This window comes from Streptomyces sp. NPDC005811 (genome assembly GCF_040630405.1).
Lineage (GTDB): Bacteria > Actinomycetota > Actinomycetes > Streptomycetales > Streptomycetaceae > Streptomyces.
Genome location: NZ_JBEXXK010000037.1, coordinates 57,672 through 113,889, shown reverse-complemented (window position 1 = coordinate 113,889; position 56,218 = coordinate 57,672). Strand labels below are relative to the sequence as shown.

The window sequence follows — 56,218 nt, the reverse complement described above, 5'->3', positions numbered from 1 at the left end:
CTCCAGGACGAAGAAACGGCCGGTCTCGCGTTCGTAGGCGAAGACCCCGCTGACCCGCGAGCCGTCCTTCAGGACCCGGGTCACCGTGCACTCCTGGAAGACCTTCAGCCGGGACTCGTAGTCGCCGGTCTCGCGGAAGTCCTCCTGCTGGAGCGCGACGATCTTCTGCTGGAGGGTGCGGATCAGCTCCAGACCGGTGCGGTCGCCGACGTGCGCGAGGCGCGGGTACTCGTGGCCGCCGAAGTTGCGCTGGGAGATCCGCCCGTCCTTCGTCCGGTCGAAGAGGGCGCCCCAGGTCTCCAGCTCCCACACCCGGTCCGGGGCCTCCTGGGCGTGCAGCTCGGCCATCCGCCACTGGTTGAGGAACTTGCCGCCGCGCATGGTGTCGCGGAAGTGGACCTGCCAGTTGTCGTGCTCGTTGGCGTTGGCCATCGCCGCCGCGATACCGCCCTCGGCCATCACGGTGTGCGCCTTGCCGAACAGGGACTTGCAGATCACGGCCGTACGGGCGCCGCGCTCACGGGCCTCGACGGCGGCGCGCAGTCCCGCGCCGCCCGCGCCCACGACCACGACGTCCCACTGCTGCCGCTCGACCACGGACATCAGAACGCCCCACTCATCTAGAAGAACCTCGGATCGTCGAAGACACCGGACGCGACCAGGTACACGTAGAAGTCGGCGACCGCCACGCTCACCAGCGACGCCCAGGCGAGCTGCATGTGCCGCGCGTTGAGCCTCCCGACGAACTGCCACGCCTTGTAGCGCACGGGGTGCCGGGAGAAGTGCCTGAGCTTGCCGCCCACGATGTGCCGGCAGGAGTGACAGGAGATCGTGTACGCCCAGATCAGCGTGATGTTGACCAGGAAGACCAGGGTGCCGAGGCCCATGTGGCCCCAGCGGTAGTGCTCGTCGCGGAAGGAGAGCACGGTGTCGTAGGTCAGGATCCCGGCGACGACGATCGCGGCGTAGAAGAAGTACCGGTGGATGTTCTGCAGGATCAGCGGGAAGCGGGTCTCACCGGTGTACTTGGTGTGCGGCTCGGCCACCGCGCAGGCCGGGGGCGAGGCCCAGAAGCCCCGGTAGTAGGCCTTGCGGTAGTAGTAGCAGGTCAGGCGGAAGCCCAGCGGGAAGATCAGGATGATGATCGCGGGCGAGATGCCCCACCAGCCGCCGAAGATCTCCGCGTTGGGCCCGGCGTGCATGGGCTTGCAGTTCTCCGCCAGACAGGGGGAGTAGAACGGCGAGACGTACGGCGCCGCGTAGTAGTCGGCGTTCGCGAAGGCCCGCCAGGTCGAGTAGGCGATGAACGCCAGCAGACCGGCGGCGGTGACGGCGGGCGCCAGCCACCAGCGGTCGGTCCGCAGATGGGGGGCGGCGATCGCGGCGCGTCCGGCGCCGCGTACGCCGCCCGGGGGATGGGGTTCTGTGGAGGGAGGTTCCGTACCAGTGGCCAACGCAGGACTCCGGTCGGTGTCGGGTCAGAGGGTTCTCAGGGGGCGTGCCGGTCCCGGGCGCCGAGTCCCTCGTCGTCCGTGTCGATCCACAGGGAGTCGTCGTAGGGGGTGTCCGGGATGGTGAGGAGCTGCTGCTTCTGCGGGACCGGCGGGGCCGTCGGGCCCGCGGCGGTCTCGCGCAGCAGCGCGACGCTCTCCCGGAGGTGGTCGGCGTCGGCGCGGACGCGGCGCATCTCCAGGCCGCCGCTGCCGAGCTGCTGCTCCAGGCGGCCGACGGACCGTGAGAGGTCGTCGAGGCAGCGCTGGACCGTAGTCAGGTCGTCGTGCACGGACATGACGTGACCTCGCTTCCGTGGGCGGCTGTGCCCTGGACGGCAACGTTCATGTGCGCCTGCGAGTGTTGCGCCTCACACCTGTCGGTGTGAAGGCGTGTGCAGCGATTGGCGGATGCGGAGGGGGTGCATTGCTCCGCACGGGTGGGGCTGCGAGCCCCCGCCGCCGTGTCGCCCCCGGCAGGCGAACCCTTTCCTCTTCAGTGAGCCGAAGACCAGACCGTAGATCTGATCAACTCCAAAATACCGCCAAATGTGATCAGAACGCACCGGAAGCGGCTCCCCGGAGGTACCAGAGATGTCGAAGCCCTACGACGGCGTCGGACTGCGCGCGGTCATGCGCTCGGCCGCCTTCCTCGCGGCGGGTGTGCTCGCGGTGCCCCTGCTGGCCGGCTGCGGCGACAGCGACGAGGCCGGAAAGCCGCTGGCCCACCAGGACGTCGCCCCGGCCGCCCGGGCCCTGGTCGCCGACGGGGGCACGCTGCACTGGGCGGTGGACGCGGTCCCGGAGACCTTCAACACCTTCCAGTCGGACGCCGACGCCACGACGACCCGGGTGGCCCAGGCCGTCCTGCCGTCGATGTACCGGATCGACGCGAACGGACGGGCCCGGCGCAACCCCGACTACCTGGAGTCCGCGAAGGTCGTCGACACCGAGCCCAAGCAGGTCGTGCTGTACAAGCTGAACCAGCAGGCGGTGTGGAGCGACGGCCGGGAGATCGGCGCCGCGGACTTCGCCGCCCAGTGGCGCGCCCTGTCGGGCAAGGACAGCGCGTACTGGACCGCGCGCAACGCCGGCTACGACCGCATCGAGAAGATCGAGCGCGGCGACGACGACCTCGAGGTCCGGGTCACCTTCGCCCGCCCCTACTCCGACTGGCAGTCGCTGTTCTCGCCGCTGTACCCGAAGGACGTCATGGGCACGCCCACCTCGTTCAACGACGGGGCGCGGCGCACGCTGAAGGTGACGGCCGGTCCGTTCCTGGTGAAGAAGGTCGACCGCAAGAAGGCCCAGGTCCGGCTCACCCGCAACCCGCGCTGGTGGGGGGAGCCGGCCAAGCTCTCCGAGATCCAGCTCATGGCCGTGCCCCGCACGGAGCGGGCCGCCGCCCTGGCCGCCGGGAAGATCGAGCTGGCCGAGATCGACGCCGCCGACGCACAGCGCATCGAGGGCGCGGCCAAGGGATCGGCGGCCGGGCCGCTCGCCGGACCCGGCGCCGGGCGCACCGCCGCGAAGACCCTGCGCTCCTGGGCGCTCGCGCACGGCTCCGACGAGGAGACGGCGGAGCACGAGACCCAGGCCCGCGCGAAGCTGCGCAAGGCGATCGCGAAGTGGGAGCGCCAGCAGAAGGCGCTGAAGGACTTCGAGGTACGGCGCTCCCTGGAGTCGGCGTACACCCAGCTGGCGCTCAACGGCGCGGACGGCCCGCTCGCGGACGAGCGGGTGCGGCGGGCCGTGGCCCGGGCGCTGGACCGCAAGGTCCTGGCCGAGCTGGTGCTCAAGCCGCTGGGGCTGCCCGCGGTGCCGGTCGGCAGCCATCTCGCGCTCTCCGGGCAGGAGGCGTACGCCGACAACAGCGGGGCGCTCGGCGGCCAGGACACGGAGGAGGCGCAGGCGCTGCTCACGGACGCCGGGTGGGTGGCCGGGGGGCCGGTCAAGGAGGAGAAGAAGGGCGAGAAGGCGGCGGGGGCGAAGGGCGAGAAGGAGGCCTCCGGCGAGAAGGGCGAGAAGGGCGAGAAGGAAGAGTCCGGCGAGGAGGGTTCCGGGGACGACGGGTCCGACGACGAGAAGTCGCAGGGCGGCTCCGAGGGGGCGTACATCGTCGGGGAGGACGACAAGGGTCACGACGCGGACGACCGGCAGCTCGCGCAGGAGGGCACCCAGTACAAGCACCAGCGGCAGGGCGCCCCCGGCGCCTACGCCCCCAAGGGCACCCGCGCCCCGGCGGGAGCCGCCGCCGGGGCGCTGGCCAAGGACGGCAAGGCGCTGTCGCTGCGGTTCGTGGTGCCGTCCGGGGCGGGCTCGGAGCCGCTGCGTACGGTCGCCGCGCGGATCACGAAGATGCTGGGCAAGGTCGGCATCCGCACGGAGACCGTCAAGGTCCCGGACGAGAGCTACTTCAAGGACCACATCGCCTCCGGCGAGTACGACCTCGCGCTCTACTCCTGGCCCGCGACCGCGTTCCCGGCCACCGACGCCCGCCCGATCTACGCCAAGCCCGTGCCGGCCGCCGACGGCTCGCTGAGCGTCGAGCAGAACTACACCCGCGTCGGCACCGACCAGGTCGACCAGCTCTTCGACCGCGCGAGCACCACCCTGGACGCCGACGAGGAGCGCTCCCTGATCCGCAAGGCGGACTCCCGCATCTGGGCGGCGGCCGCCTCGATCCCCCTCTACCAGCGCCCCCAGCTCACCGCCGCCCGCAAGAACGTCGTCAACGCGGGCGCCTTCGGCTTCCAGACGCCGGTCTACGAGGACATGGGCTTCCTGAAGAAGGGCGCCCAGGTGCCGCCGAGCCCGTCGGCGAGCGACTGAAGCAAGAGCGACTGAAACAAGCACGTCACAGCATGATCAGATGATCTCCATGGCGCTTGCCCAGGTGGCCGCCCCCTCCGCACCATGAGGAGGCGTACACACGACGGGGGGAGCCGGAGATGTGGGGAATCGCAGTGCGGCACCGGGCGGCGGCTGCGGGGGCGGCTGTGCTGGCCCTGGCGGCGGGCCTGACGGCCTGCACCGGCGGATCGGACGACGACGGCGAGAGCCGTACGCCGGGCGCGGTCACCGCGAGCCCGGTGGCCGGCCGGCAGGCGTGCACGAACGGGACGTACACCTGGACGAACGTCGGACAGACGAAACGGATGACCGGGATCACCCGGCCGGAGCCGCTCGGCAAGGGCGGCGGCAGCCTGACGTACCAGCTGAGCCGGGTGTACACCCCGCACCAGTCGGTCGAGGGCTCGGGCCCGGCCCTGTCCTCGGCCGAGGTCCTGTACGCGCTCGGCAAGAAGACCGGCGTGATCGACTCCGACGTGGCGACCCTGGCGGAGGACGACGGGATGACGTACTCCTTCACGGACGTGACCGCGAAGGCGCCCGCGCTCAATCCGGGGGTGACGGATTCGGTCGGCGGTGCCGGACGGATCGTCCAGTACGCCTACGTCGTCGAGGTCGCGGGTGACTTCCGCTACTCCTGTGCGGACGGCGGGGACGTCCTCGGGCACGCGGTGGGCTGGAAGATCGACGGGCACGGGATCATCGACTGCGACCACTCCATCGACGGCCCCGCAGGTGACACCGCCCTCGCCCGGTCCGCCGCCGTACTCGCCTGCACCCCCGGTTCGGCCGCCCTGAAGACCGCCTGATCCGCCGCCCGGTATCCGTCTCCGCGGGGCGCTCCGGTGCCCTGCGGAGGCCGACCCCCTCCGGGCCCCGTACCATGGGGTGAGGCCGTGGCATGTCAAGCCCGGCAGGGCCCGCGTCACACAGACGTACACGACGGGCCTTCCTCACACTCCGGGAGAACGCCGCTTTATGGCCACGCGCCACGACATCCGCAACGTCGCCATCGTCGCCCACGTCGACCACGGCAAGACGACCCTCGTCGACGCCATGCTGAAGCAGGCCGGTGCCTTCGCGGCGCATGCGGCCGAATCGCTCGACGACCGAATGATGGACTCGAACGACCTGGAGCGTGAGAAGGGCATCACGATCCTGGCCAAGAACACGGCCGTGAAGTACCACCCGAAGGATGGCGGCGACGTCATCACCATCAACATCATCGACACCCCGGGCCACGCCGACTTCGGTGGCGAGGTCGAGCGCGGTCTGTCGATGGTGGACGCGGTGGTGCTGCTCGTCGACGCCTCCGAGGGCCCGCTGCCGCAGACCCGGTTCGTGCTCCGCAAGGCGCTCCAGCAGCGCCTGCCCGTCATCCTGTGCATCAACAAGACGGACCGCCCGGACTCGCGCATCGACGAGGTCGTCAACGAGACCTACGACCTCTTCCTCGACCTGGACGCCGACGAGGACCAGATCGAGTTCCCGATCGTCTACGCGTGCGCGCGGGACGGCGTGGCCTCGCTGACCAAGCCGGCGGACGGCACCGTTCCGGCCGACAGCGACAGCCTGGAGCCGTTCTTCTCCACGATCCTCTCCCACGTCCCGGCCCCGGAGTACGACGAGGCGGCCCCGCTCCAGGCGCACGTCACCAACCTGGACGCCGACAACTTCCTCGGCCGTATCGCGCTGCTCCGCGTCGAGCAGGGCGAGCTGCGCAAGGGCCAGACCGTCACCTGGATCAAGCGTGACGGCACGATGGCGAACGTCCGCATCACCGAGCTGCTGATGACCGAGGCGCTCACCCGCAAGCCTGCCGAGAAGGCCGGCCCGGGCGACATCTGCGCCGTCGCCGGTATCTCGGACATCATGATCGGCGAGACCCTCGCCGACACCGAGAACCCGATCCCGCTGCCGCTGATCACGGTCGACGAGCCGGCGATCTCGATGGTCATCGGTACGAACACCTCGCCGATGGTCGGTCGCGGCGGCTCCGGCAAGGGCGCCGACGCGAAGGCCGCCGTCAAGGACCGCAAGGTCACCGCCCGCCAGGTCAAGGACCGCCTCGACCGCGAGCTGATCGGCAACGTCTCCCTGCGGGTGCTCGACACCGAGCGTCCGGACGCCTGGGAGGTCCAGGGCCGTGGTGAGCTGGCGCTCGCCATCCTGGTCGAGCAGATGCGCCGTGAGGGCTTCGAGCTGACCATCGGCAAGCCGCAGGTCGTCACGAAGGAGGTCGACGGCAAGACGTACGAGCCGGTCGAGCGCATGACGATCGACGTGCCCGAGGAGCACATGGGCGCGGTCACGCAGCTCATGGGCGTCCGCAAGGGCCGGATGGACAACATGTCCAACCACGGCTCGGGCTGGGTCCGCATGGAGTTCGTCGTGCCGTCCCGCGGTCTCATCGGCTTCCGTACCGAGTTCCTGACGCAGACCCGCGGCACGGGCATCGGGCACTCCATCCACGAGGGCCACGAGCCCTGGTTCGGCGTCCTCCAGACCCGTAACAACGGCTCGCTGGTCGCCGACCGCTCCGGTTCCGTCACCGCCTTCGCGATGACGAACCTCCAGGAGCGCGGCGTGCTGTTCACGGACCCCGGCACCGAGGTGTACGAGGGCATGATCGTCGGTGAGAACTCCCGCTCCGACGACATGGACGTCAACATCACCAAGGAGAAGAAGCTCACGAACATGCGGTCGTCCTCGGCCGACTCGTTCGAGGCCATCGTGCCGCCGCGCAAGCTCTCCCTGGAGCAGTCGCTGGAGTTCTGCCGTGACGACGAGTGCGTCGAGGTGACCCCGGAGGCCGTCCGCATCCGCAAGGTGGTCCTGGACGCCCGCGAGCGCGCCCGTACCGCCAGCCGCGCCAAGCACGGCTGACCCACCCCGTAACGAGCGAGCCAGGTCCCGCGCCGCGGGGCCTGGCTCACTTGTTGAACACAGTTTTTACTCCGAGGGGACATAGGGATAACCCTTTGATCGCGTGCGGAACCGCCCGCAAGGGGTCGATCGGTATTAGCCTCGGATGTGTGTGCAGTGTGCGCACTGCGGGTGCGGTCTCGGCGAACGCCCTTGCGGGGATGCCCCGTTGAGGACGGTGGACATGCCAAGCGGACCCCCGCACAGTGGCCACGGTAGCCGCAACTGGTTTTTCGCTCCCCCGCGTCCGGAATGCGGACACTCATCGTCGATAGATGTGTAACAAGTCCGTTTCGCAGGGATCTTCCCTCTATCCCTTTGTCCGGATTTTGGAAGATGTAGCAGCGAGGTGTGATCGAACCGAGACCTTGACGGTGTGGTTCGGTCTTCGCTGATGGCAGATAGTTAGGCGCGTAGAGCTCGGAGGACGGGTCAGGCGCCGACAGGCGGCGCAGGCTCGCGAGCGCTGGGGGCACCGACCATTTTCAGGCACCGGCAACGGTGTTGTGTCGTGTGCTGCCCTGTGCAGTGAACCAATGGATTCTTGAGGAGGAACCCATGCGCGGTGCGAGGAGTGCCAAGTGGGTCGCGATGGCCGCAGTTGTGGCACTGGGAGCGACCGCCTGTGGTGGTGGCGACGGCGACAGCAAGGGCGACAGTAAGGCCGCCATCGACCCGAACGGCACGTTCACGGTCGAGTCCGGTGAGCCGCAGAACCCGCTGCAGCCCGCCAACACGATGGAGTCCTACGGCAGCATCGTGATCAAGTCGCTGTTCACCGGTCTGGTGGACTACGACAGCGACGGCAAGATCGTCAACATGAACGCCGAGTCGGTCGACACCACCGACAGCAAGACCTACACGGTCAAGCTGAAGGCCGGCTGGAAGTTCCACGACGGCACCCCGGTCACCGCCGAGTCCTACGTCAAGGCCTGGAACTGGGCCGCCAACCCGGAGAACAAGCAGACCAACAGCTTCTGGTTCTCCGACATAGCGGGCTACGACGAGGTCGCGCCCGCCTCGGGCAAGCCCAAGGCCACCGAGCTCTCCGGTCTGAAGGTCGTCGACGACAACACCTTCACCATCACGCTCACCAAGGCGATCCCGTACTTCGTCTACAAGCTCGGCTACGAGGTCTTCTCGCCGCTGCCCGAGTCCTTCTTCAAGGACCCGAAGGCCGCCGGTGAGAAGCCGGTCGGCAACGGTCCCTACCAGTTCGTGAGCTGGGACCACAAGAAGGCCATCACGGTCAAGAAGTTCGCCGGCTACAAGGGCTCCAACGCGGCGAAGAACGGTGGTGTGGTCTTCAAGAACTACTCCACCCTCGAGACCGCCTACGAGGACCTGAAGTCCGGCAACCTGGACGTCATCACCCAGGTCGCCCCGAAGGACCTGCCGGTCTACAAGCAGGACCTCGGCGACCGCGCGGTCGACCAGGCGTACTCCGCCATCCAGACGATCGCCCCGGCCTTCTACACGAAGCAGTGGAAGGACATCAACCCGAAGGTCCTCCAGGGCCTGTCGATGGCGATCGACCGCGACACCATCACCAAGACCGTGCTCCAGGGCACCCGTGAGCCCGCCACCGGCTGGGTCGCGAAGGGCGTCCTCGGCTACCAGGCCGACGCCGCGGGTGACGTCACGAAGTACGACCCGACCAAGGCCAAGGCGCTCATCAAGGAGGGTGGCGGCGTTCCCGGCAACGCGATCACCATCCAGTACAACACCGACGGCGGTCACAAGGAGTGGGTGGAGGCCGTCTGCAACTCCATCACCAACGCCACCGGTGTGAAGTGCAGCACGGACCCGAAGGCCGACTTCCAGGCCGACCTCAAGGCCCGTGACGCCAAGGAGGTCAAGTCCCTGTACCGCTCCGGCTGGGTGCTGGACTTCCCGATGAACGCCAACTTCATCCGTGACCTCTTCGGCTCGAAGTCGGACGGCAACCAGAGCGGCTTCTCCAACAAGACGATCGACGACGAGATCGCCGCCGCCGACAGCGCCACCACGCTGGACGACTCGGTCGCGAAGTACCAGGCGATCGAGAAGCAGCTCCCGAACTACATGCCGAGCATTCCGCTCTGGTACTACAAGGTCAACGCGGGCTACTCGGAGAAGGTCTCGGGCGTCAAGTTCGCCCAGGACGGAGACCCGATCCTGACCGGCGTCCAGGTCAAGAAGTAACCGCAGACAGCCCGTTGCCCCGGGGCGCGCACGCCGCGCCCCGGGCAGCAGCGGAAGCGGCCGGGGGGCCCTTTCCACACGCATCGTGAAACGGTGCGCGGGGAAAGGGCCCGCCTGCTGCCGCTGTGACTTTTTATGGAGGCACGATGGGGCGCTATGTCGCACGACGACTGCTCCAGATGATCCCGGTCTTCATCGGGACAACCCTGCTGATCTTTCTCATGGTCTACGCCCTGCCCGGCGACCCCGTGCGAGGGCTGTTCGGCGACAAGGGCGGCAGCCCGCAGGTGATCGCCGCCCTCAAGCACCAGTACGGCCTCGACCAGCCGATCCTCGTGCAGTACTGGGAGTACATGAAGGGCATCGTCCTGCACGGTGACTTCGGTACGCAGATCGCCAGCGGCCGGCCCGTCACCGACGTGCTCGGCGACGCGTTCCCGGTGACCCTGCGCCTCGGCGGATTCGCGTTCGTCCTGGAGCTCGTCATCGGCATCGCCCTCGGCGTGTACGCGGGCCTGCGCGCCGGACGCGCCGCGGACACCGCGGTGCTGCTGGTCACGCTGCTGCTGATCTCGGTGCCGGTGTTCGTCCTCGGCTTCATCCTCAAGTGGATCTTCGCCGACGAACTCAACTGGCTGGAACCGAACGTCAACGACGCGACGAACTACGGTCAGTTGCTGATGCCGGCGATTGTGCTGGCCACGGCGTCACTCGCCTATGTGTCCCGGCTGACCCGTACGTCGATCGCCGAGAACATGCGGGCCGACTACGTCCGTACGGCCATCGCCAAGGGCCTGCCCCGGCGCCGCGTGGTCGGCGTCCACCTGATGCGCAACTCGATGATCCCCGTGGTCACCTACCTCGGCACGGACATCGGCGCCCTGCTCGGCGGAGCCGTCGTCACCGAGGGCATCTTCAACATCCAGGGCATCGGCGGCACGATCTACCAGTCGATCATCCGCCGGGAAGGCACCACCCTCGTGGGTCTGGTGACCATCCTCGTCCTCGTCTATCTCGTCGCCAGCCTCCTTGTCGACCTGCTCTACGCGGTCCTTGACCCGAGGATTCGCTATGCCTGACATGACCAAATCCGAGACCGTCACCGCGCCGGACACCGCCGTCGCCGATGCCGCCCCTCAGCCGGTCAAGGCCGAGAAGGTCCGCAGCCTGTGGGGCGACGCCTGGCAGGACCTGCGCCGCAACAAGATCTTCATCGTCTCCGCGATCCTGATCCTGCTGCTGCTGACGATCACCTTCTTCCCCGGCTGGTTCACCAGCGCCAACCCGACCTACGGCGACCTGTCCAAGCACTTCCTCCAGAAGCCGCAGCTCGGGAAGCTCTTCTCGCCCGAGTGGCTGGGCTACGACCAGCAGGGCCGCAGCGTCTACGCCCGGCTCATCTACGGCGCCCGGGCCTCCATCGCCGTCGGCTTCGGCACCACGATCGTGGTGACCGTCGTGGGCGGTCTGGTCGGCATGATCGCCGGCTACTTCGGCGGGATCGTCGACTCGATCCTGTCCCGGCTCGTGGACGTGTTCTTCGGCATCCCGTTCCTGCTGGGCACCATGGTCGTCCTCAACTCCTTCCCGGAGCGCACGGCCTGGGTCGTCATCGGCGCCCTGGGCTTCTTCGGCTGGACCCAGCTGGCCCGTGTGATGCGCGGCGCGGTGATCACCACCAAGCAGTCCGACTACGTCCAGGCGGCCAAGGCGCTGGGTGCGAGCACCCCGCGCATCCTGTTCCGGCACATCCTGCCGAACACCCTGGCCCCGGTGATCGTCGTCGCGACCATCTCGCTCGGTGTCTACATCGGCTCCGAGGCCACGCTGTCCTTCCTGGGCCTCGGCCTGAACGGCGTGTCCTGGGGCAACGACATCTCCGACGGCGGCAACCAGATCCGAGTGGCGCAGTGGATCATGCTGTACCCCTCGATCATGCTCACCATCACGGTGCTGGCGTTCATCATGCTCGGTGAAGCGGTACGCAACGCCCTTGACCCGAAGACGCGCTGAGGGAGGCGTACGTGACCATCATCGAAGAAACCGCACCGGTGCCGGCGCCCCGCGAGGGTGACGACGGGCCGCTGCTCGAAGTGCGTGACCTGCACGTCGAGTTCGCCACCCGCGAGGGTGTCGTCCGGGCCGTCAACGGCGTGGACTACAGCGTGAAGGCCGGCGAGACCCTCGCCGTCCTCGGCGAGTCCGGCTCCGGCAAGTCCGTGACCGCGCAGGCGATCATGGGCATCCTCGACATGCCGCCGGCCCGGATCCCGCAGGGCGAGATCCTCTTCCGCGGCCAGGACATGCTGAAGATGTCCGCCGAGGAGCGCCGGCGCATCCGCGGCCGGCGGATCGCCATGATCTTCCAGGACGCGCTCAGCTCGCTCAACCCCGTGCTCTCCGTCGGCTACCAGCTCGGCGAGATGTTCCGGGTGCACCAGGGCCTCTCCAAGAAGGAGGCCAGGACCAAGTCGATCGAGCTGATGGACAAGGTCAAGATCCCGGCCGCCGCGGCCCGGGTGGACGACTACCCGCACCAGTTCTCCGGCGGCATGCGCCAGCGCATCATGATCGCCATGGCGCTGGCCCTGGAGCCGGACCTGATCATCGCCGACGAGCCCACCACGGCCCTCGACGTGACGGTCCAGGCCCAGGTCATGGATCTGCTCGCGGAGCTCCAGCGCGAGTACAACATGGGTCTGATCCTGATCACCCACGACCTCGGCGTGGTCGCCGACGTCGCGGACAAGATCGCCGTGATGTACGCGGGCCGGATCGTGGAGCGCGCCCCCGTGCACGAGCTCTACAAGCGCCCCGCGCACCCCTACACGCGCGGTCTGCTGGACTCGATCCCGCGCCTGGACCAGAAGGGCCAGGAGCTGTTCGCGATCAAGGGGCTGCCGCCCAACCTGCTGCGGGTCCCCACCGGCTGCGCCTTCAACCCGCGCTGCCCCAAGGCACAGGACATCTGCCGCACGGACATCCCGGCCCTGGTGCCGGTGACCGAGCAGGACGGGACCGAACTGGTCGGCCGGGGTTCGGCGTGCCACTTCTGGAAGGAGACGATCCATGGCTGAGCTCAGCAAGAACGACGGGCAGGAGACCACGCCGAACGTCTCCGAGGTGGAGACCGCCGACGTCCACTCCGAGTCGGAGGCGGTCGCCGCCATCGAGGCGCCGGTGGACCGCGGTGAGCCGATCCTCCAGGTGCGCAACCTGGTGAAGCACTTCCCGCTCACCCAGGGCATCCTGTTCAAGAAGCAGATCGGCGCGGTCAAGGCCGTCGACGGGGTCTCCTTCGACCTGTACCAGGGCGAGACCCTGGGCATCGTGGGCGAGTCCGGCTGCGGCAAGTCCACGGTCGCCAAGCTGCTGATGAACCTGGAGCGGGCCACCGCCGGCGAGATCTTCTACAAGGGCCAGGACATCACCAAGCTGTCCGGGCGCGCGCTGAAGGCGGTCCGCCGCAACATCCAGATGGTGTTCCAGGACCCGTACACCTCGCTCAACCCGAGGATGACGGTCGGCGACATCATCGGCGAGCCCTTCGACATCCACCCGGAGGTGGCCCCGAAGGGGGACCGGCGCCGGAAGGTCCAGGAGCTCCTGGACGTCGTGGGTCTGAACCCGGAGTACATCAACCGCTACCCGCACCAGTTCTCGGGCGGTCAGCGCCAGCGCATCGGCATCGCCCGCGGCCTGGCCCTCAACCCCGAGATCATCATCTGCGACGAGCCGGTCTCCGCGCTGGACGTGTCCGTCCAGGCCCAGGTCATCAACCTGATGGAGCGACTGCAGGACGAGTTCAACCTCTCCTACATCTTCATCGCGCACGACCTGTCGATCGTCCGGCACATCTCGGACCGCGTCGGTGTGATGTACCTCGGCAAGATCGCCGAGATCGGCTCCGACGAGCAGATCTACGACCACCCGACGCACCCCTACACCCAGGCGCTGCTGTCGGCGGTCCCGGTCCCGGACCCGGAGGCCCGTGAGGGCCGCGACCGGATCATCCTCACCGGTGACGTCCCCTCGCCGGCGAACCCGCCGTCCGGCTGCCGCTTCCGCACCCGGTGCTGGAAGGCGCAGGACAAGTGCTCGACCGAGGTCCCGGTGCTCGCCGTACCGGAGCGCTTCCGGGGCGAGGACACCCCGGCGGCCCATGAGTCGGCCTGCCACTTCGCCGAGGAGAAGGACGTCGTGCACGCCGCGTGACGAACCCACGAAGCCCGGCACCTCACGCGGAGGTGCCGGGCTTTCGTGCTGTCCCGGAAAGGACGCCGATGCTTCATCACATCGAACTGTGGGTCCCGGACCTGGCCAGAGCGGCCCACGAGTGGGGCTGGCTGCTGGGGAGGCTCGGCTACGAGCCGTACCAGGAGTGGGACCGAGGCCGCAGCTGGCGCCAAGGGGACCTCTACCTGGTCGTGGAGGAGTCCCCCGCGCTGCGGGCGGGCACCGGCCACGACCGGCTGCGCCCGGGCCTCAACCACCTGGCGTTCCACGCTGGAAGCCGGGCGCAGGTCGACGCGCTGGCCCGCGAGGCCCCGTCCCACGGCTGGACCCCGCTCTTCCCGGACCGCTACCCGCACGCGGGCGGCCCCGACCACTACGCCGCCTACCTGGAGAACACGGACGGATTCGAGACCGAGCTGGTCGCCGGCCCCTGAGCCGCCGTCACCCCGCTACTTCCACTCCAGGCCCCAGACGTTGGCGTCCGCCTTCACCGGGGCGACGAACCACTTCGACCACTTGGTGGTCTCGTGGTACTTGCAGTGGCCGTCGTAGTAGTACGAGTACTTCGTGGCCTTGAACTTCTTCGACTCGTGGAACATCGTCATGCGGACCTTGGTCTTGCCCGCCTTGTTCTTCGCCGGGATCGAGTAGCTCCAGCTGTTCGACTTCGACCAGGACTTGCCGACGGTCACGCTGAACGAGGTGCTCGCCTTGGCGAAGATGACCCCGGCCTCGGCCTCCACCCCGGCGGTGCCGCTCGCGCTCACCGTGGCCGTCCTGGTGTGGTTGTAGGTGAGGGTGCCGCCGAGGTTGTCGTACATCCACTCGCTGTGCAGGTTGGTCGGCCTGCTCACCGTGGACTTGTTGGTGATGTGGTAGCCCGTCCCGGGGCTCGGGGCACACGCGGCGGAGGCCGGGGCGGCCACACCGGTCACGATCCCGCCGGCCACGACGGCCGTGGTCACCAGGGCACTTGAGATTCTCAGCACGAACGATTCCCCCTTCAGGAACGCTGCGCCCACCGGGAGCGCGCCGTCAGATTGGCCGCGCACGGACAAGGCTGCAAACGGGTTGCGGGGTGCCGGGACACGCCCATGCACCGCACGGCATTGACAGCCCGGGCCGCCACCGGGCAAAGCGTGCGTACGGGAAGTCGCCGCAGGTCGGAGCGGGCCGAATTGGCCCTCTCCGCACGGAAGGTCGTTATCGCATCGCCTGTATGAAGTGAGCAGCGTCTCACCGCACGGCCTCATGCGCTTTGCGGTATGAAAGGCGCCCTCAAGACTTCCCCAAGCCAGGAACCGCACGGCGCGCCCCTCGAGTCCTGATCCTTGGTCAGACACAAACGGGGAGTGACGAATTGTTGGTTGCAGCGGAACGCAGAGCCGGTGCTGTCGGACGTCCCTTCGGGGCGGCCGTGCGGGCCCGGCGGCTGGAGCTGGGGCTCACCCAGGAGCGCCTCGCGACCGAGGCGGGCATGACCCAGGGCGCGCTGTCGCGCATGGAGTGCGGCCGCGGGGTGCCGACCCTGCCGCTGCTGGAGCGGCTGGCGGCGGCCCTGTCGTCGAACCTGCTGATCTCCATGTCACCGCACGGCGGCGTACACGTGGTCTTCAAGGCCGTACCGCACTAGGCCGTGTCCCGCGCCGGGCCGTCCCGCGCCGGGCACCCCCCCGAACGGCTCAGCCGAGCCGTTCGGGGTCCTCCTTCTGACGCCCCTTCGCACCCGTACGGGTGGGGTGAACGTGCACGGAAACCACCATGTGCCGATATTGGCTGGTAAAGGATCAAGGCACTCCTGGGTCCGGCGCCAGTCAAGAGGAGGCACTCCATGCGAGGAGCCACGCAAGCCAGGTGGGCCGTGTGCGCGGCGGCGGCCCTGCTCGCGACGGCGGCCTGCGGCGGCGGGGGGAGCGGCGGCGACACGAGCGAGGTCCTCACCTCGTCCTGGGGCGACCCGCAGAACCCGCTGGAGCCCGCCAACACCAACGAGGTGCAGGGCGGCAAGGTCCTCGACATGATCTTCCGCGGCCTGAAGCGGTACGACCCCGAGACCGCCCAGGCGCAGAACATGCTGGCGCAGAGCATCGAGACACCGGACTCGCAGAACTTCACGGTCACCCTGAAGGACGGCTGGACGTTCAGCGACGGCGAGAAGGTGACCGCGCGCTCCTTCGTCGACGCCTGGAACTACGGGGCGAGCCTGAAGAACGCGCAGAAAGCGGCCGAGTTCTTCAAGTACATCGAGGGCTACGACCGGATCCACCCGGAGACGGGGAAGCAGAGCGCCGACACCCTGTCCGGACTGAAGGTCGTCGACGCCCGCACCTTCACCGTGCGCCTCAGCCAGAAGTTCTCCTCCTTCCCCGACACCCTCGGCTACGCCGTCTTCTCGCCGCTGCCCCGGGCGTTCTTCGACGACCACGAGGCCTGGCTGAAGAAGCCCGTCGGCAACGGGCCCTACACGATCGCCTCGTACACCCGGGGCGCCCAGATGAACCTGGTCCGCCGGGCCGACTACCCCGGCCCGGACAAGGCCCGCAACGGCGGGGTCACCCTGAAGGTCTACACCGACCCCAACACCGCCTACACCGACCTGCTGGCCGGCAACCTCGACCTCACCGACGACGTGCCCGCCGCCCAGCTCAAGAACGCCCCCGGCGACCTCGGCGGCCGCTACCTCAACCAGCCCGCCGGGATCATCCAGACGATCGCCTTCCCCTACTACGACAAGGAGTGGGCCAAGCCCGGCATGGACAAGGTCCGCAAGGGGCTGTCCATGGCCATCGACCGGGACCGGATCACCAGGACGATCTACCGGAGCACCCGGGTCCCGGCGACGGACTGGACCTCACCGGTCCTCGGGATCAAGGGCGGCGACAGCAAGGGGCTGTGCGGCGAGTGGTGCACCTACGACCCCGCCCGGGCCAAGGAGCTGATCCAGGAGGGCGGGGGGCTGCCCGGCGGACAGGTGCGGATCACGTACAACGCGGACGCCGGCTCGCACAAGCAGTGGGTGGACGCCGTCTGCAACTCCATCAACAACGTCCTCGGCGACGACCGGGCCTGCGCCGGCAGCCCCATCGGCACGTTCGCGGACTACCGCGACAAGACCACCCGGCAGAAGCTGAGCGGCCCCTTCCGGGCCGGCTGGCAGATGGACTACCCGCTCATCCAGAACTTCCTCCAGCCGCTCTACTACACCAACGCCCCCTCCAACGACGGCAAGTGGTCCAACAAGGAGTTCGACCGGCTCGTCGACCAGGCCAACGCCGAGACCGACCCGGCGAAGGCCGTGGCGCTGTTCCAGCAGGCCGAGGGGGTCGTCCGGGACGACATGGCCGCCATCCCGCTCTGGTACCAGAACGGCACGGGCGGCTACGGGGAACGCCTCACCGACGTCCGGCTCAACCCGTTCTCCGTCCCCGTCTACACCGACATCAAGGTCGGCTGACCCGGCATGGGGCGGTACGTCGTACGGCGACTGCTGCAGATGGTGCCCGTGTTCCTCGGAGCGACGCTACTGATCTTCCTCATGGTGAACGTGATGGGCGACCCCGTCGCGGGCCTGTGCGGCGAGCGGCAGTGCGACGCGGCGACGACCGCGCAGCTCAAGCAGGAGTTCGGCCTCGACCGGCCCGTCTGGCAGCAGTACCTGACGTACATGGGGAACGTCTTCACCGGCGACTTCGGTACGGCGTTCAACGGCCAGCCGGTCACCGAGCTGATGGCGACGGCCTTCCCCGTCACCGCACGCCTCACGCTCGTCGCGATCCTCTTCGAGATCGTCATCGGGATCACCCTCGGCGTGCTCACCGGGATGCGCCGGGGCCGCCCCGTCGACACCGGGGTGCTCCTGGCCACCCTCGTGGTGATCTCCGTACCCACCTTCGTCACCGGTCTGCTGCTCCAGCTGCTGCTCGGCGTCGAGTGGGGCTGGATCAGGCCGTCCGTCTCCCCGGACGCCGCCTTCGGCGAACTCCTCGTCCCCGGCCTGGTCCTGGCCTCGGTCTCGCTCGCCTACGTCACCCGGCTGACCCGGACCTCGATCGCCGAGAACCGGCGCTCCGACTACGTCCGCACGGCCGTCGCCAAGGGGCTGCCGCGCCGGCGGGTCGTCACCCGCCACCTCCTGCGCAACTCCCTCATCCCCGTCGTCACCTTCATCGGCGCGGACATCGGGTTCCTGATGGGCGGCGCCATCGTCACCGAGCGGATCTTCAACATCCACGGCGTCGGCTACCAGCTCTACCAGGGGATCCTCCGCCAGAACACCCAGACGGTCGTCGGCTTCGTCACCGTGCTCGTCCTGGTCTTCCTCGTCACCAATCTGCTCGTCGACCTCCTGTACGCCGTACTCGACCCGAGGATCCGCTATGCCTGAACTGGAGCCGGAGAGCGAGATCGCGGCGCCCGGGCTGACGGTGGGGGAGCCGCTGCCGCTGGAGAAGGCCCCGGCAGCCGGCTCGACGGGCCGACCCCGCTCCCTCTGGTCCGACGCCTGGCGCGACCTGCGCCGCAACCCGGTCTTCCTGGCCTCCGCCCTGATCATCCTCTTCCTGCTCTTCATCTCCCTGTGGCCCTCGGCCCTCACCTGGGAGAGCCCCCTGAAGTGCGACCTCGCCCACGCGCAGGAGGGCTCGGGACCGGGTCACCCCTTCGGTTACGACGGCCAGGGCTGCGACGTCTACACGCGCACGGTCTACGGCGCCCGTACGTCCGTCACGGTCGGCGTCCTCGCCACCCTCGGGGTCGCCGTCCTCGGCAGCGTCCTCGGCGGTCTCGCCGGGTTCTTCGGCGGCGCCGGCGACGCGGTCCTCTCCCGTGTCACCGACGTCTTCTTCGCGATCCCCGTGGTCCTCGGCGGGCTGGTGCTGCTCTCCGTGGTCGGCAGCGACACCGTCTGGCCGGTCATCGGGTTCATGGTGCTGCTCGGCTGGCCCCAGATCTCCCGGATCGCCCGCGGCTCGGTGATCACCGCGAAACAGCACGACTACGTCCAGGCGGCCCGCGCCCTCGGCGCCTCCTCCTCCCGCATCCTCCTGCGCCACATCGCCCCGAACGCGGTGGCCCCCGTGATCGTCGTCGCGACCATCGCCCTGGGCACGTACATCGCCCTGGAGGCGACGCTCTCCTACCTCGGCGTGGGTCTGAGGCCGCCCACGGTCTCCTGGGGCATCGACATCTCCGCCGCCTCGCCCTACGTCCGCAACGCCCCCCACGCCCTCCTGTGGCCCTCCGGCGCCCTCGCCCTGACGGTCCTGGCCTTCATCATGCTCGGCGACGCCATCCGCGACGCCCTCGACCCAAAGCTGAGGTGACGGAGCGATGCGCAGGGAAGCGGCCCCGGCCGCCATCGTCCCCGGCGACGCGGCCGCGCGTCGCCCCGACCGGAAGGCGAGGTGACCCGGCGATGCCGTTGGACGCAGGGGAAGCAGGGGAAGCGCAGTTCGTGGAGCCGTGCTCCCGGGGGGAGGTGCTGCTCGACGTGCGGGATCTGCGGGTGGAGTTCCGGACGCGGGACGGGATCGCGCGGGCCGTCAACGGGGTGAGCTGGACCGTGGCCGCCGGTGAGACGCTCGCGGTGCTCGGGGAGTCCGGGTCGGGCAAGTCGGTGACCGCGCAGGCGGTGATGGGGATCCTCGACGTACCGCCCGGCCGGATCACCGGCGGCGAGGTGCTGTTCAAGGGCCGGGACCTGCTCAGGATGAAGGAGGACGAGCGCCGCAGGATCCGGGGCGCCGAGATGGCGATGATCTTCCAGGACGCGCTGTCCTCCCTGAACCCGGTCGTCCCCGTCGGCGACCAGCTCGGCGAGATGTTCGTCGTCCACCGGGGCATGTCCAGGAAGGACGCGCGGGCCAGGGCCGTGGAGCTGATGGACCGCGTCCGTATCCCGGCCGCGCGCCAGCGCGTCGGCGACTACCCCCACCAGTTCTCCGGCGGCATGCGCCAACGCATCATGATCGCGATGGCCCTCGCCCTCGAACCGGCCCTGATCATCGCCGACGAGCCCACCACCGCCCTCGACGTCACCGTCCAGGCCCAGGTCATGGACCTCCTCGCCGAACTCCGCCGCGAGTACCGCATGGGCCTCGTCCTCATCACCCACGACCTCGGCGTGGTCGCCGACGTCGCCGACCGCATCGCCGTGATGTACGCGGGCCGGATCGTCGAGTCGGCCCCCGTCCACGCCCTCTACAAGGCCCCCGCCCACCCGTACACCCGGGGCCTCCTCGACTCGATCCCCCGCCTCGACCGCAAGGGCCACGCCCTCCACGCCATCAAGGGCCTGCCGCCCAACCTCATGGACATCCCGCCCGGCTGCGCCTTCCACCCCCGCTGCCCGGCGGCCCGGGACGCCTGCCGGACCGACGTACCGCCGCTGCACCCGGTGGACGAGGACCGCGGCAGCGCCTGCCACTTCTGGAGGGAGTGCCTGCATGACTGAGCCGATTCTCCACGTGAGCGGGCTGTACAAGCACTACCCGCTCACCCGGGGCGTCCTGTTCAAGAAGCGGGTCGGCTCGGTGAAGGCCGTCGACGGCGTCGACTTCGCGCTCGGCAGGGGCGAGACCCTCGGCATCGTCGGCGAGTCCGGCTGCGGCAAGTCCACGGTCGCCAAGCTGCTGGTCAGCCTGGAACGCCCGACGCGCGGCCGGATCCGCTACAAGGGCGAGGACATCACCCGGCTGTCAGGGCGCGCCCTGAAGGCCGTCCGCCGCAACATCCAGATGGTGTTCCAGGACCCGTACACCTCCCTCAACCCGAGGATGACGGTCGGCGACATCGTCGGGGAGCCGTACGAGATCCATCCCGAGGCCGCCCCCAAGGGCGACCGGCGCCGCCGGGTGCGGGAGCTGCTCGACGTGGTCGGCCTCAACCCGGAGCACATCAACCGCTACCCCCACCAGTTCTCCGGCGGCCAGCGCCAGCGCATCGGCATCGCCCGCGGCCTCGCCCTGCGCCCCGAGGTGATCGTCGCCGACGAACCGGTGTCCGCGCTGGACGTCTCGGTGCAGGCCCAGGTCGTCAACCTCCTCGACCGGCTCCAGAGCGAGTTCGCGCTGTCGTACCTCTTCATCGCGCACGACCTGTCGGTCGTCCGGCACATCTCGGACCGGGTCGGTGTGATGTACCTCGGCCGGATCGTGGAGATCGGCTCCGACGAGCAGATCTACGACCGTCCGACGCACCCGTACACCCAGGCGCTGTTGTCGGCGGTCCCGGTCCCGGACCCGGAGGCCCGTGCGGGCCGCGAGCGGATCATCCTCACCGGGGACGTCCCGTCCCCGACGGACGTGCCCTCCGGCTGCCGCTTCCGCACCCGCTGCTGGAAGGCGCGCGAGCGGTGTGCCGAGGAGGTGCCGGTGCTCGCCGTCCCGGAGTCCCTGAGGGACCTCGGCGGGCCCGCCGCGCACGCCTCCGCCTGCCACTTCGCCGGGGTGGATCACGGCAACCACGGCCCATAACCGCACATTTGTGCCGTAATCGCGTTAACACGCAGGCAACTTGGCCGACCCGGTTCCGATATACGGACGCGTCAGTCTGAACAGCGTACGGCCGTGCGGGTGCCGTAAACGGGCCGGGATGCGCCATGTCATCCCGGCCCGTTGCCTTGCCTAGCCGAGCCCCAGCGAGCGCTTCAGGAAGTCCACCTGGAGCAGCAGCAGATTCTCCGCGACCTGCTCCTGCGGGGTCATGTGCGTGACGCCGGACAGCGGCAGCACCTCGTGCGGCCGGCCCGCCGCCAGCAGCGCCGAGGACAGCCGCAGGGCGTGCGCGACGACCACGTTGTCGTCGGCGAGGCCGTGCACGATCATCAGCGGCCGGTGCGGCTCGGCGGGCGCGGACAGTCCCTCGTCGGTGACGAGCGAACTCTTCGCGTACGCCTCGGGGTTCGCCGCAGGGTCGCCGAGGTAGCGCTCGGTGTAGTGGGTGTCGTAGAGGCGCCAGTCGGTGACCGGGGCGCCGGCGATGCCCGCGTGGAAGACGTCCGGGCGGCGCAGCACCGCGAGCCCGGCCAGCCAGCCGCCGTAGGACCAGCCGCGGATCGCCACCCGGGTCAGATCCAGCGGGTGCGACTTGGCGAGGTCCTGGAGCGCCTCGATCTGGTCGTCGAGGCTGACGGTGAAGTCGTGGTGGACAGCCTTCTCCCAGGCGGGGGAGCGGCCCGGGGTGCCCCGCCCGTCGGCGACGACCACCGCGAAGCCCTGGTCGGCGAACCACTGCGAGGTCAGATGCGCGTTGTGGGCGGCGAGGACCCGGGGGCCGTGGGGGCCGCCGTAGGGGTCGAGGAGGACGGGCAGCAGGGGTGCGGACGGTTGCGAGGTGTCACCGGGGTAGTCCGTAGGCATAAGCACGGCGCACGGGATCCGCCGTGCGCCCCCCTCGGTGAGCGTCACGCGCGGGGACAGACCGGGATCTTCCGCGTACGACCGGACAGTCGCTGTCCGCTTTTGGTCCCGCAGAATCCGCACCACGCTCCCGGGCCGGTCGAGCACCGCGGACACCAGCACGGTCACGCCCCCGGCGCGCACGGCGGAGTGCACGCCGGGCTCCTGCGAGACGCGCTCCATGCCGAGTTCGTTGACGCGGTAGACGTGCACCTCGCCGATTTCCGGGCTCTCCGCCTCCGCGCCGGCCGACGCCGAGACGAGCACATCGTCGGCCGTCACGTCCAGCACCGCCCGCACGTGCAACTGCGCTCCGGTCAGCGGCCGTTCCCCGACCGCGAGGACCCGGGCGCCGCCCTCGTCGGCGATCCGGACCAACTGCCCCGAGGGGCTCCAGCACGGCACCCCAGGGAAAAGATCCAGCCAAATCGGATCTTCGTCGGCGTGCACCATCCGGGTGACCCCGGACTCGGTGTCCACCGCCAGATACAGCTGGCTGCGCTGGTCGCGCGCCTGGACCAGCAGCAGCGGCGCACCCGCCCCTGACCAGTGCACTCGCGCCAGATACGGGTAGCGCGCCCGGTCCCAGACGACCTCGGTGCGCACCCCGTCCAGCCCGAACACGAACAGCCTGACCTCCGCGTTGGCCGTCCCAGCAGCTGGATACGGCACGTGTTGTGGGTCACGTTTCGGCTGCGCGGGGTCTGAGATCCACCACCGCTCCACCGGCGTGTCGTCCACCCGCGCCACCAGCAGCCGGTCCGACTCCGGAGCCCACCAGAAGCCCCGCGAACGCGCCATTTCCTCCGCCGCGACGAACTCGGCCAATCCATAGGAAACCGTGCCGGATTCCGGCTCCGCGACCACCCGGTCGCCCTCGCCCCCGGCACTCACCACCCGCAGCGCACCACCCGCGACATACGCGACGAGTCGCCCGTCGGGGGACGGACGGGGATCGACCACCGGCCCCGGCACCCGGATCTCGCGCGCCGTCCCGGTCCTCAGCTCGGCCGTGAAAAGCCGCCCCGACAACGAGAAAGAGGCCAGTTCCACGGCCTCGTCGGTGGCGTAGCCGACGATCCCGGCCCCGCCCTCCCGGCTGCGCTCCCGGCGCGCCCGCTCCTCGGGCGGGAGGTTCTCCTCGGCACCCCCGAGCAGGGCGCGCGGGTCGGCGGCGATCCGCTCCGCGCCGTCCGTGGGATCGAGGACCCACAGGGCGCCTGCGCGATCCGTACCGGAGCCGGAGCGCAGGAACGCGACCCGGGAGCCGTCGGGGGCCACCGTGAACGAACGCGGCGCGCCGAGCGTGAAACGCTGGGTACGCGCGTGCCGGCGGGGGAAGGAGTCGGACTCGGTCGTCATCCCACGACCATATTGGCCATGCGCCCCCTTGTGCGGCTGTGCGCCGAGAGATGCGCACGTACTCGTAGTTATGATCACTAGCGCACTGTGGGTATGAACCTGCTGGCAGTTGTATGGATTTACAAGTTCCCTCGTTCTGTTCCTGCCCCCACGTTCCCGGGTTCTTGGAGGTGAGCCGCCGTGGCACTCTCGATTTCGGCGGTGGTGCTGCTGGCGATCATCGTCTTCTTGTTGATCAAGAAGTCAGGACTGAAGGGCGGTCATGCGGTCGTCTGCATGCTGCTCGGCTTCTACCTCGCCTCCTCGACGATGGCGGGGACGATCAACGATCTGACGACGAGCGTGGCGAGCATGATCGGCAGCATCAAGTTCTGACGCCCGCCGTCAACGCCCCGACGCGTACGGCACGAAGTCGGCCCATGCCTTCGGCGAGAGCTGAAGGCGGGGGCCGTCGCTGTAACTGCTCTTGAACCAGGCCAGGTTCTCCATCATGTCTCTCCCCGGAGTCGCTCGACGAAGGCCGGCGACTCCCGGGGCGGGAGGGCTTGGGCCCGGATGGTGCCGTACCGCAGCTCGAGGATCCGCAGGCCCACGCAACGTCGACTCCTCCTGGACTGCGGGCCATCCGGGCGGCCACCCGACGCTCGGCCTCCTCGTACGGGTACGCAGGCTGCCAGACCTCAAACAGAGCTCGCGCGTGTTCCGGCGTCTGCAACAACCCGTGCAGGCTCAGCCCGACATACACCCCGAGTTCGGGTACCGGACCCTCTCCACGTCCTCCTTCATCGCCGAGAGCAATCCGCAGGCCCCCCTCGCCGTACCCGACGGCCTCACCGAACTTCCCGGCCCGCATCCCCAGGGACTCCCGCCGCAGCTTCAACTGCGGCCCCACGGTGGCGATGACCGCAAGCCCCCACTCGTCATCCGGATCCACCTCCCACCCCGGCTCGTCCGCTTCCACCTGTGTCATGCCGCACCCCTCGGCGAAACCGGCATCGGAGCTTGTCCTTCGCGAGTCTCACTCTCGCGAGTGAGCATCACCAACTGGACCGGATACGGCGGCTGTTGTCGGCTCTGTTCTCGGCGCAACACCCCTTGCGGCAATGCGACGGCCCCCGCCGGGACGGGCAATCCCGGTACGAGGGCCTGACCACCGCGGAAGAGGAAGGCCTCCTGATGGATGGGCAGAACCCTGGCGTTCCCTCGCGCGCAGCAGCGACACCTCGGCGGAGTGCCTCTGCCACGAGGGTGAATGAACCGCATGGTCAAGTCGTCCCACGAGGCGATGGTGCGCGCAGAGCGACGTGATCACCGACCCGGAGGAGGTCCGCGCCGACCCGGCGCTGGCCGCGCTGGCCGCCGACCTTTCCTTCCACAAGTCGTTCATCTCCGAAGAGATCCGGGACGAGGGGCGTGCCCAGCGGGGCGCCGAGGATGTGCTGCTCGTCCTGGAGGCCCGTGGCCTCGGTGTCACCGACGAGATCCGCGAGCGCATCATCGCCTGCGACGACCCGGACCTCACGCGTATCTGGCTCCGCCGGGCGGCGACCACAGCCTCCGCCGCAGAGATCTTCGCCGAGGCCGACCGCGACGCCTGAGGATCCCGAGGAGGCGGATGGCCGTGTGACAGGTGGTGCCTCGTAGGGTGGTCCCATGACGGAACTGCCCGCTCGGCGTCTGCTGCTGGTGCATGCGCATCCGGACGACGAGTCGATCAACAACGGCGCGACCATGGCCCGGTACGCGGCCGAGGGTGCCCGGGTGACGCTCGTGACCTGCACGCTCGGTGAGCGGGGGGAGGTCATCCCGCCGGAGCTGCGGCATCTGAGCGGTGGCGCCCTCGGTGAGCACCGGCTGCGGGAGCTGACCGACGCCATGGCCGCGCTCGGTGTCGGGGACTTCCGGCTGCTCGGCGGGGTGGGGCGGTACGGGGACTCCGGGATGATGGGGATCGCCGACAACGACGATCCCGCCTGCTTCTGGCAGGCGAGTGTCGACGAGGCCGCCGCCGCGCTCGCCGAGGTGATCCTCGAAGTGCGTCCCCATGTCGTCGTCGCCTATGACGACCACGGCGGCTACGGCCACCCCGACCACATCCAGGCCCACCGCGTCGCCCTCCGGGCCGTCGACTTCGCGGCCGGGGCCGGGGGCGGAGCCGGCTGGAGCGTCCCCAAGGTCTACTACAACCGTGTGCCGCGTTCCGTCGCCGAGGCCGCCTTCGAACGGCTCCGGGACGAGTTGCCGACGCTGCCCTTCGGCAAGAGCGCCGCCGTCGGTGACGTACCCGGTGTCGTCGACGACGAGCGGATCACCGCCGCCATCGACGGCACGGCGTATGCGAGTGCGAAAGCCGCCGCGATGCGCGCGCACGCCACCCAGATCGAGGTCGCCCCGGGCGAGCGCTGCTTCGCCCTCTCCAATGAGCTGGCCCAGCCCCTCTTCACCACCGAGTACTACGAGTTGGTGCGCGGGGAACCCGGGGAGCGGGTGGAGAACAGGGAGACCGACCTGTTCGCCGGAGTCGCGGTCGGGATCGAGGGGGTCGCCTGATGTCCGGTCCCGGATCGATGCTCGCCCAGCCCCTCCAGCGGCCGTCCGGCCGGCGGATCGCCGCCTACCTCGGGCTCTTCGTGCTCGGCGCGCTCACCGGCCTGGCCGGTGCGCTCGTGCAGGCCGGCTGGTTCCCCGGCGGACTGCTGCTCGCGCTCGCCGGCGCGGCCGGGCTCTTCCTCGGCGGCGCCCGGGCCTCGAACAGCCGTGCCGGGGCGGTCGCCCCGGCCGCCGGCTGGATGATCACCGTCATCGTGTGCACCGCGGGCCGTCCCGAAGGCGACTTCCTGTTCGGCGCGGGAGGCGGCTCCTACCTCTTCCTGCTCGGCGGTATGGCGCTGGCTGTGATCTGCGCCACCCTTGGGCTGGGGCGGCAACCGGACCGTCCCGACGTCCGACTTGGCAAGTGACGTACCACTTCGCAGGGCGCGGCCGTGCGGGTCCCGTGTGGGTTTTCAACGGCGGTCGTGGGATACGCGCCAGAAGCGGCCAGTATGGTGGTGCGCGCCGCCGAGCTGCCCGTGAGGTCGTGGCAGGCGGCGGAGCCAACCTGGAGAACCTGCCTTGAGTCGTGAAACTGACAGTCCGTCCTCCGGGCCCAACGGGCGCGGCGGGGCCGCGTACCCCTCGGGTACGCCGCCGTACGGCATCCCCGTGGTGTCCGACGGCGGTGCGGACGCGGGCCGTTCGGCCGCCCAGCCGGAGGAACGCAAGACCGAGACCACGCTGACGACCCGGATCCGGATCAACATCCCCGGTTCCCGGCCCATTCCGCCGGTCGTCGTGCGCAAGCCCGTCGCCGAGTCCGAGGTCGACGACACCGCCACCGGCGCGCAGCCGGGACCCGCGGCCGGTGCCGGTCCCCGTACCGATACCGGCAACTCCGCCGGTTCCGCCGGTTCTTCCGGCCCTGCCGGTTCTTCCGGATCTTCCGGTTTCTCCGGATCCGACACGGGTAGTTTCCCGGCGCCCGGCGAACCCGCGGCCCCCGGCGAGGAGAAGGCCAGCGACTGGTTCGCCCCCCGCAAGTCCGGGCCCGCCAAGGGCGGTCAGGGCGGCGGGGCGACCAACGGGGCGGGCATTCCAGGCGGTTCCGCCGCAGGTGCGGGCACTTCCGGCAGTTCGGGCGTGTCGGGTGCCGGCAGGCCGGGTGCCCCGGCCGGCGGCGCGCGCCCCGGTGCCGGGCGACCGGCCGGCGGGCGGCCCGGTGGCGTGGTCGGCTCCATGAGCGCGCCCATCGGCTCCCGGCCGGGCGGCACCAACGGCGCCGGGCTCCCCGGTGCCACCGGCGGTCCGGTGGCTCCCGGGCACGGCGGCGGCACCGGTTCCTTCGACGTGACCGAGGCGCTGTCCGCGGGCCCGCTCGGCACCTCCCGGCCCGGACAGGCGCAGGGACCGGGACAGGGACCGGGACAGGCACCGGCGGGTCAGAGCGGCGGCGGTGCCGAGGCGCGCCGCGACGAGCTGCCGTACTTCTCCGACAACGGCCGTGGCGACCAGCAGGGCTTCCCCGGGGCGAACGGCCAGGGCGCCGCCACCGGTCCCGGCAGCCGGCACGACTTCAACGGCCCCGACGGCCCCTCCGGCCCGCCCGGCCGCGGCGGCCCGCAGGGCCCCACCGGCCCGACCGGCGGCCCCGTCACCGGCGACGGCCCGATGGTGCCCCCGGTGGCCCAGAGCGCGGCGGGCACGGCCGTCGGCGCCCCCGGCACCCCCGGTGCTCCCAACGGCTACGGCGGTCCCGGTCGGCCTGGTGGCCCCGCGGGTCCCGGCGGTCCCCGCACGGCCGCTCCCGGAACCGGCCCCGGAGGGGGCCCCGGCACCGCCCGGCTCCCCGGCGGCGGTCTGAGCGACGACACCGCGGTCCTCACCCCGCAGATCCAGGCCCCCGGGCCGGGCGCGGGCGGCTACGGCCGTCCCGCCGACAACGTCTCCGGGCACACCGTCACCAGCGGCATCCCGGTCGTGCCCTCCGCCGGCCAGGGCAACCCCGGCGCGCCGGCGCCCTTCGCGCCCGGCGCCACGCCGAGCGGCGGGCCGGCGGCGAAGAACACGCCCAAGCCGGCCGCCGGGAACGCGCGGAACGCGTCCGGCTCCAAGAAGGCGAAGAAGAAGGGCCGCAGCAAGCTGGTCCTGCTCGGCGGCGTCCTGGTCCTCGGCGGTGTCGGCGTCTACGGCGCCGGACTGCTGATGAACCACTCCGACGTGCCCAAGGGCACCACCGTGCTCGGTGTCGACATCGGCGGCAGCACCCGTGACGAGGCCGTCAAGATTCTCGACGACGCCTTCGACAAGCGGGCCGCGCAGGCGCTGAAGCTGTCCGTCGACGGCGACACCGTCTCCCTCAAGCCGGACCAGGCGGGCCTCCAGTTCGACATCCAGGCCACCCTCGACGACGCCGCGAAGAGCGACTACAACCCGGTCTCCGTGATCGGCTCGCTGTTCGGGCAGCACCGGGAGATCGAGCCCGAGATGCCGGTCGACGAGGAGAAGCTCCAGGCGGCGCTGCAGAGCGCGGCGGGCGGCGCGGGCTCGGCCACCGACGGCACCATCAAGTTCCAGTCGGGCAAGGCCGTCGCCGTCTACGGCAAGGCGGGCAAGGGCATCGACGCGGCGAAGGCCGAGGAGGCCGTCGTCGCCGGGTACCGCACCCAGGTGGAGACCGGCTCCACCGCCGCGGTGGCCGTCCCGACGACGACCAAGCAGCCGACGATCACGGACGCCGAGGTCGACCGGATGATGAAGGAGTTCGCCGAACCGGCGATGTCCGGCCTGGTCACCGTGCAGACGGACGCGGCACACAGCATCCCGTTCGGCCCGGTGTCGCTGCCGAAGATCCTCGGCGTCAAGGCCATCAACGGGAAGCTGGTCGAGACGTACAACCTCAAGGCGCTGGAGAAGGCGTACGGCGGCACGTTCGACGGGGTGAAGGTCGACGGCGCGAGCGGCAAGCGGGACATCCTGCCGCAGGATGTCGTGGCCGCGCTGCGCAAGGCCCTGCGGGGCACGACGGCGGCGGAGCGCATCGGCGTCATCGACACCAACCCGAGCTGACCGCAGGTCGTCCGTGACCGCCCGAAGGCCCGTCCCCGGAAAGGGACGGGCCTTCAGGCGTGAATTCGCCGCATGTCACTCGCCGCATGTCATTCGGCGCATGACATCTGTCATGCGGCACCGAGGACGCCCGACACTGCCCCCGCCCCGGTCCCCCGGGCGACGATCGGGGCATGACGACGAAGACAGCACCCCCGGGGTCGACCACAGCACCCGTGGTCGGCTTCGACCGCGTGAGCAAGGCCTACGGCGAGGTACGCGCCGTGGACGGGCTGACCCTGGAGCTGCACCCCGGGGAGACCGTGGCGCTCCTCGGGCCCAACGGGGCCGGCAAGTCCACCACCCTCGACCTGCTGCTCGGCCTCAAGCAGGCAGACGGCGGCACGGTCAGCGTCTTCGGCACCAGCCCGCGCGAGGCGATCGTCGCCGGACGGGTCGGCGCCATGCTCCAGAGCGGCGGCCTGATGGACGAGGTCACCGTCGGCGAACTGGTCGGCCTCGCCTGCGCCCTGCACCCCAAGCCGTACCAGGCCTCCGACGTACTCGCCCGCGCCGGCATCGCCCAGATCGCCTCCCGCAAGGTCAACAAGCTCTCCGGCGGCCAGGCCCAGCGCGTCCGCTTCGCCCTCGCCACGGCCGGCGACAGCGATCTGATCGTCCTTGACGAGCCCACCACCGGCATGGACGTCACCACCCGCCAGGGCTTCTGGGCCACCATGCGGGAGCAGGCCGACCAGGGGCGGACCGTTCTGTTCGCGACGCACTACCTGGAAGAGGCCGACGCCATCGCCGACCGCGTCCTGGTCCTGCACCGGGGCCGGCTGCTGGCCGACGGCACCGCCGCCGAGATCAAGGCGAAGGCCGGCGCCCGCCGGGTCTCCTTCGACCTGGAGGGCGACATCGACGAGCCCGCGCTGCGCGGCCTGCCCTTCCTCACCACGTTCGACGTCTCCGGCCAGACGGTCCGCATCCAGTCCTCCGACGCCGACGCCACCGTCCACGCGCTCTACGGCCTCGGCCTCTACCCCCGCAACCTCGAAGTCGCCGGGCTCGGTCTGGAGCAGGCCTTCGTCGCCATCACCGCCGCCGAGGAGGCGAAGAGCAAGTGAACAGCCTGATCAAGCTGGAGCTCGCGCGCGCCCTGCGCAACCGCAAGTTCCTGTTCTTCTCGGTGATCTACCCGTCGGTCCTGTTCCTGCTGATCGCGGGCAGCGCCGACGCCACCACCGAGGTCGACGGCACCGGCCTGACCCTCCCGACGTACATGATGGTCTCGATGGCCTCCTTCGGCGCCCTCACCGCCGTCCTGATGGGCAACAGCGAGCGCATCGCCAAGGAGCGCGAGAGCGGCTGGGTGCGCCAGCTCCGGCTGACCACGCTGCCGGGCCGCGGATACGTCCTGGCGAAGACCGCGAGCGCGGCCGTCGTCAGCCTCCCGTCGATCGTCGTCGTCTTCGCCGTCGCCGCGGCCGTGAAGGGCGTACGGCTGGATGCCTGGCAGTGGTTGGCGCTGACGGGCGCGATCTGGGCCGGCAGCCTCGTCTTCGCCGCCCTGGGCGTCGCGATCGGCTACCTCGCGAGCGGGGACGCGGTCCGCCCCATCACGATGATCACCTACTTCGGGCTGTCGATCCTCGGCGGCCTGTGGATGCCGACGACGACCTTCCCCCAGTGGCTGCAGGACATAGCCAAGTGGGTGCCCACCCACGCGTACGCTGCCCTGGGGCAGGCGATCGAACAGAGCCGGGCCCCGCACGCCAAGGACATCGCCATCCTGGCCGTCTTCTTCGCCCTGTTCACGGGCGGCGCGGCCTGGCTGTACCGGAAGGACACGCTGAAGGCGTGAGTGCCATGACGGACGACCCGCTGTCGGAGGAAGCCCGCCAGGGACCCTCGATCCTGCTGGGCCAGGCGGCCCGCACCCGGCGCGAGCTGTGGCGGCGCAAGGCGCTGTGGATCGGCGTCTGGCTGGTGTTCCTCAGCTCACCGGTCCACGATCTCGTCTCCGGCGGGCACACCACCGCCGGCACGGTCGCCGGCTGGACGGGCCTGGCGGTGTTCGTCGCCCTCTACCTCTCGCTCCTCTTCCGCGACATGGGGGCGACGCCCTACCCGTCGAAGGTCGTCCACGGCCTCATCGGCGCGATGGCGGTGCTCGCCGTCGTCCTGTCCCTCACGCTCGGCTCCGCCTGGCTCGGCCTGTTCTGCTACGTCTCCGTCGCCAGCGGGATCGCGCTGCCGCTGCGGATGGCGTTCTGGGCGATCCCCGGCACGGGCGCGCTGCTCATGCTCGTCGGACTGCGCACCGACATCGAGGAGGCCGCCAACCTCCTCGTCCTGGTCCTCCTCATCGGCTTCGCGATGACGGGCGTCAGCCAACTGGTCCGTACGACGGTCGAGTTGCGCAAGGCACGCGCCACCGTCGCCCAACTCGCCGCCAACGAGGAGCGGTTGCGCCTGGCCCGCGATCTGCACGACCTGCTCGGCCACTCCCTCTCCCTGATCACCCTCAAGAGCGAGCTGGCCGGCCGGATGCTCCCCGACCACCCCGAGAAGGCCGCCCAGCAGGTCGCCGACATCGAACAGGTCAGCCGCCAGGCCCTGGTCGACGTCCGGGAGGCCGTCACCGGCTACCGCCGCCCCCGCCTCGCCGCCGAACTCGCCGGCACCCAGGTCGCCCTCACGGCGGCGGGCATCACCGCCGTGACCCCCGCCGAACCCGACCTCGACGGTGTCCCCGAGGAGAGCGAGTCCGCGCTCGCCTGGGCCCTGCGCGAGGCCGTCACCAACGTCGTACGGCACAGCGGCGCCACCCGCTGCACGGTGGAGGTCGTCCGCCGCCAGACCCTCGACGGCCCCCGCCTCGAACTCTGCGTCGAGGACGACGGCTCCGGCGGTTCCGGCAAGGGCCCCGGGAACGGCCTCACCGGCCTCACCGAACGCCTGGAGAAGGCGGGCGGCACCCTGGAGGCGGGCCGCGTCAAACGCGGCTTCCGGCTGACCGCCCGCGTCCCGGCGGGCACCGCCGCGGACGTAGGATCCCGCCCATGAGTGACGGCACGATCAAGGTCCTGCTGGCGGAGGACCAGTCGATGGTCCGCGAGGCACTGGCGGCCCTCCTCGGCCTGGAGGACGACATCGAGGTGGTCGCCCAGGCGGCCCGCGGCGACGAGGTCCTCGCGGCCGCCCGCGCCCACGACGTCGACGTGGCCCTCCTCGACATCGAGATGCCCGGCTGCACCGGCATCGAGGCGGCGGCCCTGCTCCACCAGGAGTTCCCGCGCCTGAAACTGGTCGTCCTCACGACCTTCGGCCGCCCCGGCTACCTCCGCAGCGCCATGGAGGCGGGCGCCGACGCCTTCCTGGTGAAGGACGCCCCGGCCGCCCAACTCGCCCAGGCGGTACGCAAGGTACTGGCGGGGGAGCGCGTCATCGACCCCACCCTCGCGGCGGCGGCCCTCGCGGAGGGCGCCAACCCCCTGACGGACCGCGAGAGGGAGATCCTCCGCGCGGCGGCCGACGGCTCCACGAACGCCGAACTGGCCGCGGAACTCCACCTGTCCCAAGGGACGGTCCGCAACTACCTCTCGACGGCGATCCAGAAACTGGCGGCGAGGAACAGGGCGGAGGCGGTACGGATAGCGAGGGAGAAGGGCTGGCTCTGAAAGAAGCGCAAGGGGAGCCCACCCAGGGGCGCGGGGAACTGCGCGACCAGCCACGACGCACCCGCACAGCGCACCCGCACCCGCACCCGCCCCGCAACCGTCAGTTCAACATGGAGCGCGCCGCATGAGCCTCCCGCCGCACCTTCGCCGCCGCAGGCTCGTCCACCACCTCCACCAACGACGCGTACTCCTCCAACTCCGCCGCCCCGCCCAGGAAATCCCCCCGCTGCACCAGCAACGTCCCCTTCTCGTACCGCAGCCGAGCCGGATGAGAGGGCACCAGCAGCGACAACTCCACCGCCCACAGCCCCACATCCGACCGCTCGGGCCGGGCCGCCGCCCACGACCGGATGTTGTTCAGGATCCGCACCACCACCGACAACGGCTCCGCGGGCACCAGCATCGACGGCTCCAGCCGCGCCGCACCCGCCCCGGCCACAAGCAGCTCCGCGTCGCCGCCCGACAGCACCCGGCCCCCGTCGAACGGATCGGCCAGCACCTGCCGTTCGAGATCCTCCGGCGGCCCGAACCCCACCACGAAGTGTCCCGGCAGCGCGACCCCGTACACCGGCGCCCCCGCCCGTCGCGCGACCTCCACCCACACCACCGACAGCAGGATCGGCAGCCCGCGCCGCCGCAGCAGCACCTGGTGCAGCAGCGAGGACTCCAGGCGCTGATAGTCCGCGCCGGAGCCCCGGAACCCGTACCGCCCGCCCAGCAGCTCCTCCAGCGCCAGCGCCCACGCCCGCGCCCCGCCCGGCCGGAAGGGCACCTCCCCGGCCAGCCGGTCGAGCTCCATCTGCGCCGCGTCCACGCCGGCCTCGTCCAGTTCCGGGTCCGCCGCCGCGCCGATCAGCAGACACAGGGCCGCCAGATCGGGCCGCTCGGCCCGCGCCTCCTCGGCGAACAGCCGCCGCACCTCGGCGGGGTCGTACGCGCTCACGACGGCTCCCGGTAGTGGTGGTAGGCGTGATGCGCCGAGAACCCCATCCCGGCGTACAGCCTGCGCGCCCCCGCGTTCTCCTCCTCCACCTGGAGCCAGGCGGCCGAGGCGCCCTCGTCAAGGGCCCGCCGGGCCAGCGCGGCCATCACGAGCGTGGCGAGACCCTTGCGGCGCTGTTCCGGATCCACCTCGACGGCGCCGAACCCGGCCCACCGCCCGTCCACGACACACCGCCCGATGGCGGCGGGCGCACCCCCGGCCGGACCGGGTATCGACGCGAACCACACCGACGGCCCGCTCCCCAGCACGCTCAGAGCCACCTCGCTCACCCCCTTGCGCTGGTACCGGGCCAGCCACGCCTCGTCGGCCTCCCTGCCCAGCACCACACCCTCAGCGTCCGCCCGGTCGGCGACCGGCGCCAGCGCCCCGGTCCACAGCTCGGCGGTCACCTCGCGCACCCACCCGCGCCGCTCCAGCTCCGCGCAGAGCAGCTCCTGGGTCCCCTCGGCGCCCGTCGCCGTCTGCACATAGGCGGGCAGACCGCGCTCGCCGTACCAGCGTCGTACGGCGTCCAGGGCCCCGTCGAGCGGCAGGCCGGGGTCGCCGAGCGGCAGCACGGAGTTGGCGCGGCGGGTGAACCCGGAGGCGGCCCGCAGCTCCCACGCGCCGAGCCGCTCGCTCTCCACCGGCCGCCAGGCGCGCGAGGCGGCGCGGGCGAGTTCCTCGTACGTGGCGGAGGGACCCCGGCGGCGGGCCGGGGCGGCGGGGACGACCTTCCCGGCGACCAGCGAGGACGCGTCAATCCGGACGACCTCCCCGCTCTTCCGTGTGATCACGAGCACACCCTTGTCCCATGATGTGAGAACACCCACCGTGTCGGTGAATTTCCCCTCCGTCACCCCAGGGTCGCCCAACCGCCGTACAGAGACGCGTTTGCCCACGTCAGCAGCGGTGATACGGACCTCGAGGCGTCCGTAGGCCGAGATTTCCACTGGTCGGTTCACCCCTCCTGTTCGGATCATGCCCAAGAACGGAGATACTAGGGGCGGGCATCGACGACGCCGCGCTCCCGCGCGCCAGGCGGCAGGGCCTGAGCAGGCCCGCCAGCGCCCTATCGAGGAGGAACGACAGCGTGACCTACGTCATCGCGCAGCCTTGTGTCGACGTGAAGGACAAGGCGTGCATCGAGGAGTGCCCGGTCGACTGCATCTACGAGGGCTCCAGGTCCTTGTACATCCACCCGGACGAATGCGTCGACTGTGGTGCCTGTGAGCCGGTCTGCCCGGTCGAGGCGATCTTCTACGAGGACGACACTCCGGAGGAGTGGAAGGACTACTACAAGGCGAACGTCGAGTTCTTCGACGAGCTCGGCTCGCCCGGCGGCGCCAGCAAGCTGGGTCTGATCGAACGCGACCACCCCTTCATCGCCGCGCTGCCGCCGCAGGCCGAGTAACCGCGAAGCGGCCCGCACCACACGCGCCGCCTCGGTCCCGTACGGCCTGATGAGCCCCTGCTGGGCTCTGTCGGCCGTACGGGACCGAGGCGTTTGCCGTCCGTACGGGAGTCCGTACGAGAAAGTGAGCCAGAACCCGTGTCCGCAGTCTCCGACCGCCTGCCCACGTTCCCCTGGGACAAGCTGGAGCCGTACAAGAAGACGGCCGCCTCGCATCCGGACGGCATCGTCGACCTCTCCGTCGGCACGCCGGTCGACCCGGTCCCCGACCTGATCCAGAAGGCCCTGATCGACGCGGCGGACTCGCCGGGCTACCCGACCGTCTGGGGCACCCCGGCGCTGCGGGACGCGATCACCGGCTGGGTGGAGCGGCGGCTGGGCGCCCGTGAGGTCACCCACCGGCACGTCCTGCCGATCGTCGGCTCCAAGGAACTCGTCGCCTGGCTGCCGACCCAGCTCGGCCTCGGCCCCGGCGACCGGGTCGCGTACCCGCGCCTCGCCTACCCGACGTACGAGGTCGGCGCCCGCCTCGCCCGTGCCGCGTACGAGGTCTACGACGACCCCACCGCACTCGACCCGAACGGCCTGAAGCTCCTCTGGCTGAACTCCCCGTCGAACCCCACCGGCAAGGTCCTCTCCGCGCAGGAGCTGACCCGGATCGTCGCCTGGGCCCGTGAGCACGGCGTCCTGCTCTTCTCCGACGAGTGCTACCTCGAACTGGGCTGGGAGGCCGACCCCGTCTCGGTGCTGCACCCGGACGTGAACGGCGGGTCGTACGACGGCATCGTCGCGGTCCACTCGCTCTCCAAGCGCTCGAACCTCGCGGGCTACCGTGCCGCCTTCCTGGCCGGCGACCCCGCGGTCCTCGCCCCGCTGCTGGAGATCCGCAAGCACGGCGGCATGATGACCTCGGCGCCCACCCAGGCGGCGGTCGTGGCGGCCCTCGGCGACGACACCCACGTCCATGAGCAGCGCGCCCGCTACGCGGCCCGCCGCACCCTGCTGCGCGACGCCCTGGTGGCCCACGGCTTCCGCATCGAGCACAGCGAGGCCAGCCTCTACCTCTGGGCCACCCGCGACGAGTCCTGCTGGGCCACGGTCGCCCGTCTCGCCGACCGGGGCATCCTGGTCGCCCCCGGCGACTTCTACGGCGAGGCGGGCGCCACCTTCGTCCGCGTGGCCCTGACGGCGACGGACGAACGGATCGCCGCCGCGGTGTCCCGCCTGACGGCGGACTAGCACAAGGAAACGGAACGGGGTCCAGGGAAAACCCCTGGACCCCGCCGCACTCACCGGCTCGAGAAACCCGGCGTCAGCCGAGCGGCAGGCCCTTCACCGTGCCGCCGCCCGGCAGCCCGCCCTTGGTGAGCGCGTCCGTCGGCAGCCCGCCCTTGGTCGCGGACTTGGCGGTGTCCCCGAGGACACCCCCGGCGGACCCGGCGGTCTCACCGGCCACCTTCTGCACCGCGGGCGTCGCCTTCTTCACGGCCTTGCCGCCGGCCTTGCCCGCGCCCGGCACGGCCTTCTCCACGGCCTTGCCGCCCGCTTCGCCCGCGACCCCGGTCGCGCTGCGGGTCGCACCGTCGAGCGTCTTGCCGACGGTCGCCCCGTCCAGGGCGGTCAGCCCGCCGAGGTCCGGGGTGGCGGGCAGGGTGGAGGGGGCAGCGCTCGCGGCGCCGGCCGCACCGACCCCGGCGGCCGCTCCCGCAGCGACGAGCAGCGCGGCACGGGCGATCCTGCGGGTCAGGGGGAGGGACATGGTGCTCCTTCGACGGGAGAGAACAGAGAACGCTGTGACTACCGCTCGAAGCCGCCGAAGGTTGCGCACGCCCGATGCAAAGAGTTGGCAATGCGTCGCATTATCGGGCCGTGGACAAAAGCGGGCGAAAAGTACCCGATAAGCACCCGATGTGAAAGTCCGCCGAACGCCCGGAGTCCAGCGCCCCCAACGATTCCGCCCATCCGTCGGGGACGGCGAGGAAAACCGGGTGCCGGGCCGGTCCGCGGCCCCGCACCCCACCCGCCCGGGTGAAGACCCGTACTACTGCCCGGTCACGATCCGCACACTGCCCGTGCCGCCGCCCGACCCCGCCGCCCCGGCCGCCTCCGTGCTGCCCGACCCCGTGGCCCGCCACTGGCTGTCGGTGTTCCCGGCGGTCCACTCCCGGCCCCCGTACGACACCTGCCGGATGTGCAGCGCCGAGGCGTTCGCTACGGCCCAGTGCGCCAGCTGCCAGCCCCGCTCGCGCACGGCGCGCCCGGCGGAGGTCTCCCGGGACACGGGCAGGGTCACCGTCCGTCCGTCGGTCTCGGCGGCGGGCACGGTGCTTTCGGCCGAGGCGGACGCCTTGCCGTCCCCGTCGCCGTTCCCGTTCCCGTCCTCCTGCGCCTTCGCTTCCTCCAGCGCGTCCCGCCCGAAGTCCCGCGAGAGCGCCGCGCGCACCGCCTCCGGGCCGGTGACCGCCGCCGCGGCGGTCGCCGTACCGGAGCCCAGGCGTCCGTCGCAGGTCAGCGTGGCCGCCGAGGTCCCGGTGAGCGCGGCGGCCAGCATCACGGCGTCCTCCTCGTGCTTGGCGTACGCCTCCGGGTAGCCGCTGCGCTGCACCTTCTGCGCGGCGACGGTGAGCGGGAGTTCGGTGTAGTCGGGCACCTTGGCCAGGTGCTCGTAGAAGATGCTCGCCGCGTACGCCGGGTCCGTGACCTGCTTCTCGGTGCCCCAGCCCTGCGAGGGCCGCTGCTGGAACAGACCGAGCGAGTCCCGGTCGCCGTGGGCGAGGTTGCGCAGCCCCGACTCCTGGATCGCGGTCGCCAGCGCGATGGCCACGGCCCGCTCGGGCATCTCCCGGTTGGTGCCGACGGCCGCGATCGTCGCCGCGTTCACCGCCTGCTCGGGCGTGAACTCGTACCGCGCCTTGCCGTCCCCCGTGCCGGAGACGACTCTGCACCCGGGATCGTCGGCCCCACCGGTGACGTACTGGACCACGACATAGCCCGCGACGGCTGACAGGACCACGCAGGACGCACCGATCCTCAGGAGGCGGCGGCCGCGACGCTTGGGGGAGGGGGACAGCTCTGGCACGCGTACAAGGTACTGGAGAGTACGGATACGGAGGAGACTGGTGTTCAGCCGGTGAAGAGCGGTATGCGGATCTGGCGCGTTAGGGTCGACGCCATGGCCGACACCCCCCTTGATCTCACGCTGGACGCCGCCGCCCTGACCGCGCAGCTCGTCGACTTCCCCTCCGAGAGCGGCACCGAGAAGCCCCTCGCGGACGCGATCGAGGCCGCCCTGCGCGCGCTGCCGCACCTCACGGTGGACCGGCTCGGCAACAACGTGATCGCCCGGACCGACCTGGGCCGTCCGGAGCGGGTGATCCTCGCCGGCCACATCGACACCGTGCCGATCGCCGGCAACGTCCCCTCGCGCCTCGACGAGGACGGGGTCCTGTGGGGTTGCGGCACCTGCGACATGAAGGCCGGCGTCGCCGTCCAGCTGCGGATCGCGGCCACCGTCCCGGCCCCCAACCGCGACCTGACCTTCGTCTTCTACGACAACGAGGAGGTCGCCGCCGACCTCAACGGCCTCAAGCATGTCGCCGAGGCCCGTCCGGAGTGGCTCGTCGGCGACTTCGCCGTCCTGCTGGAGCCCTCCGACGGCCAGGTCGAGGGCGGCTGCCAGGGCACCCTGCGGGTGCTGCTGAAGACCTCCGGCGAGCGGGCCCACTCGGCGCGCGGCTGGATGGGCTCCAACGCGATCCACGCCGCCGCCCCCATCCTGGCCCGCCTCGCGGAGTACCGGCCGCGGTGGCCCGTCATCGACGGCCTGGAGTACCGCGAGGGCCTGAACGCGGTCGGCGTCCAGGGCGGGGTCGCGGGCAACGTCATCCCCGACGAGTGCGTGGTCACCGTCAACTTCCGCTACGCGCCGGACCGCACCGGCGAGGAGGCGATCGCCCACGTCAGGGAGGTGTTCGCGGACTGCGGCGTCACGGAGTTCGTCGTCGACGACCACAGCCCCGGCGCCCTGCCCGGCCTCTCCCACCCCGCGGCGGCCGCCTTCATCGAGGCCGTGGGCGGCACCCCGATGCCCAAATACGGCTGGACCGACGTCAGCCGCTTCTCGTCGCTCGGCGTCCCCGCGGTCAACTACGGCCCCGGCAATCCGCACCTGGCCCACAAGCGCGACGAACGCGTCGAGGTGGCGAAGGTCCTGGCGGGGGAGGAGCGCCTGCGGGACTGGCTCGTCGGCTGACCCCGGACGCCCGCCCGCACGTGCCCGACACCGGGCGCTTTGTGCCGGACACGCCGACGTCCCCCGTCCGTAACCCGGGTGGATCTACGCTGGCACGGAAAGACCTGCAAGCGGAGGGAGCGCACATGGCTACCGGAAACCCCGAGGGGAAGAAGCAGCCGCCGGACGAGCAGCGGCTGGGGCCGGTCCTCCGACGGCGGGGTCAGGTCACGGCGAGCACCACCGACCAGCGGCTGCTCGACGCGGGAGGCCCCTCGGACTGGGTCCACACGGACCCCTGGCGCGTCCTGCGCATCCAGTCGGAGTTCATCGAGGGCTTCGGCACCCTGGCCGAACTGCCCCCGGCGATCAGTGTGTTCGGCTCCGCCCGGACGCCCGCCGACTCCCCGGAGTACGAGGCGGGCGTCCGCCTCGGCCGCGCCCTCGTCGACGCCGGCTGGGCGGTGATCACCGGCGGCGGCCCCGGCGCGATGGAGGCGGCGAACAAGGGCGCCTGCGAGGCGGGCGGCACCTCGGTCGGCCTCGGCATCGAGCTCCCCTTCGAGCAGGGCCTCAACCCCTACGTCGACATCGGCCTCAACTTCCGCTACTTCTTCGTCCGCAAGATGATGTTCGTGAAGTACGCGCAGGGCTTCGTGGTCCTGCCCGGCGGACTCGGCACCCTGGACGAGCTCTTCGAGGCCCTCACCCTCGTCCAGACCCAGAAGGTGACCCGCTTCCCGATCGTCCTCTTCGGCACGGAGTACTGGGGCGGACTCGTCGACTGGCTCAAGAACACCCTGGTCGCCCAGGGCAAGGCGGCCGAGAAGGACCTGCTCCTCTTCCACGTCACGGACGACGTGGACGAGGCGGTCGCCCTGGTGTCGAAGGAAGCGGCCCGCGACTGACCGCTCAGCGGTTCAGGCGAGTCCTCGTCGGGCCACCGCCGGTGGGCGGTGGCCCGCGAGGGACGCCACCATGTCCAGCACCTGCCGGGTCTCCGCCACCTCGTGCACCCGGTACACCTGCGCGCCGAGCCACGCCGACACGGCGGTCGTCGCCAGCGTGCCCAGCACCCGCTCCTTCACCGGCCGGTCCAGCGTCTCCCCGACGAAGTCCTTGTTGGACAGCGACACCAGCACCGGCCAGCCCGTCTCCACCATCTCCGGCAGCCGCCGTGTCGCCTCCAGGCTGTGCCGGGTGTTCTTCCCGAAGTCGTGCCCGGGGTCGATCATGATCGACTCCCTCGGCACCCCCAGTTCGGCGGCCCGTTCCGCCAGCCCCACGGTCACCCGCAGAATGTCGGCCATGACGTCGTCGTACGTCACCCGGTGCGGCCGTGTCCTCGGCTCCGCGCCGCCCGCGTGGGTGCACACCAGCCCCGCCCCGTACCGCGCGGCGACCTCCGCCAGCCCGGGATCCACCCCGCCCCACGCGTCGTTCAGCAGATCCGCGCCCGCCTCGCAGACCGCCTCGCCGACCTCGGCCCGCCAGGTGTCCACGCTGATGATCACGTCAGGGAAGCGCCGTCGTACCTCCGCCACGAACCCGACCGTGCGCCGCGCCTCCTCCTCGGCGGTCACCTCGTCGCCGGGTCCGGCCTTCACCCCGCCGATGTCGACGATGGCGGCGCCCTCGGCCACGGCCTGCTCCACCCGGGCGAGCGCCGGCTCGTCCCGGAAGGTGGCCCCCTGGTCGTAGAAGGAGTCAGGGGTCCGGTTCACGATCGCCATGATCACCGGCTCGTGGGCCCCGAATTCCCGCCTGCCCAGCCTGAGCATCGCCTGTGACCTCTCCTAGTGCCTGCCGCGCATCCGCCGCCTGTGACCCTAACCGCCGGGCTCGCATGGCACGATCGGACCCACACACATCCGAGATCGAGCACACCGAGCGTGGGGACCCACCGATGGTTATGTTCTTGTTCCTGGTCATCGCGCTCGCCGTCGTGGTCGCCGCGGTGACACTCGCCGTGGTGGGCGGCGGTGAGGGCACCGGCCCGCTGCCCGAGGTGGCCCCCGAGCGCCTGCACGACCCGCTGCCCCCGGACCGTCCGCTCGACCGGTCCGACGTCGACCGGCTCCGCTTCCCGCTCACCCTCCGCGGCTACCGCATGGAGGACGTCGACGACGCCCTGAACCGGGTCGCCGCCGAGCTCGCCGAGCGCGACGCCCGGATCGCCGTCCTGGAGACCGCCCTCGCGGGTGCCCAGCCCCCGGCGCGGCCCCATGTCTCCTTCGAGAAGCCCGCGCCGGAGGACGAACAGTGAGCGACGGCGCCGCCCTCGCCGGCCCCGACGGCGCCCTGCGCTGCCCCTGGGCCCTGTCCACGCCCGACTACATCACGTACCACGACGAGGAGTGGGGCCGCCCGGTCCACGGCGACGACGCCCTCTTCGAGCGCCTCAGCCTGGAGGCCTTCCAGTCCGGCCTGTCCTGGATCACGATCCTGCGCCGCCGCGAGGGCTTCCGCGCCGCGTTCGCCGACTTCAAGATCGCCTCGGTGGCCGCCTTCACCGACGAGGACCGCGAACGCCTGCTCGCCGACGCCGGCATCATCCGCAACCGGGCCAAGATCGACGCGACCCTGGCCAACGCCCGCGTGCTCCTGGACTGGACCCCGGGCGCCCTGGACGAACTGATCTGGTCCCACGCCCCGACGCGGACCGAGGCCCCGAAGACCCTGTCGGACGTCCCGGCGGTCACGGACGAGTCGACGGCCCTGTCGAAGGCCCTCAAGAAGAAGGGCCTCCGCTTCGTGGGCCCGACGACGGCCTACGCGCTGATGCAGGCGTGCGGTTTGGTGAACGACCACTTGGAGACCTGCGTGAGCAGAAGCGCCCCTTAGGGGCGCGGGGAACTGCGCGACCAGCCACAGCGCACCCGCACCCGCCACGTGACCTCAGCGCCCCAGATACTGAGGCGTCTCCTTCTTCACGAACGCCGAAACCGCAATCGTGTGGTCCTCGGACGCACCGGCCCGAGCCTGCAACTCGTCCTCCTTCTCCAGCGTCTCGGAGAGCGAGTGCGAGAACCCGAACGCAACGGCCTCCTTGAGTGCCGCGTAGGCCACGGTCGGCCCTGAAGCCAACGCCCGCGCCACCTTCTCGCCCTCGGCACGCAGATCGGCGGAGGGGACCACCCGGTTCGCGATCCCCAGCTCGTACGCCTCCTGCGCCGGGATGTTCCGCGGGAACAGCAGCAGATCGGCGGCCCGCCCCGGCCCGACCACCCGCGGCAGCGTCCAGGAGACACCGGAGTCGGCGGTCAGCGCGACCTTCGCGAACGAGGTGTTGAAGGACGCCGTGTCGGCGACGACGCGGTAGTCCGCCGCCAGCGCGAACCCGAAGCCCGCGCCCGCCGCGACCCCGTTCACCGCGGCGACGACCGGCTTCGCCGCCTCCGTCAGCGCCCGCACGATCGGGTTGTAGTGCTCCTTGACCGTGCTCATGACGTGCCCCGACCCCTCGGCCAGCAGCCCGATGTGCTCCTTGAGGTCCTGGCCGACGCAGAAGGCCCGGTCCCCGGCGGCGGTCAGCAGCACCGCCCGCACCCCGGTGTCGTCCGCCGCCGCGCGCGCCGCGTCCCGCAGGGCGACCTTGGCCGCCACGTTCAGCGCGTTCATCGCCTCGGGGCGGTTCAGCGTGATCGTCGCGAGCCCGTCGCTCACCTCGTAGAGCACGGTGTCGGCCATGTCGTATCCCCTTATGCGTGTCGGCTCGTGTGTCTGCTTGTGTGTCCGCTAGGTCACCAGAGAACAGCATGGCGTCCGAGGACCGGACGTGACGTGTGACCTGCGTCAAAGAATTCGACCCGGTTCACGGACCCGGGGTGTCCGTGCGGCGGCGCAGTATCGCAGCCACATCGCCGAATTGGGTGGTTTTGCTCGCGCGCGTTGCCCAAGCGATGCCTACTGATGTTGGTCATCGGGTCCTGAGATGCGGGATAATGGCCGGGAAGCAATGTGTTCGATGCCGGTGTCGCGTGTCCCACCTGGATCGCGCGTGCCCTGCCAGGGCCGTCGGCTTTTGACGTGAGCTGGTTTCAGGAAGGGGAACGAGCATGGCGGCCATGAAGCCGCGGACGGGCGATGGCCCGCTCGAGGTGACCAAGGAGGGGCGGGGCATCGTCATGCGCGTTCCGCTCGAAGGCGGCGGTCGGCTCGTCGTCGAGCTGACGCCCGACGAGGCCGACGCGCTCGGCGACGCCCTCAAGAAGGTCGTCGGCTGACGCGCAAGCGACCATACCCTTTCAGTCGCCCCGGCATCCCCTTGGGTGCCGGGGCCGCTGTCTCTCCGAGGCTGCCTCGCCCGTACGGCCCAGTGCTCAGCGCTTGACCGCGCACAGCAGCCCGTCGCCCACGGGCAGCAGGGACGGCACCAGCTCCTGGCTCTCGCGCACCGCCCGCAGCAGCTCCCGGACCCTTATGACCTCCGTGGGCTGCGGGCCCGAGTCGACCGTGCGGCCGTTGGCGAAGACCCCCTCGAAGACCACGAGCCCGCCCGGGCGCAGCAGACGCAACGATTCGGCGAGATAGTCGAGGAACTCCAGCCGGTCGCCGTCGCAGAAGACCAGGTCGTAGCCGGCGTCCGCGAGCCGGGGCAGCACGTCGAGTGCGCGGCCGGGGATGAACCGGGCCCGGTTGCTGGCGAAGCCGCAGGCACGGAAGGCCTGCCGGGCGAACTGCTGGTGCTCCGGCTCGGGGTCGACCGTGGTCAGGACCCCGTCGGGACGCATGCCGTACAGCAGGTGGATCCCGGAGACGCCGGTGCCGGTACCGATCTCCGCGACCGCCTTGGCGTCCACGGTGGCGGCGAGCAGCCGCAGCGCGGCGCCGGTGCTGGGCGACACCGAGCGCAGCCCTGCCTCGCGGGCCCGGTCACGGGCCCAGCGCAGCGCGTCGTCCTCGGCGGCATAGGCGTCGGCGAACGCCCAGCTTGCCTGCCGGTTGCCGGTAATGACCCTCTCCTGTCCCCGCTGGTTGCCTCGGCGTGACTGTATCCGTTGGTGCCGGGAACCCGCAGATGGGACCAGGCGTTTGAAGGGGTGGGAACGAGGAGCGGGGGACACAGTTGGATCACGACGAGGGACGAGACGTCGAGCAAGTGCTGACGCAGCCGTATGAGCCGTATCAGCACAGATCAAATTCTCGTAAAACCGCTTATCCGGAGCTAACGGGCGAGGTGGCTATGGTAGGGGCTCCACTGGACACCACCAGAGCCGACAGGGGAGGTGCGGCTGCGCCTGTGGATCGGGGAGGAGTGCTGCGGCGCTTTCTCGGATCGGCGGGCAGGCCGAAATCCGTGAACGACACCGCTGACCACCGTCACGCCGGCGACTACGCCCAGACCGCGACCTTCTCCACCGACGCGGACGGGCAGGCGTGGACTCCGCCCACCTGGGAGGAGATCGTCAGCATGCACAGCGGCCGGGTCTACCGGCTCGCCTACCGTCTGACCGGCAACCAGCACGACGCCGAGGACCTCACGCAGGAGGTCTTCGTCCGCGTCTTCCGCTCCCTGTCGACCTACACCCCCGGCACCTTCGAGGGCTGGCTGCACCGCATCACCACCAACCTGTTCCTGGACATGGTCCGCCGCAAGCAGCGCATCCGCTTCGACGCGCTCGGCGAGGACGCGGCCGAGCGGCTGGCCAGCAAGGAGCCCACCCCGCAGCAGGTCTTCAACGACGCCCACTTCGACGCGGACGTCCAGCAGGCCCTCGACACCCTCGCGCCCGAGTTCCGCGCCGCGGTCGTCCTGTGCGACATCGAAGGACTGTCGTACGAGGAGATCGCCGCCACCCTCGGCGTCAAGCTGGGCACGGTCCGCTCGCGGATCCACCGCGGCCGCTCGCAGCTGCGCAAGGCCCTCGCCCACCGCTCCCCGAAGGCGCGCGCCGAGCGCCGCTCCTTCGTGTCCCGGGTGCCCGCTCTGGGAGGAGGGGGCGCGACCGCGTGACCGGAACCCGACGTACCCCCGCAGAGGGGCTCCTCGCAGAACAGCATCTGGGAGACCGGCTCTCCGCCCTCGTGGACGGCGAACTCGGTCATGACACCCGTGAGCGCGTCCTCGCGCACGTGGCGACCTGCGCGAAGTGCAAGGCCGAGGTCGACGCCCAGCGCCGGCTGAAGAACGTCTTCGCGGAAGTAGCCCCGCCCGCCCCCTCCGAGAGCTTCCTGGCCCGTCTCCAGGGGCTCCCCGCAGGAGGTGACCCGGACGGCGGCGGTACGCCGCTGGGCAGGGGAGGCTTCGGTGACGGCGTCTTCGGGGTGAGCCGGGAGGAGCCGTTCTCCTTCGGCTATCTGCCCACGAGCGACCACGGCTCCGCGCTGGCACCCGCCGACCGCGGCTTCCGGATCCACCCCGTCGGCCGGGACGGCGAGCGCTCCCGCGGGATGCGCTTCGCCTTCGTCGCCGCCGGCGCGGTGTCGCTGGCCGCGATCGCCCTCGGCGGGATGAACACCGGCGCGCCGGTCGACACCGCCGCGGACGCGCGCGGCGGAAGCGGCGGGAGCAATGTGACACCGGCCCGCACGCCGGGCTCGGGCTCCGCCACGACCGAGAACCAGCGGCGCCGGGCCGCCGGACCGCTGCTCGCCCAGGGCGGCCAGCTCCTCGGCACCCCCGCGGCGCCGACGGAGGTCTCCGCCCCGCTGCTGCCCGGCGTGCCCTCCCCGGCCTCCGGTCACCTGGAGCAGACGGCCCTGCACCGGCTCACCACCCCGGTGATGGCCGGGGCGGCGGCCATGTCCCCGCTGATACGTCCGCTCGGTACGACCCCGCCGATCGCCGTGACCTCCTGGGCCACCGCCCCCGAGATCACCGGCCCCGGCCTGCTCGCGGGGCCCGCCCCCGACACCACGTCCGCCCCCGTCGCCTCCCCGCCCTCGCACGACCTGCGCTGAAGTCGGTCCCTGCGCCGGTCCGACGTGAACCTGGTTGAATCCAGGAGCCGGGGTTCACCCGGCCGTGACCGGGTCCGACGGTGGGGAGAGCATGGACGAGGGGACGGGGGCCTCCGGCGGCAGGGCCGAGGAGGCGGGTGCGGGCTCGGGGGACTACGAGTTGGACCTGCCCGTGAGCCGAGGGGACGCGGTCGAGGCCGGGGGCGCCGGTGACGTGGCTGCCGGGGAGCCGTCCGTGGAGGAGGCCGCCGTGATGCCGCCCTCCGAGGCGGCACCGTCGGGCCCCGTCCCGGCCGCCGACGAGCCTCCCAGGCCGCTGCACGACCCCGACCCCTACAGCACCCCGCCCTACGGCCACCCGGGCCCGTGGGCCCCGGCCCCACCGGTCCAGCACCCGGCGACCACACACGCCCAGACGCCCACCCCGGCACAGCCCGCGCCGGAGCCTGCCGTGCCGGAGCCTGCCGTGCCGCCGGCCCCCGCACCGGGAGGCCCCGCACCCGAGCCTGCTGTGGCCGCCCCGCAGGCTCCCCTCTCGGCTCCCGAAGGTTCCGCGCCCGACCCGGCCGTCCCCGCCGCACTCCCCACCCCCACCCCCTCCGACAACAATCCCTGGCACCGCTACGACCCCTGGGCCCCCGCGCCCGTCGGGCCGTTGCAGGAGAGCGGGGGCGGTGCGCTCAGCGAGGGGGAGCGGCGGCGGCAGGTGCGGCAGCGGCTCGTCTGGGGCGCGCTGGCGCTGGCGTTGGCCTCCGGGGTGCTCGGCGGGGTCGTGGGAGCCCAGCTGGAGCGCAACGGCGGGTTCGGCCGTGTGACGCTCCCGCAGGCGTCCGCGGAGCCCACCGGACGCGCCGCGGACAGCGTCGCGGGCATCGCGGCCCGTGCCCTGCCCAGTGTCGTCACCCTGCATGTCAGCGGCAGCGAGGAGTCCGGCACGGGCACCGGCTTCGTGCTCGACACCAGCGGCCACATCCTCACCAACAACCACGTCGTCGAGCCCGCCGGCGGCGACGGCGAGATAACCGTCGTCTTCAACGGCGGCCAGACCGCGAAGGCGGACGTCGTCGGCCGGGACAGCGGCTACGACCTCGCCGTGGTCAAGGTCAAGGGGGTCAGCGGCCTGCGGCCGCTCCCGCTCGGCAACTCCGACGGCGTCCAGGTCGGCGACCCGGTCGTCGCCATCGGCGCCCCCTTCGACCTGGAGGGCACCGTCACCTCCGGCATCATCAGCGCCAAGGAACGCCCCATCACGGCCGGCGGCGACAGCGGCGACGCGAGCGACGTGTCGTACGTCGACGCGTTGCAGACCGACGCCCCCATCAACCCCGGCAACTCCGGCGGCCCCCTGCTCGACGCCCGGGGCCGGGTCATCGGCATCAACTCCGCCATCCGCTCCGCGGCCGACGGCGCCGACTCCGGCACCGGCGAGGCCGGCTCGATCGGCCTCGGCTTCGCCATCCCCGTCAACCAGGGCAGACGCGTCGCCGAGGAGCTGATCAACACCGGTCACGCGACGCACCCGGTCATCGGTGTCACCCTCGACCTGGACTACGCCGGCGACGGCGCCCGGGTGAGCGCCAAGGGCGGCAGCGCCGGCGCCCCGGTCACCCCGGGCGGCCCCGGAGCGCTGGCCGGCATCAAGGCCGGGGACGTGATCACCGAGGTCGACGGCACCCGGGTCCACTCCGGCACCGAGCTGATCGTCAAGACCCGCGCCCACCGCCCCGGCGACCGCCTGGAGCTGACCGTCGAACGCGACGGCAGGGAACGTACGCTCTCCCTGGTCCTGGGATCGGCTGAGGGCGACTGAGCAGCAGGCTGTGCACAGGGATTGACAGAAACCTCACAGGCCGGACCCCGAAACCCCCTCCGACAAGGCAAACAACGCGGAAAACCGGCCGTGTGCACCCGGTCGGGCAGCGCGGGACAGTACCGGTCGGACAGGTGCGACAGGTACCGTGGACCCGGCCCGGACCACGGAAGACCTGACCTGACCGCCGAGGGCCGAGGACCGCGGACATCCCAAGGAGCTTCAGGTGTTCAATGACATAGGACCGCTCGAGCTGGTGACGATCGTCGTCCTGGCCGTGCTCGTCTTCGGTCCTGACAAGCTCCCGAAGGTCATCCAGGACGTGATGCGCACCGTCCGGAAGATCCGTGAGTTCTCCGAGAGCGCCAAGCACGACATCCGCGCCGAACTGGGGCCGGAGTTCAAGGACTTCGAGTTCGAGGATCTCAACCCCAAGACCTTCATCCGCAAGCAGCTCGACAACGACGAGCTGGGGCTGAAGGAGATCCGCAACGGCTTCGACATCAAGAAGGAGATGGCCGAGGTCACCGAGGCCGTCCACGGCCGTGACACGGACTCGTCTTCGTCCTCCTCTTCGTCGTCGTCCTCCTCGTCCTCCTCGTCCGGCGGGCGCATCGACATGACGAAGAAGCCCGAGGAGCCGGGCACGGACGACCGTCCGCCCTTCGACTTCGACGCCACGTGATCTTCGCCGCCTGACGGCCGCCTTCCCCGCTGTTCGTGACGGGGTGGCTATGCTGCCTGGTTGTTGTGCGGAGCGGACGAGTACGCCCGAAGGGGGGCGGGCCGGACCGTTCCGTCGAGAGCGAGGAGGCGTCCGGGCATGGAGACGACGAGTCGGGCAGTCGAACAGATGCCGGCCGCGGAGGGTGGACAGCAGGTCCCCTCCGCCCGGCACACCGTCGGCGGCTACCTGGAGGCGCCCTTCCCGTGGTACGGCCTCGACGAGGCCTTCACGGGGCCGCGCTGGCCGATGCAGGTGGGGACGGCGGCCGACGGGGCCGTCGAGCACGGTTCCATCGGACACGGTGACGAACCCTCCGTACGGCACGAGACGGCCGGGGAGGACCGGGGGAGATTCGCGGTCGTCGTGACCGTCGCCGCCCATCCGTCCCGCCGCAGCGCCGACGGCACGGGGCTGCTGGAGGCCACCTCGGTGTCCTCTGCGGCCTGGCTGGCCGGGGTGGGGCTGCTGTCCTTCACCTGGCCCGGGCAGATGGACCACAGTCTGCGGGACGACTGGCTGGACCAGCAGACGGAGACGGCGTGGGCGCTGGCGGACGATCTCGCCGGGCCGGAGTGGTCGAGCCTCTCCCTGCCGGTGGACGGGGTGCCCACGCCGTTCCACTACCGCGAGTCGGAGTTCGGGTGGGTGCTGGCCGGGTCCACCGAGCAGGGGGTGCACCTCGGGGCGTACGGCAGGGGAATGAGCGCTTATGGGCTCGGGTTCTCCGTGGTGAAGGACGTCGCCGAGTACGTGGTCTAGGCCGGAGGGGAACTGCGGGCCGTGTGTGGCTGGTCGCGCCCGCGCGGCGGAGCCGCATATCGATGCGGCCCCGCGCCCCTGCGTAAGTCGCGCTAGAACTTGTTCTTCGGGGTGATCCCCAAGGACAGTCCCGAAAGGCCCCTCTGCCGTCCCCCGAGCTTTCCGGCGATCGCCCGCAGAGCGGACCCCGCCGGGCTGGCCGGGTCCGTCAGGACCACCGGCTTGCCCTCGTCGCCGCCCTCGCGGAGGCGGACGTCGATCGGGATGGAGCCGAGGACGGGGACCGTGGCGCCCGTCGTGCGGGTCAGGCCGTCCGCGACGAGCTGACCGCCGCCCGTGCCGAAGACGTCGACCATCTCGCCGCAGTGCGGGCAGGGCAGGCCGGACATGTTCTCGACCACGCCGACGATCTTCTGGTGCGTCTGGACGGCGATCGCGCCCGCGCGCTCGGCCACCTCGGCCGCCGCCTGCTGCGGGGTCGTGACGACCAGGATCTCCGCGTTCGGGACGAGCTGCGCCACCGAGATCGCGATGTCGCCGGTGCCGGGCGGGAGGTCCAGGAGGAGGACGTCCAGGTCGCCCCAGTAGACGTCCGCGAGGAACTGCTGGAGCGCGCGGTGGAGCATCGGTCCGCGCCAGACGACCGGGGCGTTGCCGGGCGTGAACATGCCGATGGAGATGACCTTCACGCCGTGCGCCGACGGCGGCATGATCATGTTCTCGACCTGGGTCGGACGGCCGTCCGCGCCGAGCATGCGCGGCACGCTGTGGCCGTAGATGTCGGCGTCGACGACGCCCACCTTGAGACCGTCGGCCGCCATCGCCGCCGCCAGGTTCACCGTCACCGAGGACTTGCCGACGCCGCCCTTGCCGGACGCCACCGCGTAGACCCGGGTGAGGTTGCCGGGCTTGGCGAAGGGGACCTCGCGCTCGGTCTGCCCGCCGCGCAGGGCGTTCGCCAGCTCCTTGCGCTGCTCGTCGCTCATGACGTCGAGCGTGACGTCGACGCGGGTGACACCCTCGACCCCGGAGACCGCCTCGGTCACCCGCTGGGTGATCGTCTCGCGCATCGGGCAGCCGGAGACCGTCAGGTACACGGTGACCGCGACCGCTCCGTCCGCACCGATCTCCACCGACTTGACCATCCCCAGCTCGGTGATGGGTCGGTTGATCTCCGGGTCGTTCACCGTCGCCAGTGCCTCGCGCACCGCGTCTTCGCTAGCCATAAGGACGATGGTACGGCGCCCCCGGGGGACCGCGGCCAGCCCCTCAGCGGTCGTCTGCGTCACGTCCCGGCGACCGATCTGCCGGGAATACGACCCTGCCCTCCTGCCCGTCGTGTCCGGCGCGCAAGCCGTCCAGCTCCTTGAGCATGTCCTGGAGCTCGTTGCGGATCCAGTCGCGGGTGGCGACCTCGCCGAGGCCCATCCGCAGCGACGCGACCTCCCGGGTGAGGTACTCGGTGTCGGCGATCGACCGCTCGTTCTGCTTGCGGTCCTGCTCGAGGTTGACGCGGTCGCGGTCGTCCTGCCGGTTCTGCGCGAGCAGGATCAGCGGGGCCGCGTAGGACGCCTGGAGGGACAGCATCAGGGTGAGGAAGATGAAGGGGTAGTTGTCGAAGCGCAGGCCGTGCGGGGCGAAGACGTTCCACAGCACCCACATGATGATGACGACCGTCATCCAGACGATGAACCGCCCGGTGCCCAGGAAGCGCGCGATGCGCTCGGAGAGCCGGCCGAAGGCCTCCGGGTCCCACTCGGGCAGCAGCCGGCGCCGGGGCGGGCGTGGCTGGTCGAGCCGGGCACGCGGGCGGGTGGTCGCGGTCGCGCCGGAGGGGGTGCGCTCCCGCGCGTTCTCCCGCGTGCCGTCGCGCTCAGGAGCCATGGGGGACCACCCCCTCACCCGTCGTGTCGTCGGCCTCGTCGTTCAGGTGGAACTCCGTCTCCCGCCAGTCGTCGGGCAGCATGTGGTCCAGAACGTCGTCCACGGTGACCGCGCCGAGCAGCGCCCCCGCCTCGTCCACCACGGGCGCCGCGACCATGTCGTACGTCGCGAAGAACCCGGCGACGACCGGGAGCTGGGCCTCCGGGTCGAGCGCTTGGAGGTCGTCGTCGAGGACCGCGCTGACCAGCGTGTACGGCGGTTCGCGCAGCAGCCGCTGGAAGTGCACCGTGCCCAGGTACTTGCCGGTGGGGGTCTCGTCGGGCGGGCGGCACACGTACACCTGGGCGGCGAGCGCCGGGGACAGATCGGGGTTGCGGACGCGCGCGAGGGCGTCGGCGACGGTGGCGTCGGGGCGCAGGATGATCGGCTCGGTGGTCATCAGACCGCCCGCCGTGTGCTCCTCGTACGACATCAGCCGCCGCATGTCGGCCGCGTCGTCGGGCTGCATCAGGCTCAGCAGCCGCTCCTTGTCCGCCTCGGGCAGCTCGGCCAGCAGGTCGGCCGCGTCGTCGGGGTCCATGGCCTCCAGGACGTCGGCCGCGCGCTCCTCCTTCAGCTTGCCGAGGATCTCGATCTGGTCGTCCTCGGGCAGCTCCTCCAGGACGTCGGCGAGACGGTCGTCGTCGAGGGCGGCGGCGACCTCGGCGCGCCGCTTGGCGGAGAGGTGGTGCAGGACGTTGGCGAGGTCGGCGGGGCGCAGCTGCTCGAAGGTGGCGAGCAGGCTCTCGGCGCCCTGCCCGTGCTCCTCCAGGGAGAACCCGGTCACCGCCGACCAGCCGACCGTGAGCGTCTCGCCCTTGGCCCGCCGGAAGGCGCCGCCCTTCCTGCCCTTGCGGACGAAGACGCGGGTGATCTCCCAGTCCCGGCGGGCCGGCAGCTGCTGCACGGACACGTCGAGGACGGTGACCTCCTCGTCGGTCTCGACGAGGGTGACGCGCCGGTCGAGGAGCTCCCCGAAGACGAGCCGCTCGGTGGGCCGCTGCTCGAAGCGGCGGACGTTGAGCACACCGGTGGTGATGACCTGGCCGGACTCGATGCCCGTCACCCGGGTCATGGGCAGGAAGATGCGGCGCCGGGTGGACAGTTCGACGACCAGGCCGAGCAGCCGTGGGGGACGGCGTCCGACGCGCAGCATGACGACCAGGTCACGCACGCGGCCCACCTGGTCGCCGTTGGGGTCGAAGACCGGGACACCGGCGAGGTGCGAGACGAAGATCCGGGGGGCACCGGCTGCCATGGCTGTGGTTCCCTGCTTCCTTTTGCGTACTGCGGTGCGGCTGGTTTCGTTTTCCGAACCGCCTTCCCAATTGCCCGCTCCTGCGGGCTTCAGGCTAGCCCGTCCCGATCGGATACGCCCTGGTGAGCGGTCCGGACGGACCCGCTCCGAGGACGGTGCGGGACCCCGGTACGCTGCCGTACGCCGCGCCGCACACCCCCGCAGAAAGGCGGCCTTCTCTGTGACTGCGAATCCCCGGAGCCGTACCCGCCGGGCCGCGCTGGTGAGCGCGCTGTGCGCACTGGTCGTGGGCCTGGGAGCGGGGTGCGGCGAGGATCCGGACGCGGGCACGAACGGGGTGGGCAAGCTGCCCGCCGCGCAGATCCAGACGAAGACCAGGACGGCCGCCGGATCGGTGGACGCGGTGCGGCTGTCGGGGTCCGTCGTCACCAGCGGCCGTACGTACAAGCTCGACATGCGGCTGAAGGATGACGGCGGCACCGGGTCGGTGACCTCGGAGGGGGCCACCTTCCATCTGCTGCGGGTCGGCGAGCAGCTGTTCCTGAAGGCCGACGCGGCGTTCTGGACCCATGAGGACGGCACGTCCGACGACGACGCCAAGGACACGGCCGCCGCGGACAAGCTCGACGGCAAGTATGTGAAGGTGCCGCCGGGGGACCCCTCGTACAAGAAGTTCAGTGTCTTCACGGACAAGGACCTCCTTCTCGACGGTCTGCTGACCCTGCACGGCGCGGTGAAGACGGACGGCCACCACGAGCAGTCCGGCACCCGCACCATCCGCATCACCGGGGACGGCGGCGACGGCGGCACCCTGGACGTCTCCCTGGAGGGCGAGCCGTACCCCCTGCGCCTGGTCCGGGCGGGCGGCGCGGGCACCCTGACCTTCTCCTCCTGGGGCAAGGACTTCGCCCTGGAGGAGCCGCAGAAGGGTGAAACGGTGGATTACGGGCAGCAGCTCCCGACGTCATAGAGGGCGCTTCGAACTAGCCCTTCCGCCGCCGCACCAACAACCGGTGCAGCCCCGCGGGAGCCGCCTCCCGCGTGGTGGCGGGCGACGGCACGGGCCGCGCCGCCAGATCCCCGTCGGGCAACGGCAGCACACCCCTCGTCGGCTCCAGGCGAAGCACCCGGCACTCCCGCGCCCACCGCTCCGGCATCGCCTCGCCGTCGGACGCGTTCAGCCGCTTGCCCTTCAGCTCGGCGACGGCCGCGTCCCACTGCTCCGACCCGGGCGCGAGCGGGACCACGGCAGCCGTCCAGGAGACCAGCCGACCGCCCTTGTCCTTGCTGCGCACGGTCACCTCGGCGGTGCCGCCCTCGACGAGCCCCGGCAGCGGCTGCTCCCCGGGCCCGTCGCCGACCACACAGGCGGCGCCCTCGTGCCACGCGTGCCACAGCGCACGCGCGGCCGGTTCACCCGCGCCCTTGACCCAGATGAGGCCGGACTTCTTGGTGGCCTCCTCGACGAGGGCCTGGTCGAGCAGCTCGCTAGTCATGGTCTCAGCGTAACCAGCCGTGCTCACAGCCAGCCGTTGCGCTTCAGGGTGCGGTGGATGCCGACACACATCCCGACCATCACCGTCATGACGACGGGGTAGCCGAACTTCCAGTGCAGTTCCGGCATGTAGTCGAAGTTCATGCCGTACACCCCGCAGACCATCGTCGGTACGGCGATGATGGCCGCCCAGGACGTGATCTTGCGCATGTCCTCGTTCTGGGCGACGGAGGCCTGCGCGAGGTTGGCCTGGAGGATCGAGTTGAGCAGTTCGTCGAAGCCGACGACCTGCTCCTGGACGCGGGCGAGGTGGTCGGCGACGTCCCGGAAGTACTTCTGGATGTCGGGGTCGACCAGCCGCATCGGCCGCTCGCTGAGCAGCTGCATCGGGCGCAGCAGCGGGGAGACGGCCCGCTTGAACTCCAGCACCTCACGCTTGAGCTGGTAGATCCGGCCGGCGTCGGTGCCGCGCGGGGTGCCCTTGCGGCCCGGCGAGAACACCTCGGTCTCGACCTCGTCGATGTCGTCCTGGACGGCGTCGGCGACCGCGACGTACCCGTCGACGACGTGGTCGGCGATGGCGTGCAGCACCGCCGAGGGGCCCTTGGCGAGCAGCTCGGGGTCGTCCTGGAGGCGGTGGCGCAGCGCGCGCAGCGAGCCCTGGCCGCCGTGCCGGACGGTGATGAAGAAGTCCTTGCCGGTGAAGCACATGACCTCACCGGTCTCCACGACCTCGCTGTTGGCGGTCAGCCGGTCGTGCTCGACGTAGTGGATGGTCTTGAAGACGGTGAACAGGGAGTCGTCGTAGCGCTCCAGCTTGGGGCGCTGGTGGGCCTGCACCGCGTCCTCCACGGCCAGCGGGTGCAGCCCGAACTCGCCCGCGATACCGGAGAATTCGGCCTCGGTCGGCTCGTGCAGCCCGATCCACACGAAGCCGCCGTCGCGCCGCACCTGCCGCATGGCCTCCTGCGGGGTCAGCGCGTGCCCGAACTCCACGCGGGAGCCGTCGCGGTAGACGGCGCAGTCGACGACGGCCGACGGCATCGCGGGGTCGCGGGTGGTGTCGTAGGCGCCGGTGTCCACGCGGACACCGCCCTTGCGGACGCCGCCCTTGAGCAGGGAGGGGCGGGCGGGACGGACCACGGCACGCAGGTCGCGGATCATCGACATGGCAGGGCTCCTTCGCGTCGGGCAACGAAAGGCCGTGGTGACGGGTGGAACTACCCGGAATGGGGACGTCCTGCTTCGGATGTTTGGCACGTCCACAAAGCGGGGAGCACCGCACCGTCGCGGTGGCGAGTTCGCTGCTGATTCAGATCAGACAGATCAGGCAAAACGAAACGAAGTGCTCTTCCGCGTGAAGACGCGAACAGGAAAGGACGGCGGTCAGCCGGAACCCAGGGGAAGCTGCATCAGCGGCCGGAAGAGCGAGTGGTACTGCACGGGTGACTTCGATCCATGACAGCCCCACCTCCTCCAGCCGGTCCCTCGTAAGGGAGTCCCATCGGCGTCGAGGCAAGATCGCGACGCTTCTGCGTGCTGCCCCGAACCACCGGCTCAGACTATCAGCCACCTGAAGTGTCAAGGCGCTGCTTTGCCCGGTACTGACGAGTTCTATGCTCGCGACATGGCTGATGTTCTTCCTCTCGTCGAGGCCCGGTTGCGTACGGCGCTGGGCGAGCCGGACGCCCGCGCGGCGGTCACCTTCCTCGGTACGGACCGTGTCGAGGTGCTCCGTTTCCACGAGGGCGACATCGTCCGCTACGCCACGCTCGGCATGTCCGCGCAGCCGATGGCGGACCCCACCGCGGTGCTCGCCGACCCGGTCAAGGGACCCCGTGCCGAGCTGGTCCTCTCCGTGCGGGGCGGGCTCGCCGACACCGACAAGGTGCTCCGCCCGCTGGCCGTGCTTGCCGCGTCTCCGCAGGTCGAGGGGGTGGTCGTGGCACCCGGCGCCTCCCTGGAGGTGGGTGAACCGCTGTGGCCGGGCGCCGCGTTCAC

At 70.9% G+C, this 56,218-nt stretch carries 56 protein-coding genes and 1 pseudogene (2 of these 57 only partly in view); 38 read left to right on the top strand and 19 right to left on the bottom strand.

Features of this window, described 5'->3' with window-relative positions; genetic code table 11:
* The 3 genes in view from ABZ490_RS33640 to ABZ490_RS33630 are tightly spaced (at most 35 nt apart) and all read right to left on the bottom strand, a layout consistent with a single transcriptional unit that may run on beyond the window.
* On the bottom strand, positions 1-603 hold the 5' portion of the coding sequence (locus tag ABZ490_RS33640; protein ID WP_358998662.1) for a fumarate reductase/succinate dehydrogenase flavoprotein subunit. Its footprint begins 1,278 nt before the window's first position; only the first 603 of its 1,881 coding nucleotides appear in the window; the start codon lies at positions 601-603; its stop codon lies off the left edge, out of view.
* 17 nt (positions 604-620) lie between these two features.
* Positions 621-1,454: a hypothetical protein gene (locus ABZ490_RS33635; RefSeq protein WP_358998659.1), complete on the bottom strand. Its 834-nt coding sequence runs from the start codon at positions 1,452-1,454 to the stop codon at positions 621-623.
* 35 nt (positions 1,455-1,489) lie between these two features.
* On the bottom strand, positions 1,490-1,789 hold the full coding sequence (locus tag ABZ490_RS33630; RefSeq protein ID WP_340376392.1) for a hypothetical protein: 300 nt from the start codon (positions 1,787-1,789) through the stop codon (positions 1,490-1,492).
* A 295-nt stretch (positions 1,790-2,084) separates the two neighbouring features.
* On the opposite strand from ABZ490_RS33630, the gene ABZ490_RS33625 reads away from it, so the two are divergent.
* The 9 genes from ABZ490_RS33625 to ABZ490_RS33585 all read left to right on the top strand — a co-directional run bounded on the left by ABZ490_RS33625 (position 2,085) and on the right by ABZ490_RS33585 (position 14,122).
* Positions 2,085-4,322, top strand: coding sequence for an ABC transporter family substrate-binding protein (locus tag ABZ490_RS33625; RefSeq protein ID WP_358998654.1), 2,238 nt, complete (start codon positions 2,085-2,087; stop codon positions 4,320-4,322).
* Positions 4,323-4,441: 119 nt separating this feature from the next.
* On the top strand, positions 4,442-5,152 hold the full coding sequence (locus ABZ490_RS33620) for a hypothetical protein (protein ID WP_358998651.1): 711 nt from the start codon (positions 4,442-4,444) through the stop codon (positions 5,150-5,152).
* Between the two features lie 169 nt (positions 5,153-5,321).
* On the top strand, positions 5,322-7,229 hold the full coding sequence (typA, locus tag ABZ490_RS33615; RefSeq protein ID WP_358998648.1) for a translational GTPase TypA: 1,908 nt from the start codon (positions 5,322-5,324) through the stop codon (positions 7,227-7,229).
* A gap of 597 nt (positions 7,230-7,826) precedes the next feature.
* Positions 7,827-9,452, top strand: coding sequence for an ABC transporter substrate-binding protein (locus tag ABZ490_RS33610; RefSeq protein WP_358998645.1), 1,626 nt, complete (start codon positions 7,827-7,829; stop codon positions 9,450-9,452).
* Positions 9,453-9,598: 146 nt separating this feature from the next.
* Positions 9,599-10,531, top strand: a complete 933-nt coding sequence (locus ABZ490_RS33605) for an ABC transporter permease (protein WP_358998642.1) — start codon at positions 9,599-9,601, stop codon at positions 10,529-10,531.
* Entirely contained in the window at positions 10,524-11,465 is a 942-nt protein-coding gene (locus tag ABZ490_RS33600; protein ID WP_358998639.1) for an ABC transporter permease, read from the top strand. Before ABZ490_RS33605 ends, ABZ490_RS33600 begins: the two co-directional genes overlap by 8 nt.
* Before the next feature lie 11 nt (positions 11,466-11,476).
* Positions 11,477-12,529 carry an ABC transporter ATP-binding protein gene (locus ABZ490_RS33595; protein WP_358998636.1) on the top strand — a complete coding sequence of 351 codons (1,053 nt, stop codon included), beginning with the start codon at positions 11,477-11,479 and terminating at the stop codon, positions 12,527-12,529.
* Positions 12,522-13,667: a dipeptide ABC transporter ATP-binding protein gene (locus tag ABZ490_RS33590; protein ID WP_358998633.1), complete on the top strand. Its 1,146-nt coding sequence runs from the start codon at positions 12,522-12,524 to the stop codon at positions 13,665-13,667. The genes ABZ490_RS33595 and ABZ490_RS33590 overlap by 8 nt, the downstream gene beginning before the upstream one ends.
* Before the next feature lie 68 nt (positions 13,668-13,735).
* Positions 13,736-14,122, top strand: coding sequence for a VOC family protein (locus ABZ490_RS33585; protein WP_358998630.1), 387 nt, complete (start codon positions 13,736-13,738; stop codon positions 14,120-14,122).
* Positions 14,123-14,137: 15 nt separating this feature from the next.
* On the opposite strand, the gene ABZ490_RS33580 is transcribed toward ABZ490_RS33585, so the two are convergent.
* On the bottom strand, positions 14,138-14,677 hold the full coding sequence (locus ABZ490_RS33580; RefSeq protein WP_358998627.1) for a hypothetical protein: 540 nt from the start codon (positions 14,675-14,677) through the stop codon (positions 14,138-14,140).
* A 371-nt stretch (positions 14,678-15,048) separates the two neighbouring features.
* Between ABZ490_RS33580 and ABZ490_RS33575 the strand changes: the two genes are divergently transcribed.
* The 6 genes from ABZ490_RS33575 (at position 15,049) to ABZ490_RS33550 (ending at position 21,160) form a co-directional block, all read left to right on the top strand.
* On the top strand, positions 15,049-15,321 hold the full coding sequence (locus tag ABZ490_RS33575; RefSeq protein WP_358998624.1) for a helix-turn-helix transcriptional regulator: 273 nt from the start codon (positions 15,049-15,051) through the stop codon (positions 15,319-15,321).
* Positions 15,322-15,519: 198 nt separating this feature from the next.
* Entirely contained in the window at positions 15,520-17,142 is a 1,623-nt protein-coding gene (locus tag ABZ490_RS33570; protein ID WP_358998621.1) for an ABC transporter substrate-binding protein, read from the top strand.
* 6 nt (positions 17,143-17,148) lie between these two features.
* Complete coding sequence (locus ABZ490_RS33565) at positions 17,149-18,072, top strand: ABC transporter permease (RefSeq protein WP_358998618.1); 924 nt, start codon at positions 17,149-17,151, stop codon at positions 18,070-18,072.
* On the top strand, positions 18,065-19,009 hold the full coding sequence (locus ABZ490_RS33560) for an ABC transporter permease (RefSeq protein WP_358998615.1): 945 nt from the start codon (positions 18,065-18,067) through the stop codon (positions 19,007-19,009). Before ABZ490_RS33565 ends, ABZ490_RS33560 begins: the two co-directional genes overlap by 8 nt.
* A 155-nt stretch (positions 19,010-19,164) precedes the next feature.
* Complete coding sequence (locus tag ABZ490_RS33555) at positions 19,165-20,139, top strand: ABC transporter ATP-binding protein (protein ID WP_358998699.1); 975 nt, start codon at positions 19,165-19,167, stop codon at positions 20,137-20,139.
* Positions 20,132-21,160: a dipeptide ABC transporter ATP-binding protein gene (locus ABZ490_RS33550; protein WP_358998612.1), complete on the top strand. Its 1,029-nt coding sequence runs from the start codon at positions 20,132-20,134 to the stop codon at positions 21,158-21,160. The genes ABZ490_RS33555 and ABZ490_RS33550 overlap by 8 nt, the downstream gene beginning before the upstream one ends.
* Before the next feature lie 150 nt (positions 21,161-21,310).
* On the opposite strand, the gene ABZ490_RS33545 is transcribed toward ABZ490_RS33550, so the two are convergent.
* Positions 21,311-23,446 (bottom strand): prolyl oligopeptidase family serine peptidase, encoded by a 2,136-nt coding sequence (locus tag ABZ490_RS33545; RefSeq protein ID WP_358998609.1) that lies wholly within the window; start codon positions 23,444-23,446, stop codon positions 21,311-21,313.
* A gap of 180 nt (positions 23,447-23,626) precedes the next feature.
* On the opposite strand from ABZ490_RS33545, the gene ABZ490_RS33540 reads away from it, so the two are divergent.
* Complete coding sequence (locus ABZ490_RS33540; protein ID WP_055635483.1) at positions 23,627-23,821, top strand: hypothetical protein; 195 nt, start codon at positions 23,627-23,629, stop codon at positions 23,819-23,821.
* A gap of 9 nt (positions 23,822-23,830) precedes the next feature.
* On the opposite strand, the gene ABZ490_RS33535 is transcribed toward ABZ490_RS33540, so the two are convergent.
* Together ABZ490_RS33535 and ABZ490_RS33530 are read right to left on the bottom strand one after the other, a co-directional pair.
* The gene (locus ABZ490_RS33535; protein WP_358998605.1) at positions 23,831-23,938 is read right to left on the bottom strand and encodes a DUF397 domain-containing protein; all 108 of its coding nucleotides are present in this window, start codon (positions 23,936-23,938) and stop codon (positions 23,831-23,833) included.
* Positions 23,935-24,416, bottom strand: a pseudogene (locus ABZ490_RS33530) (Scr1 family TA system antitoxin-like transcriptional regulator). Before ABZ490_RS33530 ends, ABZ490_RS33535 begins: the two are co-directional and overlap by 4 nt.
* A 334-nt stretch (positions 24,417-24,750) precedes the next feature.
* Here ABZ490_RS33530 and ABZ490_RS33525 point away from each other — a divergent pair.
* The 8 genes from ABZ490_RS33525 (at position 24,751) to ABZ490_RS33490 (ending at position 32,715) form a co-directional block, all read left to right on the top strand.
* Entirely contained in the window at positions 24,751-25,044 is a 294-nt protein-coding gene (locus ABZ490_RS33525; protein WP_358998602.1) for a hypothetical protein, read from the top strand.
* Positions 25,045-25,099: 55 nt separating this feature from the next.
* Positions 25,100-25,996, top strand: a complete 897-nt coding sequence (mshB, locus tag ABZ490_RS33520; protein ID WP_358998599.1) for an N-acetyl-1-D-myo-inositol-2-amino-2-deoxy-alpha-D-glucopyranoside deacetylase — start codon at positions 25,100-25,102, stop codon at positions 25,994-25,996.
* The gene (locus ABZ490_RS33515; protein ID WP_358998596.1) at positions 25,996-26,406 is read left to right on the top strand and encodes a DUF6113 family protein; all 411 of its coding nucleotides are present in this window, start codon (positions 25,996-25,998) and stop codon (positions 26,404-26,406) included. The genes mshB and ABZ490_RS33515 overlap by 1 nt, the downstream gene beginning before the upstream one ends.
* Positions 26,407-26,560: 154 nt before the next feature.
* Complete coding sequence (locus ABZ490_RS33510; protein WP_358998593.1) at positions 26,561-29,050, top strand: hypothetical protein; 2,490 nt, start codon at positions 26,561-26,563, stop codon at positions 29,048-29,050.
* A 173-nt stretch (positions 29,051-29,223) separates the two neighbouring features.
* Positions 29,224-30,159: an ABC transporter ATP-binding protein gene (locus tag ABZ490_RS33505; RefSeq protein ID WP_358998590.1), complete on the top strand. Its 936-nt coding sequence runs from the start codon at positions 29,224-29,226 to the stop codon at positions 30,157-30,159.
* Positions 30,156-30,896, top strand: coding sequence for an ABC transporter permease (locus tag ABZ490_RS33500; RefSeq protein WP_358998587.1), 741 nt, complete (start codon positions 30,156-30,158; stop codon positions 30,894-30,896). Before ABZ490_RS33505 ends, ABZ490_RS33500 begins: the two co-directional genes overlap by 4 nt.
* Before the next feature lie 5 nt (positions 30,897-30,901).
* A complete protein-coding gene (locus ABZ490_RS33495) occupies positions 30,902-32,101 on the top strand; it encodes a histidine kinase (RefSeq protein ID WP_358998696.1) in 1,200 nt (399 codons plus the stop codon).
* Complete coding sequence (locus ABZ490_RS33490) at positions 32,098-32,715, top strand: response regulator transcription factor (protein WP_358998583.1); 618 nt, start codon at positions 32,098-32,100, stop codon at positions 32,713-32,715. The genes ABZ490_RS33495 and ABZ490_RS33490 overlap by 4 nt, the downstream gene beginning before the upstream one ends.
* A gap of 100 nt (positions 32,716-32,815) precedes the next feature.
* Here the strand turns inward: ABZ490_RS33490 and ABZ490_RS33485 are convergent, their stop codons facing one another.
* Complete coding sequence (locus ABZ490_RS33485; RefSeq protein ID WP_358998580.1) at positions 32,816-33,658, bottom strand: transglutaminase-like domain-containing protein; 843 nt, start codon at positions 33,656-33,658, stop codon at positions 32,816-32,818.
* On the bottom strand, positions 33,655-34,650 hold the full coding sequence (locus tag ABZ490_RS33480) for a GNAT family N-acetyltransferase (protein WP_358998693.1): 996 nt from the start codon (positions 34,648-34,650) through the stop codon (positions 33,655-33,657). Before ABZ490_RS33480 ends, ABZ490_RS33485 begins: the two co-directional genes overlap by 4 nt.
* A gap of 140 nt (positions 34,651-34,790) precedes the next feature.
* Between ABZ490_RS33480 and fdxA the strand changes: the two genes are divergently transcribed.
* Both fdxA and ABZ490_RS33470 read left to right on the top strand, forming a co-directional pair.
* Positions 34,791-35,111 (top strand): ferredoxin, encoded by a 321-nt coding sequence (gene fdxA / locus ABZ490_RS33475; RefSeq protein WP_030961637.1) that lies wholly within the window; start codon positions 34,791-34,793, stop codon positions 35,109-35,111.
* Positions 35,112-35,249: 138 nt separating this feature from the next.
* A complete protein-coding gene (locus ABZ490_RS33470; protein ID WP_358998575.1) occupies positions 35,250-36,350 on the top strand; it encodes a bifunctional succinyldiaminopimelate transaminase/glutamate-prephenate aminotransferase in 1,101 nt (366 codons plus the stop codon).
* 73 nt (positions 36,351-36,423) lie between these two features.
* Here ABZ490_RS33470 and ABZ490_RS33465 read toward each other — a convergent pair whose 3' ends face one another.
* Positions 36,424-36,870, bottom strand: a complete 447-nt coding sequence (locus ABZ490_RS33465; protein ID WP_358998572.1) for an ATP-binding protein — start codon at positions 36,868-36,870, stop codon at positions 36,424-36,426.
* Between the two features lie 282 nt (positions 36,871-37,152).
* Positions 37,153-38,190 carry a heavy metal transporter gene (locus tag ABZ490_RS33460; protein WP_358998570.1) on the bottom strand — a complete coding sequence of 346 codons (1,038 nt, stop codon included), beginning with the start codon at positions 38,188-38,190 and terminating at the stop codon, positions 37,153-37,155.
* Positions 38,191-38,283: 93 nt separating this feature from the next.
* On the opposite strand from ABZ490_RS33460, the gene dapE reads away from it, so the two are divergent.
* Positions 38,284-39,363, top strand: coding sequence for a succinyl-diaminopimelate desuccinylase (gene dapE, locus ABZ490_RS33455; RefSeq protein ID WP_358998567.1), 1,080 nt, complete (start codon positions 38,284-38,286; stop codon positions 39,361-39,363).
* 125 nt (positions 39,364-39,488) lie between these two features.
* Positions 39,489-40,250: a TIGR00730 family Rossman fold protein gene (locus ABZ490_RS33450; RefSeq protein ID WP_358998564.1), complete on the top strand. Its 762-nt coding sequence runs from the start codon at positions 39,489-39,491 to the stop codon at positions 40,248-40,250.
* Positions 40,251-40,262: 12 nt separating this feature from the next.
* Here the strand turns inward: ABZ490_RS33450 and folP are convergent, their stop codons facing one another.
* On the bottom strand, positions 40,263-41,123 hold the full coding sequence (gene folP / locus ABZ490_RS33445; protein WP_358998561.1) for a dihydropteroate synthase: 861 nt from the start codon (positions 41,121-41,123) through the stop codon (positions 40,263-40,265).
* A gap of 131 nt (positions 41,124-41,254) precedes the next feature.
* Here folP and ABZ490_RS33440 point away from each other — a divergent pair, with 131 nt between their 5' ends.
* A complete protein-coding gene (locus ABZ490_RS33440) occupies positions 41,255-41,608 on the top strand; it encodes a DivIVA domain-containing protein (RefSeq protein WP_358998690.1) in 354 nt (117 codons plus the stop codon).
* Positions 41,605-42,186 carry a DNA-3-methyladenine glycosylase I gene (locus ABZ490_RS33435; protein WP_358998558.1) on the top strand — a complete coding sequence of 194 codons (582 nt, stop codon included), beginning with the start codon at positions 41,605-41,607 and terminating at the stop codon, positions 42,184-42,186. The genes ABZ490_RS33440 and ABZ490_RS33435 overlap by 4 nt, the downstream gene beginning before the upstream one ends.
* A gap of 54 nt (positions 42,187-42,240) precedes the next feature.
* Here ABZ490_RS33435 and ABZ490_RS33430 read toward each other — a convergent pair whose 3' ends face one another.
* Positions 42,241-43,032, bottom strand: a complete 792-nt coding sequence (locus ABZ490_RS33430) for an enoyl-CoA hydratase-related protein (protein WP_358998551.1) — start codon at positions 43,030-43,032, stop codon at positions 42,241-42,243.
* A 368-nt stretch (positions 43,033-43,400) separates the two neighbouring features.
* Between ABZ490_RS33430 and ABZ490_RS33425 the strand changes: the two genes are divergently transcribed.
* The gene (locus ABZ490_RS33425; RefSeq protein WP_003966491.1) at positions 43,401-43,568 is read left to right on the top strand and encodes a DUF3117 domain-containing protein; all 168 of its coding nucleotides are present in this window, start codon (positions 43,401-43,403) and stop codon (positions 43,566-43,568) included.
* Between the two features lie 96 nt (positions 43,569-43,664).
* On the opposite strand, the gene ABZ490_RS33420 is transcribed toward ABZ490_RS33425, so the two are convergent.
* Positions 43,665-44,339, bottom strand: a complete 675-nt coding sequence (locus tag ABZ490_RS33420; RefSeq protein ID WP_358998687.1) for an O-methyltransferase — start codon at positions 44,337-44,339, stop codon at positions 43,665-43,667.
* Positions 44,340-44,599: 260 nt separating this feature from the next.
* Here ABZ490_RS33420 and sigE point away from each other — a divergent pair, with 260 nt between their 5' ends.
* The 5 genes from sigE to ABZ490_RS33395 all read left to right on the top strand — a co-directional run bounded on the left by sigE (position 44,600) and on the right by ABZ490_RS33395 (position 49,541).
* Positions 44,600-45,298 (top strand): RNA polymerase sigma factor SigE, encoded by a 699-nt coding sequence (gene sigE / locus ABZ490_RS33415; RefSeq protein WP_055635246.1) that lies wholly within the window; start codon positions 44,600-44,602, stop codon positions 45,296-45,298.
* A complete protein-coding gene (locus ABZ490_RS33410; RefSeq protein ID WP_358998547.1) occupies positions 45,295-46,245 on the top strand; it encodes a zf-HC2 domain-containing protein in 951 nt (316 codons plus the stop codon). Before sigE ends, ABZ490_RS33410 begins: the two co-directional genes overlap by 4 nt.
* 253 nt (positions 46,246-46,498) lie before the next feature.
* Entirely contained in the window at positions 46,499-48,055 is a 1,557-nt protein-coding gene (locus ABZ490_RS33405; RefSeq protein WP_358998684.1) for a trypsin-like peptidase domain-containing protein, read from the top strand.
* Between the two features lie 226 nt (positions 48,056-48,281).
* On the top strand, positions 48,282-48,740 hold the full coding sequence (locus tag ABZ490_RS33400; protein ID WP_358998544.1) for a sec-independent translocase: 459 nt from the start codon (positions 48,282-48,284) through the stop codon (positions 48,738-48,740).
* A 138-nt stretch (positions 48,741-48,878) separates the two neighbouring features.
* Positions 48,879-49,541 (top strand): hypothetical protein, encoded by a 663-nt coding sequence (locus ABZ490_RS33395; protein WP_358998541.1) that lies wholly within the window; start codon positions 48,879-48,881, stop codon positions 49,539-49,541.
* Positions 49,542-49,633: 92 nt separating this feature from the next.
* Here the strand turns inward: ABZ490_RS33395 and ABZ490_RS33390 are convergent, their stop codons facing one another.
* The 3 genes from ABZ490_RS33390 to ABZ490_RS33380 are packed head-to-tail and all read right to left on the bottom strand — an operon-like array spanning position 49,634 to position 52,722.
* Positions 49,634-50,767 (bottom strand): Mrp/NBP35 family ATP-binding protein, encoded by a 1,134-nt coding sequence (locus ABZ490_RS33390; protein WP_358998538.1) that lies wholly within the window; start codon positions 50,765-50,767, stop codon positions 49,634-49,636.
* Positions 50,768-50,810: 43 nt separating this feature from the next.
* Positions 50,811-51,425 (bottom strand): DUF1003 domain-containing protein, encoded by a 615-nt coding sequence (locus ABZ490_RS33385; RefSeq protein WP_358998535.1) that lies wholly within the window; start codon positions 51,423-51,425, stop codon positions 50,811-50,813.
* Positions 51,415-52,722, bottom strand: coding sequence for a CBS domain-containing protein (locus ABZ490_RS33380; protein ID WP_358998533.1), 1,308 nt, complete (start codon positions 52,720-52,722; stop codon positions 51,415-51,417). The genes ABZ490_RS33385 and ABZ490_RS33380 overlap by 11 nt, the downstream gene beginning before the upstream one ends.
* 220 nt (positions 52,723-52,942) lie before the next feature.
* On the opposite strand from ABZ490_RS33380, the gene ABZ490_RS33375 reads away from it, so the two are divergent.
* Positions 52,943-53,692: a hypothetical protein gene (locus ABZ490_RS33375; RefSeq protein WP_358998530.1), complete on the top strand. Its 750-nt coding sequence runs from the start codon at positions 52,943-52,945 to the stop codon at positions 53,690-53,692.
* Positions 53,693-53,705: 13 nt separating this feature from the next.
* Here the strand turns inward: ABZ490_RS33375 and ABZ490_RS33370 are convergent, their stop codons facing one another.
* Together ABZ490_RS33370 and ABZ490_RS33365 are read right to left on the bottom strand one after the other, a co-directional pair.
* Positions 53,706-54,218, bottom strand: coding sequence for a hypothetical protein (locus ABZ490_RS33370; RefSeq protein WP_358998527.1), 513 nt, complete (start codon positions 54,216-54,218; stop codon positions 53,706-53,708).
* A 23-nt stretch (positions 54,219-54,241) separates the two neighbouring features.
* Entirely contained in the window at positions 54,242-55,387 is a 1,146-nt protein-coding gene (locus tag ABZ490_RS33365; protein ID WP_358998524.1) for a magnesium and cobalt transport protein CorA, read from the bottom strand.
* Positions 55,388-55,844: 457 nt separating this feature from the next.
* On the opposite strand from ABZ490_RS33365, the gene ABZ490_RS33360 reads away from it, so the two are divergent.
* Positions 55,845-56,218 carry the 5' portion of a suppressor of fused domain protein gene (locus ABZ490_RS33360; protein WP_358998521.1) on the top strand. It continues 211 nt past the right edge of the window, so only the first 374 of its 585 coding nucleotides appear in the window; the start codon lies at positions 55,845-55,847; its stop codon lies beyond the right edge, outside the window.

Bases quoted from the DNA above. Each gene is read 5' to 3' on its own strand.
- ABZ490_RS33605 (WP_358998642.1), top strand. From the start codon at position 9,599: ATGGGGCGCTATGTCGCACGACGACTGCTCCAGATGATCCCGGTCTTC.
- ABZ490_RS33560 (WP_358998615.1), top strand. From the start codon at position 18,065: ATGCCTGAACTGGAGCCGGAGAGCGAGATCGCGGCGCCCGGGCTGACG.
- ABZ490_RS33490 (WP_358998583.1), top strand. From the start codon at position 32,098: ATGAGTGACGGCACGATCAAGGTCCTGCTGGCGGAGGACCAGTCGATG.
- ABZ490_RS33620 (WP_358998651.1), top strand. From the start codon at position 4,442: ATGTGGGGAATCGCAGTGCGGCACCGGGCGGCGGCTGCGGGGGCGGCT.
- ABZ490_RS33585 (WP_358998630.1), top strand. From the start codon at position 13,736: ATGCTTCATCACATCGAACTGTGGGTCCCGGACCTGGCCAGAGCGGCC.
- ABZ490_RS33365 (WP_358998524.1), bottom strand. From the start codon at position 55,387: ATGTCGATGATCCGCGACCTGCGTGCCGTGGTCCGTCCCGCCCGCCCC.
- ABZ490_RS33440 (WP_358998690.1), top strand. From the start codon at position 41,255: ATGTTCTTGTTCCTGGTCATCGCGCTCGCCGTCGTGGTCGCCGCGGTG.
- ABZ490_RS33625 (WP_358998654.1), top strand. From the start codon at position 2,085: ATGTCGAAGCCCTACGACGGCGTCGGACTGCGCGCGGTCATGCGCTCG.
- ABZ490_RS33515 (WP_358998596.1), top strand. From the start codon at position 25,996: ATGTCCGGTCCCGGATCGATGCTCGCCCAGCCCCTCCAGCGGCCGTCC.
- ABZ490_RS33450 (WP_358998564.1), top strand. From the start codon at position 39,489: ATGGCTACCGGAAACCCCGAGGGGAAGAAGCAGCCGCCGGACGAGCAG.
- typA (WP_358998648.1), top strand. From the start codon at position 5,322: ATGGCCACGCGCCACGACATCCGCAACGTCGCCATCGTCGCCCACGTC.
- ABZ490_RS33610 (WP_358998645.1), top strand. From the start codon at position 7,827: ATGCGCGGTGCGAGGAGTGCCAAGTGGGTCGCGATGGCCGCAGTTGTG.
- ABZ490_RS33545 (WP_358998609.1), bottom strand. From the start codon at position 23,446: ATGACGACCGAGTCCGACTCCTTCCCCCGCCGGCACGCGCGTACCCAG.
- ABZ490_RS33495 (WP_358998696.1), top strand. From the start codon at position 30,902: ATGACGGACGACCCGCTGTCGGAGGAAGCCCGCCAGGGACCCTCGATC.
- dapE (WP_358998567.1), top strand. From the start codon at position 38,284: ATGGCCGACACCCCCCTTGATCTCACGCTGGACGCCGCCGCCCTGACC.
- ABZ490_RS33370 (WP_358998527.1), bottom strand. From the start codon at position 54,218: ATGACTAGCGAGCTGCTCGACCAGGCCCTCGTCGAGGAGGCCACCAAG.
- ABZ490_RS33425 (WP_003966491.1), top strand. From the start codon at position 43,401: ATGGCGGCCATGAAGCCGCGGACGGGCGATGGCCCGCTCGAGGTGACC.
- ABZ490_RS33590 (WP_358998633.1), top strand. From the start codon at position 12,522: ATGGCTGAGCTCAGCAAGAACGACGGGCAGGAGACCACGCCGAACGTC.
- ABZ490_RS33565 (WP_358998618.1), top strand. From the start codon at position 17,149: ATGGGGCGGTACGTCGTACGGCGACTGCTGCAGATGGTGCCCGTGTTC.
- ABZ490_RS33405 (WP_358998684.1), top strand. From the start codon at position 46,499: ATGCCGCCCTCCGAGGCGGCACCGTCGGGCCCCGTCCCGGCCGCCGAC.
- ABZ490_RS33430 (WP_358998551.1), bottom strand. From the start codon at position 43,032: ATGGCCGACACCGTGCTCTACGAGGTGAGCGACGGGCTCGCGACGATC.
- ABZ490_RS33550 (WP_358998612.1), top strand. From the start codon at position 20,132: ATGACTGAGCCGATTCTCCACGTGAGCGGGCTGTACAAGCACTACCCG.
- ABZ490_RS33465 (WP_358998572.1), bottom strand. From the start codon at position 36,870: ATGTCCCTCCCCCTGACCCGCAGGATCGCCCGTGCCGCGCTGCTCGTC.
- ABZ490_RS33535 (WP_358998605.1), bottom strand. From the start codon at position 23,938: ATGATGGAGAACCTGGCCTGGTTCAAGAGCAGTTACAGCGACGGCCCC.
- ABZ490_RS33395 (WP_358998541.1), top strand. From the start codon at position 48,879: ATGGAGACGACGAGTCGGGCAGTCGAACAGATGCCGGCCGCGGAGGGT.
- ABZ490_RS33505 (WP_358998590.1), top strand. From the start codon at position 29,224: ATGACGACGAAGACAGCACCCCCGGGGTCGACCACAGCACCCGTGGTC.
- mshB (WP_358998599.1), top strand. From the start codon at position 25,100: ATGACGGAACTGCCCGCTCGGCGTCTGCTGCTGGTGCATGCGCATCCG.
- ABZ490_RS33570 (WP_358998621.1), top strand. From the start codon at position 15,520: ATGCGAGGAGCCACGCAAGCCAGGTGGGCCGTGTGCGCGGCGGCGGCC.
- folP (WP_358998561.1), bottom strand. From the start codon at position 41,123: ATGCTCAGGCTGGGCAGGCGGGAATTCGGGGCCCACGAGCCGGTGATC.
- ABZ490_RS33600 (WP_358998639.1), top strand. From the start codon at position 10,524: ATGCCTGACATGACCAAATCCGAGACCGTCACCGCGCCGGACACCGCC.
- ABZ490_RS33630 (WP_340376392.1), bottom strand. From the start codon at position 1,789: ATGTCCGTGCACGACGACCTGACTACGGTCCAGCGCTGCCTCGACGAC.
- ABZ490_RS33380 (WP_358998533.1), bottom strand. From the start codon at position 52,722: ATGGCAGCCGGTGCCCCCCGGATCTTCGTCTCGCACCTCGCCGGTGTC.
- ABZ490_RS33385 (WP_358998535.1), bottom strand. From the start codon at position 51,425: ATGGCTCCTGAGCGCGACGGCACGCGGGAGAACGCGCGGGAGCGCACC.
- ABZ490_RS33390 (WP_358998538.1), bottom strand. From the start codon at position 50,767: ATGGCTAGCGAAGACGCGGTGCGCGAGGCACTGGCGACGGTGAACGAC.